Annotated in this window: 54 protein-coding genes (2 of these 54 only partly in view); 25 read left to right on the plus strand and 29 right to left on the minus strand. The window is 59.3% G+C overall.

The genetic code is table 11. From position 1 onward, the window contains the following. Window positions 1-39, minus strand: the start of a protein-coding gene (locus HMPREF9720_RS09935; RefSeq protein WP_009598265.1) for a hypothetical protein. It extends 1,428 nt beyond the left edge of the window; the window shows 39 of its 1,467 coding nt (coding positions 1-39); its start codon is at window positions 37-39; its stop codon lies off the left edge, out of view. Between the two features lie 164 nt (window positions 40-203). Here HMPREF9720_RS09935 and HMPREF9720_RS09940 point away from each other — a divergent pair, with 164 nt between their 5' ends. Then, on the plus strand, window positions 204-971 hold the full coding sequence (locus HMPREF9720_RS09940; protein WP_009598144.1) for a CDGSH iron-sulfur domain-containing protein: 768 nt from the start codon (window positions 204-206) through the stop codon (window positions 969-971). Between the two features lie 240 nt (window positions 972-1,211). Here the strand turns inward: HMPREF9720_RS09940 and HMPREF9720_RS09945 are convergent, their stop codons facing one another. From HMPREF9720_RS09945 to mtaB, 7 genes are all read right to left on the minus strand, one after another. Further along, window positions 1,212-2,489, minus strand: a complete 1,278-nt coding sequence (locus HMPREF9720_RS09945; RefSeq protein WP_009598233.1) for a M64 family metallopeptidase — start codon at window positions 2,487-2,489, stop codon at window positions 1,212-1,214. A 70-nt stretch (window positions 2,490-2,559) separates the two neighbouring features. Continuing rightward, complete coding sequence (gene floA / locus HMPREF9720_RS09950) at window positions 2,560-3,531, minus strand: flotillin-like protein FloA (protein ID WP_009598185.1); 972 nt, start codon at window positions 3,529-3,531, stop codon at window positions 2,560-2,562. Between the two features lie 12 nt (window positions 3,532-3,543). Beyond that, the gene (locus HMPREF9720_RS09955) at window positions 3,544-4,014 is read right to left on the minus strand and encodes an NfeD family protein (RefSeq protein ID WP_039940405.1); all 471 of its coding nucleotides are present in this window, start codon (window positions 4,012-4,014) and stop codon (window positions 3,544-3,546) included. 45 nt (window positions 4,015-4,059) lie between these two features. After that, a complete protein-coding gene (locus tag HMPREF9720_RS09960; RefSeq protein ID WP_139022484.1) occupies window positions 4,060-5,628 on the minus strand; it encodes an SPOR domain-containing protein in 1,569 nt (522 codons plus the stop codon). Then, the gene (locus HMPREF9720_RS09965) at window positions 5,616-7,061 is read right to left on the minus strand and encodes a TrkH family potassium uptake protein (protein ID WP_009598166.1); all 1,446 of its coding nucleotides are present in this window, start codon (window positions 7,059-7,061) and stop codon (window positions 5,616-5,618) included. Before HMPREF9720_RS09965 ends, HMPREF9720_RS09960 begins: the two co-directional genes overlap by 13 nt. 5 nt (window positions 7,062-7,066) lie before the next feature. Then, window positions 7,067-7,846 carry a hypothetical protein gene (locus tag HMPREF9720_RS09970; RefSeq protein ID WP_009598253.1) on the minus strand — a complete coding sequence of 260 codons (780 nt, stop codon included), beginning with the start codon at window positions 7,844-7,846 and terminating at the stop codon, window positions 7,067-7,069. 35 nt (window positions 7,847-7,881) lie between these two features. Beyond that, the gene (mtaB, locus tag HMPREF9720_RS09975) at window positions 7,882-9,180 is read right to left on the minus strand and encodes a tRNA (N(6)-L-threonylcarbamoyladenosine(37)-C(2))-methylthiotransferase MtaB (protein ID WP_009598199.1); all 1,299 of its coding nucleotides are present in this window, start codon (window positions 9,178-9,180) and stop codon (window positions 7,882-7,884) included. Window positions 9,181-9,282: 102 nt separating this feature from the next. Here mtaB and HMPREF9720_RS09980 point away from each other — a divergent pair, with 102 nt between their 5' ends. From HMPREF9720_RS09980 to fmt, 4 genes are read left to right on the plus strand one after another with little or no spacing between them, the layout of a single operon-like run. Next, entirely contained in the window at window positions 9,283-10,116 is an 834-nt protein-coding gene (locus tag HMPREF9720_RS09980) for a metal ABC transporter permease (protein ID WP_009598273.1), read from the plus strand. Continuing rightward, the gene (locus tag HMPREF9720_RS09985; protein WP_009598257.1) at window positions 10,113-11,615 is read left to right on the plus strand and encodes an LptF/LptG family permease; all 1,503 of its coding nucleotides are present in this window, start codon (window positions 10,113-10,115) and stop codon (window positions 11,613-11,615) included. The genes HMPREF9720_RS09980 and HMPREF9720_RS09985 overlap by 4 nt, the downstream gene beginning before the upstream one ends. Continuing rightward, window positions 11,590-12,813 (plus strand): bifunctional 3,4-dihydroxy-2-butanone-4-phosphate synthase/GTP cyclohydrolase II, encoded by a 1,224-nt coding sequence (locus HMPREF9720_RS09990; protein ID WP_009598143.1) that lies wholly within the window; start codon window positions 11,590-11,592, stop codon window positions 12,811-12,813. Before HMPREF9720_RS09985 ends, HMPREF9720_RS09990 begins: the two co-directional genes overlap by 26 nt. 57 nt (window positions 12,814-12,870) lie before the next feature. After that, on the plus strand, window positions 12,871-13,842 hold the full coding sequence (fmt, locus tag HMPREF9720_RS09995; RefSeq protein WP_009598272.1) for a methionyl-tRNA formyltransferase: 972 nt from the start codon (window positions 12,871-12,873) through the stop codon (window positions 13,840-13,842). A 62-nt stretch (window positions 13,843-13,904) separates the two neighbouring features. Here the strand turns inward: fmt and HMPREF9720_RS10000 are convergent, their stop codons facing one another. The 8 genes from HMPREF9720_RS10000 to serC form a co-directional block, all read right to left on the minus strand. Next, a complete protein-coding gene (locus tag HMPREF9720_RS10000; RefSeq protein WP_009598154.1) occupies window positions 13,905-14,609 on the minus strand; it encodes a peroxiredoxin in 705 nt (234 codons plus the stop codon). Window positions 14,610-14,858: 249 nt separating this feature from the next. Then, window positions 14,859-15,404 (minus strand): 2-oxoacid:acceptor oxidoreductase family protein, encoded by a 546-nt coding sequence (locus HMPREF9720_RS10005; RefSeq protein WP_009598297.1) that lies wholly within the window; start codon window positions 15,402-15,404, stop codon window positions 14,859-14,861. 10 nt (window positions 15,405-15,414) lie between these two features. Further along, window positions 15,415-16,176 carry a thiamine pyrophosphate-dependent enzyme gene (locus HMPREF9720_RS10010; RefSeq protein ID WP_009598236.1) on the minus strand — a complete coding sequence of 254 codons (762 nt, stop codon included), beginning with the start codon at window positions 16,174-16,176 and terminating at the stop codon, window positions 15,415-15,417. A gap of 5 nt (window positions 16,177-16,181) precedes the next feature. Continuing rightward, a complete protein-coding gene (locus HMPREF9720_RS10015) occupies window positions 16,182-17,276 on the minus strand; it encodes a 3-methyl-2-oxobutanoate dehydrogenase subunit VorB (protein ID WP_009598287.1) in 1,095 nt (364 codons plus the stop codon). Window positions 17,277-17,279: 3 nt separating this feature from the next. Then, a complete protein-coding gene (locus HMPREF9720_RS10020; RefSeq protein WP_009598251.1) occupies window positions 17,280-17,507 on the minus strand; it encodes a 4Fe-4S binding protein in 228 nt (75 codons plus the stop codon). A 341-nt stretch (window positions 17,508-17,848) separates the two neighbouring features. Beyond that, complete coding sequence (locus HMPREF9720_RS10025) at window positions 17,849-19,093, minus strand: DUF1015 domain-containing protein (protein WP_009598238.1); 1,245 nt, start codon at window positions 19,091-19,093, stop codon at window positions 17,849-17,851. 24 nt (window positions 19,094-19,117) lie between these two features. Next, on the minus strand, window positions 19,118-20,041 hold the full coding sequence (locus HMPREF9720_RS10030; RefSeq protein ID WP_014776577.1) for a 3-phosphoglycerate dehydrogenase: 924 nt from the start codon (window positions 20,039-20,041) through the stop codon (window positions 19,118-19,120). A gap of 90 nt (window positions 20,042-20,131) precedes the next feature. Further along, window positions 20,132-21,205: a 3-phosphoserine/phosphohydroxythreonine transaminase gene (gene serC / locus HMPREF9720_RS10035; RefSeq protein ID WP_014776578.1), complete on the minus strand. Its 1,074-nt coding sequence runs from the start codon at window positions 21,203-21,205 to the stop codon at window positions 20,132-20,134. Window positions 21,206-21,407: 202 nt separating this feature from the next. Here serC and HMPREF9720_RS10040 point away from each other — a divergent pair, with 202 nt between their 5' ends. Genes HMPREF9720_RS10040 through HMPREF9720_RS10065 form a run of 6 tightly spaced genes read left to right on the plus strand, consistent with a single transcriptional unit; the run spans window position 21,408 to window position 26,279 of the window. Continuing rightward, complete coding sequence (locus HMPREF9720_RS10040) at window positions 21,408-22,268, plus strand: YicC/YloC family endoribonuclease (RefSeq protein WP_039940469.1); 861 nt, start codon at window positions 21,408-21,410, stop codon at window positions 22,266-22,268. Next, on the plus strand, window positions 22,268-22,837 hold the full coding sequence (gene gmk, locus HMPREF9720_RS10045) for a guanylate kinase (protein ID WP_009598274.1): 570 nt from the start codon (window positions 22,268-22,270) through the stop codon (window positions 22,835-22,837). Before HMPREF9720_RS10040 ends, gmk begins: the two co-directional genes overlap by 1 nt. Continuing rightward, on the plus strand, window positions 22,834-23,643 hold the full coding sequence (gene nadD, locus HMPREF9720_RS10050) for a nicotinate (nicotinamide) nucleotide adenylyltransferase (RefSeq protein WP_009598231.1): 810 nt from the start codon (window positions 22,834-22,836) through the stop codon (window positions 23,641-23,643). Before gmk ends, nadD begins: the two co-directional genes overlap by 4 nt. A 2-nt stretch (window positions 23,644-23,645) precedes the next feature. Beyond that, window positions 23,646-24,632, plus strand: a complete 987-nt coding sequence (locus tag HMPREF9720_RS10055) for a D-alanine--D-alanine ligase (RefSeq protein WP_009598162.1) — start codon at window positions 23,646-23,648, stop codon at window positions 24,630-24,632. Further along, window positions 24,629-25,201, plus strand: coding sequence for a DUF3109 family protein (locus tag HMPREF9720_RS10060; RefSeq protein WP_009598281.1), 573 nt, complete (start codon window positions 24,629-24,631; stop codon window positions 25,199-25,201). Before HMPREF9720_RS10055 ends, HMPREF9720_RS10060 begins: the two co-directional genes overlap by 4 nt. 31 nt (window positions 25,202-25,232) lie before the next feature. After that, window positions 25,233-26,279, plus strand: a complete 1,047-nt coding sequence (locus tag HMPREF9720_RS10065) for a peptidoglycan DD-metalloendopeptidase family protein (RefSeq protein ID WP_039940414.1) — start codon at window positions 25,233-25,235, stop codon at window positions 26,277-26,279. A gap of 121 nt (window positions 26,280-26,400) precedes the next feature. On the opposite strand, the gene HMPREF9720_RS10070 is transcribed toward HMPREF9720_RS10065, so the two are convergent. The 4 genes from HMPREF9720_RS10070 to HMPREF9720_RS15455 form a co-directional block, all read right to left on the minus strand. Next, window positions 26,401-27,396, minus strand: coding sequence for a nucleoside hydrolase (locus tag HMPREF9720_RS10070; protein ID WP_009598317.1), 996 nt, complete (start codon window positions 27,394-27,396; stop codon window positions 26,401-26,403). 13 nt (window positions 27,397-27,409) lie between these two features. Then, entirely contained in the window at window positions 27,410-28,420 is a 1,011-nt protein-coding gene (locus tag HMPREF9720_RS10075; protein WP_009598217.1) for a GRP family sugar transporter, read from the minus strand. 10 nt (window positions 28,421-28,430) lie between these two features. Beyond that, on the minus strand, window positions 28,431-29,381 hold the full coding sequence (gene rbsK, locus HMPREF9720_RS10080) for a ribokinase (protein ID WP_009598145.1): 951 nt from the start codon (window positions 29,379-29,381) through the stop codon (window positions 28,431-28,433). 125 nt (window positions 29,382-29,506) lie between these two features. Continuing rightward, window positions 29,507-29,791 (minus strand): hypothetical protein, encoded by a 285-nt coding sequence (locus HMPREF9720_RS15455; protein ID WP_130062628.1) that lies wholly within the window; start codon window positions 29,789-29,791, stop codon window positions 29,507-29,509. Window positions 29,792-29,814: 23 nt separating this feature from the next. On the opposite strand from HMPREF9720_RS15455, the gene HMPREF9720_RS10090 reads away from it, so the two are divergent. Then, a complete protein-coding gene (locus HMPREF9720_RS10090) occupies window positions 29,815-30,831 on the plus strand; it encodes a LacI family DNA-binding transcriptional regulator (RefSeq protein WP_009598183.1) in 1,017 nt (338 codons plus the stop codon). A gap of 160 nt (window positions 30,832-30,991) precedes the next feature. Here the strand turns inward: HMPREF9720_RS10090 and proC are convergent, their stop codons facing one another. The 3 genes from proC to HMPREF9720_RS10105 all read right to left on the minus strand — a co-directional run bounded on the left by proC (window position 30,992) and on the right by HMPREF9720_RS10105 (window position 33,911). After that, window positions 30,992-31,774 (minus strand): pyrroline-5-carboxylate reductase, encoded by a 783-nt coding sequence (gene proC, locus HMPREF9720_RS10095; protein WP_009598304.1) that lies wholly within the window; start codon window positions 31,772-31,774, stop codon window positions 30,992-30,994. 111 nt (window positions 31,775-31,885) lie between these two features. Continuing rightward, window positions 31,886-32,551, minus strand: a complete 666-nt coding sequence (locus tag HMPREF9720_RS10100) for a YggS family pyridoxal phosphate-dependent enzyme (protein ID WP_009598301.1) — start codon at window positions 32,549-32,551, stop codon at window positions 31,886-31,888. 100 nt (window positions 32,552-32,651) lie between these two features. Continuing rightward, window positions 32,652-33,911: a WD40-like domain containing protein gene (locus HMPREF9720_RS10105; protein ID WP_009598254.1), complete on the minus strand. Its 1,260-nt coding sequence runs from the start codon at window positions 33,909-33,911 to the stop codon at window positions 32,652-32,654. A 181-nt stretch (window positions 33,912-34,092) separates the two neighbouring features. Between HMPREF9720_RS10105 and HMPREF9720_RS10110 the strand changes: the two genes are divergently transcribed. Next, the gene (locus HMPREF9720_RS10110; protein ID WP_009598137.1) at window positions 34,093-35,787 is read left to right on the plus strand and encodes a C69 family dipeptidase; all 1,695 of its coding nucleotides are present in this window, start codon (window positions 34,093-34,095) and stop codon (window positions 35,785-35,787) included. Between the two features lie 87 nt (window positions 35,788-35,874). Continuing rightward, the gene (gene lpdA / locus HMPREF9720_RS10115) at window positions 35,875-37,251 is read left to right on the plus strand and encodes a dihydrolipoyl dehydrogenase (RefSeq protein WP_009598256.1); all 1,377 of its coding nucleotides are present in this window, start codon (window positions 35,875-35,877) and stop codon (window positions 37,249-37,251) included. Window positions 37,252-37,334: 83 nt separating this feature from the next. Here lpdA and HMPREF9720_RS10120 read toward each other — a convergent pair whose 3' ends face one another. The 4 genes from HMPREF9720_RS10120 to HMPREF9720_RS10135 form a co-directional block, all read right to left on the minus strand. Next, window positions 37,335-39,374, minus strand: a complete 2,040-nt coding sequence (locus HMPREF9720_RS10120) for a sensor histidine kinase (protein WP_009598142.1) — start codon at window positions 39,372-39,374, stop codon at window positions 37,335-37,337. Window positions 39,375-39,479: 105 nt separating this feature from the next. After that, window positions 39,480-39,668, minus strand: a complete 189-nt coding sequence (locus tag HMPREF9720_RS10125) for a PLDc N-terminal domain-containing protein (RefSeq protein ID WP_014776592.1) — start codon at window positions 39,666-39,668, stop codon at window positions 39,480-39,482. A gap of 19 nt (window positions 39,669-39,687) precedes the next feature. After that, window positions 39,688-40,452, minus strand: coding sequence for a tRNA pseudouridine(38-40) synthase TruA (truA, locus tag HMPREF9720_RS10130; protein WP_014776593.1), 765 nt, complete (start codon window positions 40,450-40,452; stop codon window positions 39,688-39,690). A 39-nt stretch (window positions 40,453-40,491) separates the two neighbouring features. Continuing rightward, entirely contained in the window at window positions 40,492-41,922 is a 1,431-nt protein-coding gene (locus HMPREF9720_RS10135) for an aspartate ammonia-lyase (protein ID WP_009598157.1), read from the minus strand. A gap of 229 nt (window positions 41,923-42,151) precedes the next feature. Between HMPREF9720_RS10135 and dapB the strand changes: the two genes are divergently transcribed. The 8 genes from dapB to HMPREF9720_RS10175 all read left to right on the plus strand — a co-directional run bounded on the left by dapB (window position 42,152) and on the right by HMPREF9720_RS10175 (window position 50,628). Continuing rightward, window positions 42,152-42,907: a 4-hydroxy-tetrahydrodipicolinate reductase gene (gene dapB, locus HMPREF9720_RS10140; protein WP_022044752.1), complete on the plus strand. Its 756-nt coding sequence runs from the start codon at window positions 42,152-42,154 to the stop codon at window positions 42,905-42,907. A 10-nt stretch (window positions 42,908-42,917) separates the two neighbouring features. After that, the gene (lepB, locus tag HMPREF9720_RS10145) at window positions 42,918-44,270 is read left to right on the plus strand and encodes a signal peptidase I (protein ID WP_009598288.1); all 1,353 of its coding nucleotides are present in this window, start codon (window positions 42,918-42,920) and stop codon (window positions 44,268-44,270) included. A 1-nt stretch (window position 44,271) separates the two neighbouring features. Further along, window positions 44,272-44,880, plus strand: a complete 609-nt coding sequence (locus HMPREF9720_RS10150) for an IMPACT family protein (RefSeq protein WP_009598216.1) — start codon at window positions 44,272-44,274, stop codon at window positions 44,878-44,880. 68 nt (window positions 44,881-44,948) lie between these two features. Further along, window positions 44,949-47,738, plus strand: coding sequence for an excinuclease ABC subunit UvrA (gene uvrA, locus HMPREF9720_RS10155; RefSeq protein WP_009598278.1), 2,790 nt, complete (start codon window positions 44,949-44,951; stop codon window positions 47,736-47,738). A gap of 2 nt (window positions 47,739-47,740) precedes the next feature. Continuing rightward, entirely contained in the window at window positions 47,741-48,955 is a 1,215-nt protein-coding gene (locus tag HMPREF9720_RS10160) for a M16 family metallopeptidase (RefSeq protein ID WP_009598158.1), read from the plus strand. Between the two features lie 4 nt (window positions 48,956-48,959). Continuing rightward, entirely contained in the window at window positions 48,960-49,556 is a 597-nt protein-coding gene (locus tag HMPREF9720_RS10165; protein ID WP_009598245.1) for a type 1 glutamine amidotransferase family protein, read from the plus strand. Next, window positions 49,556-50,203, plus strand: a complete 648-nt coding sequence (locus HMPREF9720_RS10170; protein WP_009598302.1) for an O-methyltransferase — start codon at window positions 49,556-49,558, stop codon at window positions 50,201-50,203. The genes HMPREF9720_RS10165 and HMPREF9720_RS10170 overlap by 1 nt, the downstream gene beginning before the upstream one ends. Before the next feature lie 104 nt (window positions 50,204-50,307). Beyond that, window positions 50,308-50,628 carry a nucleotide pyrophosphohydrolase gene (locus HMPREF9720_RS10175; protein WP_009598235.1) on the plus strand — a complete coding sequence of 107 codons (321 nt, stop codon included), beginning with the start codon at window positions 50,308-50,310 and terminating at the stop codon, window positions 50,626-50,628. 165 nt (window positions 50,629-50,793) lie between these two features. On the opposite strand, the gene HMPREF9720_RS10180 is transcribed toward HMPREF9720_RS10175, so the two are convergent. Further along, entirely contained in the window at window positions 50,794-51,705 is a 912-nt protein-coding gene (locus HMPREF9720_RS10180; RefSeq protein WP_227042145.1) for a hypothetical protein, read from the minus strand. 131 nt (window positions 51,706-51,836) lie between these two features. Next, window positions 51,837-53,579, minus strand: coding sequence for a phospho-sugar mutase (locus HMPREF9720_RS10185; RefSeq protein ID WP_009598259.1), 1,743 nt, complete (start codon window positions 53,577-53,579; stop codon window positions 51,837-51,839). 226 nt (window positions 53,580-53,805) lie between these two features. On the opposite strand from HMPREF9720_RS10185, the gene dnaA reads away from it, so the two are divergent. From dnaA to HMPREF9720_RS10200, 3 genes are all read left to right on the plus strand, one after another. Continuing rightward, on the plus strand, window positions 53,806-55,218 hold the full coding sequence (dnaA, locus tag HMPREF9720_RS10190) for a chromosomal replication initiator protein DnaA (protein WP_014774285.1): 1,413 nt from the start codon (window positions 53,806-53,808) through the stop codon (window positions 55,216-55,218). A gap of 73 nt (window positions 55,219-55,291) precedes the next feature. Beyond that, window positions 55,292-55,807, plus strand: a complete 516-nt coding sequence (locus HMPREF9720_RS10195) for an STM3941 family protein (RefSeq protein WP_130062616.1) — start codon at window positions 55,292-55,294, stop codon at window positions 55,805-55,807. A 6-nt stretch (window positions 55,808-55,813) separates the two neighbouring features. Next, window positions 55,814-56,536 carry the 5' portion of a helix-turn-helix transcriptional regulator gene (locus tag HMPREF9720_RS10200; RefSeq protein WP_009598218.1) on the plus strand. 174 nt of this gene lie beyond the right edge of the window, so the window shows 723 of its 897 coding nt (coding positions 1-723); it begins with the start codon at window positions 55,814-55,816; its stop codon lies beyond the right edge, outside the window.

The following is a 56,536-nucleotide window of genomic DNA, read 5'->3' on the forward strand; positions in this document are numbered from 1 at the left end:
AGTCACGACCACGGCTATCAGTTTTACGAATCCTTTCATATTGCCCAAATTTACTTTATGTCAGTTTAAAAAATCTCTGCAAAGATACCAAAAAGCGGGATAAATCCTATAAAGGCATCCCAAATATTTCATCCGTCGGGATTTGGGAATAATTATTGCCGCCTACACCCAAACGAAATATAAACTCAAATAGTATGTCCAACATGTCCAATTTGAAAATTGAAACGGGAAGCTCCCCCGCAGAGGAGCGGTTCAGCATCACCGTAACCGAAACTGGCCCCTATCTGGTATACGGGCGGCCGCCGCTGGCCGAACAGTTCATCATGCCCGACGAGTCCAACGACAGCTGGTATTTTCAGGAGGGCAGGCACTTCTCGACCGAATCGGAACCCACGGCGCTATGCCGCTGCGGAGCCTCCCGCCGCAAGCCCTACTGTGACGGCAGCCATGAAAAAGCCAGCTGGGATCCGCGACTCACGGCGCAGCGGGATGCGCTGCTCGACAATGCCGAAGTGATCGACGGCGGCACGCTTCAGATGACGGACAACGAAAAATACTGCGTCTTCGCACGCTTCTGCCACCCGCATGGCGACGCATGGTCGCTCACCGAGCAGTCGGACGATCCCGAAGCGCGCAGGCTGGCCGTCCGCGAAGCTTCGATGTGTCCCAGCGGCCGTCTCATGGCATGGGACAAAGAGACGATGAAACCCTACGAATTCCGGTTCGAACCGAGTCTCGGCCTGATCGAAGACATTACGATCGGCGCCAGCGGCGGTTTGTGGATACGCGGCGGCATTCCCATGCGGCGCGAAAACGGGCAGACGTACGAAATCCGCAACCGCGTCGTCGCATGCCGCTGCGGACAGTCGGCCAACAAGCCTTACTGCGACGGCACGCATGCCGCAATCAAGTGGCGGGACGAACTCAACGGCGAACCGGTCGGCGAAACGCTCCCCGAAGAGGTGTACTGAACCGGCGGCGACGGGACGGAGGCTTCCGCGCCGTAGCGCCCCCGGCATCCGAAACGGGAAATCCGGCGCCCGGCTCCGGCGTTATCCGGCAGGGCCGCCTGCAATCCCGCCACAACATCTTCCACGATACGGAAAGAGAGGACCGTCCCGTACGGTCCTCTCTTCGTATTTCAATCCGGCACAATCCCGGAAACGCAGATTCCCGCAGGCTTTCCGGCCTTGCGGGAATCCGGAGTTCTGTCATTTGCAGAGAAAGTCGATATAATCGACAATAGCCTTGCTGCAGACCGGACAGAACTCGTCCGTTTTGTGCAGGTTGTTCATCAGGCAGTTCCGCCACGGGCGGTAGACGCCCTCGGCGGCATACCCGCCGCCTTCGAAAACGCCCACGACACCGTCGTACTCCTCCGTGTCGGGCGTCGGCACGGGAGTTCCCTCCGCCACCATCCGGCTCCAGAATTTATCCCCGAACCCGACGAGCGTCGTCAGGTTGGGTTCCCACGGTTCGATACTTTTCGCGTACATGTCGTCATAGGAGGTCGTGCCGACATATTCGTCGCCCAGCCCCAGCAGCAGATGGCCGAACTCGTGGACATGGATTTTTCCGGTGCGCGTGGGGTGGTGCGCGGCGCTGATGCCGTAAAAGTTGAAAATCCCGCCGCCACCGTATTTCTGTGTGTTCGAAAGCACATAGATATAATCGTAAGGCACATGCGCCGCCATGTCGCGCAGACGCTGGAAATCGGTCACCATCTGGTAGCGTTCCGAATCGAAGGTATAGAAACTCGCGCCGCAGGCCGTATTGCGCCAGACGTTTTCACCGGGGATGGTCACGCCCGAATCGTCGGAGGGAGCCCACACGGCGCGGACGTTGAAGCGCGCGGCGTTCTCCTTATAGGGCGAATAGCTGAAAAATTCGTCGGCGAACGTGCGGCAGGCCGACTCGAATTTGGCCCGCTCGCCGGCCCCGTAGCCCTCAGGCAGCAGGACGATGTCCACACGCTGCGCCGAATTGCCGGAATACATCACCTCGAACGTCTCGCAGCGGGGCGTGAACCGCTCGATAAAATAGGAATCGGGGTCGATATTCTGGCTGAAACGCTTCTCGAAACGCCCTTTGCCGTTGCGGGTGAAAATCTCGATCCGGCACGGACGTTTGGGATAGGGGAATACCACCGATTCGGGATAGGAGCGGCGCACGCTGTCGGCTTCGGGCGTACTCTGCCACTCGTTGAAAAGCGTGCAGAAGCCGCGGGAATAGATCTCCCGGCCCGACGCCCGGTCCACGATACGGAAAAACTGGTTGCCGTATCCGGTCGTATCGACCAGCGAGACCTTAGACCCTGCCCAGTAAGGCTCCTCCTTCAGCGCGTCGAAGAAATACTCCTCCGAGCGGCTGTCTCCGGCGTGATAGTAGTCGAAGCGCATCGTTTTGTCGAAAAAACAGTCGGCGAACGGCGTCTGCGCAGCGGCGGAGACGCCGGCTCCGAGAAACAGCAAAATAAAAATCTTCTTCATGGTTCGCAGCATTTCAGGGCGACAAAAAAGGGGTACGCACAGACGTACCCCCGAATCGGCCCGTTACGGGTTATTTCTTCTCCGGCCGTGCGATCGTCTCGCGCATCGTCGTGTCGGCCATGATGTTTTTCATTTTGTAGTAATCCATGATCCCCAGATTGCCGTTGCGGAACGCTTCGGCCATGGCCAGCGGCACCTCGGCTTCGGCGAGAATCACCTTGGCGCGGGCGTCCTGCGCCTTGGCCTTGTTTTCCTGTTCCAAGGCGACAGCCATGGCGCGGCGCTCCTCGGCCTTGGCCTGCGCGATGTTCTTGTCGGCCTGCGCCTGATCCATCTGCAGCTGGGCGCCGATGTTCTTGCCCACGTCGATATCGGCGATGTCGATCGAAAGGATTTCGAACGCCGTGCCGGCGTCGAGTCCCTTTTCGAGCACCACGCGGGAAATCGAATCGGGATTCTCCAGCACGATCTTATGCGAAGCCGCCGAACCGATCGACGAGACGATACCCTCGCCGACACGCGCCAGCACGGTCTCCTCGCCGGCGCCGCCGACCAGCTGTTTGATATTGGCGCGCACCGTAACGCGGGCCTTGGCGATCAGCTGGATGCCGTCCTTGGCGACGGCCGCTACGGGCGGCGTGTTGATGACCTTGGGGTTCACCGACATCTGCACGGCTTCGAACACGTCGCGGCCCGCGAGGTCGATGGCCGTGGCCATCTTGAAGTCGAGCATGATGTTGGCTTTCTGGGCCGATACCAGTGCATGCACGACGCTGGTGACGTTGCCGCCCGCGAGGTAATGGGCCTCCAGTTCGTTGGGATCGAGACTCAGGCCGGCTTTCGTGCTCTCGATCATCGAAGAGACGATCGTCGAGGGCGGCACCTTGCGCCAGCGCATCAGGATAAGCTGCAGCAGGCTGATCCTCACGCCCGACACCAACGCCGAGAACCAGAGTCCTACGGGTATAAAATAGAAGATGAGCCAGATCGCAAAGAGGCTCACGAAAATTATAAGAACGATCAATCCACCCTGAAAATCCATAGTTTTTTGTTTTTATTTGGTTGTTTTTACGATGACGCTGAAATTTTCGAACCCGACGACTTCGATCTCCTTCCGGGGGTCCACATAGGCGCCCAAGGATTTGGCCTCATAAGTCCGTCCGTTCACCTCGATCTTGCCCATCGGCGAAAGGCGCGAGAGGGTCGTGCCGCGGTCGCCGACGCTCAGCTCCTGTTCGGGCAGGGTAGGCATGCTCGACGAATTGATTTTCTGTTTGAGCGAGAAGCGCTGCCACGTTTTGGCGCGCAGCGAAACGACAGTGGCGATCAGCGACAACACCAGAATAACCAGCACGACCACCGAACCGGCCACGGGGCCGAGATCGCGGAATGCGAGGTAGATCGAACTGCCGTAGCAGACCAGCGCCAGAATCGCGCCGATCGACACGCCCGGCAGCAGGACCAGCTCCGCCACCAGAAAGAGCAGGCCGAAAAAGATGAGGAGTACAATATAGAACATCGTCATAGGGAAGTTGTTGAATATTGGACTAAAGATAGGAATTAAAATCAATTATTCCGCAATTTCAGCGACTTTTATTTCCAAAGCCGGGTCGGTCTGCGTCACCGCGGCCGCCACGCGGTCGGCCACGGCCTTGTCGTCGAACGTCCCGACGACGAAGAGCTGCTGTCCCACGCGCGAAAGCTCGCACCCCTCGGCCGTATCCGTAATCGCTGCCTTCACCGCGTCGGAAAGCGCTTCGGAGCTGACGATCTCGACCCGGTAGGCGATATGCTGCGCTTCGGGGTCCTTCGAAAGATTGCGGTACTCGCCGTCGGTCCACACGACGATTTCGGGGCGGACGAAACCGCGGGCCTTCAGCAGCTTTTGGGCCGCTTCGGCCTCCTCCCTCGTGGCGAAACCTCCGGCGTAGTAACACCATTTCCTGTCATCGTTGACCAGATAGGAGAGCGGGTAAGCGCCCCGGAAGGTCGATACGGCGCGCTTGGTATTGAACGTGCCGAGCAGGATGCGGTATATCGTCCCGTGCTCGTAGACCTTGCATTCGGGAATGGGGTGCTGATAGCTGTACTTCGGCGTCGAGGAGAAGGAAACGCTGTCGTAATCGAGGAAATAACGCTCTGCGACGTCGATCCGGGGCAGCCGGAAGTCGATGCCCTCCAGCTGCGCCATCACGCCCCGCAGCGAATCGCGCGCGGAGGTCAGCCCCAGCATATCGGCCACGGAGGTTTCATACCCGACGAGCACCTTCTTGCGCAGGAAATAGTCGGTCACGGCGTCCGAAGCGGTCTCGCCGCGCAGTTCAGAGAGCTGACGGGCGGCCTCCGAGAGCCGCTCCTCCTCGCGGGAAAGAATCGCGTCCCGCCCCAGCTTGTCCATCAGGTAGCCGTAAGCATAGCTCTTGTTGTCGAAGATGTAGTTCCATGCGTCGGAGAGCGAATCGGCCAGCACGCGGTTGAAGCCCTGCAGAGTCTTGTATTTGTCGTAAATCTCCGCCGCATCGGCTTCGGCCTGAGCCGCGGCGTAGGCTTCGGCCAGCTCGGAAATCGTGCCGTAATTGGCAAAATAGCGGTTCACGTAATCCACGGCATCGAATTCCAGCCGCTGCGCTTCGACGAGCGCGGCATAGTCGGCCTCCGGGAGCTGTTCCCGGAAATAGGGATTGCTGACCAGATTGCGCACCTTGAGCGAATCGGGAATCTCCGCCGCCGGATTTTCCGCGGCAGGCCCCGCCGGCTGCGACGCCGCGCCGTTCAGGTTGGCGAGCACCCACTCCTGCTCGATGGTGTTGATACGGTCGATCAGGCGGCCCTTGGCATTGCGGATTTCGAATATCCGGCTTTCGAGCTGCAGAATATCCTGCGAATACTGCTGGCGGCCCGCCGGGTTCTCGCGCAGCTGCCGCCGGGCGCGTTCCACGGCATTGACGATCGAATCTTCGCGCATCTGCAGCTGCGCATCCTCGCGCAGAAGCGACATATACTCCTCGTTGCTTTCGAGCCCCGCGATGCGGGCTTCGACTGAAAGCTGCTGCGCACGCAGGCTTCCGGCGCCCAGAAGCGCCGCGAACAGAAACAATATGCAAGTTTTACGAACCAACATTCCGGTTACCTCCACCATTTAATGAAAAAGAGTTGTATAAGCCCGAAAATCTCCAGACGCCCCAGAAGCATCAGCAGCGAACTGGATATCTTGAAAACGCCCGGCACGGACGAAAAATTATCCATCGACCCGACTTGGCCGAATCCGGGACCGACGTTGCCGATCGAAGCCACCGAGCCGGAGAAGCTGGTCATCAGATCGACGCCGAACATCGTCCCCAGCACCGTGCCGGCGAGAATCAGCATCAGGTATGCGACGATAAATATCATGACCGAATGGAGCGCTTCGTTCTCCTGAATGACCCCGTCCAGCTTGATGCGGATGATCGCGTTGGGGTGCTGCTGCTGGCGCAGGCGCGTGCGCATCATCTTCATCGCCAGCACCAGCCGGTTGGTCTTGATGCCGCCCGCGGTGGAACCCGCGCAGGCGCACACGATCGAACCGAAAATCAGCAGGATAACCGCAAACGACGTCCACTGGTTGGAGTCGGCCGTGGCGAATCCCGTCGTCGTAACAAGCGACACGAACTGGAAAAGCGCATGATGGAACGCGGCCGAAAACGTAGGGTATATGTTGGCGGTGAAGAGACTGACGGCGATCAGCAGGCCGCCGCCCAGCAGCATGACGAGGTACCAGCGCGTCACCTCCGAACGGAATATGTTGTTGCGTTTGCCGGTCACCGTCGCATAGATCAGTCCGAAGTGGATACCCGCCGTAGCCATGGCGAAGATCAGGATCGTGTCGATCATCGGACTGTTGAAATAGGCGACGCTGGCGTTCTTGGTCGAAAAACCGCTCGTGGCGCACGCCGACATGGCGTGGCAGAGCGAATCGAACCAGTTCATGCCCGCCATTTTGAGCAGCACCGTCGTCAGCACCGTAAGGCCCACATAGACCACCAGCAGAATCTGCACGATGATCTGGGTCCGGTAGCGGTAATTATCCTTGGCCAAGGTCGAAAGCTCGACGCTCGACAGCGTCATCTTGTTGCGCCCCAGCGAGGGGAGGATCAGCAGTGCGAACATGACCACGCCCATACCCCCGATCCACGTCGAGGACATGCGCCAGAACTGCAGCCCCCGCGGCAGCACCTCGATATCGTTCAGGATCGTCGATCCGGTCGTCGTAAAGCCCGAAACGCTTTCGAACCAAGCGTTCACCAGACTGAACTCCCCGCCCCAGATCAGGTAGGGGAACATGCCGACCAGACAGGCGACCAGCCACGAGCCGACCACGATGCAGAATCCCTCCTTGTTGGTGATCTGCTGCGTACGTTCGACGAAGATCAGCGGAAACGCCCCCAAGAGGGCCGTGAGCAGCGACGCGAGCAGCAGGGGATAGAACGCCGAATCCATGCCGCTGACAAAGGAAATCCCCGCCGACAACAGCATGAACAGCGCGATGAAAAGCATCACGACCCCGACATATCGCAAAACCACGTCTACTCGCATCGCAATCAGGATTTTGGCTGCTTGGAAACGGTTATCAGGGTCTCGATCTTCTCCTTCAGCTCCAAGACCTCGTCCTTGCAGTCGGCCTTGACGGCGAACGGCACGCGGAACGAGAGGTAGTCGCCCAGCCCCTTGTTCATCCGGATAATGGGGTTGACGCAGTAGACCGACATGAAGTAGTAGAGCATCAGCACGATGGCGATCATAACCACGAGCGAGATCAGCACCGGCGTAACGGCCCGGTAGGCGTTTTTCTTCATCTGCTCGGCACGCGGAGCCAGCGAGCTCTGCGTCGAAGTCATATAGTTCTTGATGGCAGCGGTCAGACGGCCGTAGAGGACTTCGTATTCGCTGTCATACCAGCTGCGGCCCACCGAATCGGGCGCGGCCGGATTCGCCGCGGCATGCGCTCCGAAGGCGAGGTAGTTGTCGGTCAGCAGGCGCAGCTCGGTCGTCGCGAAAGCCAGCGAGTCGAGAAACGACTTGTCGAGGGCTTCGCTCTGGGCCACGAGCAGCGTGTTCTCCAACCGCTCCATACTCGACCGGCAAAGGCTGTCGTAGGAGTTGTCTCCGAACACCGAAAGGCGGATAAGCGCCACGTTCTGCTCATAGGCGGCGTCGAGCATCTCCTTGGCCAGCTCGATGTTACGCTTGTTGGCCTTGAGGATTTCGCCCGTATCGCGGCTCAGGTGGCTCAGTTCCACGAACGAGACCATCCCCGAAAAAAACAGCAGGCAGACGATACTCAAAAAACCGATCGTCACTCTTCTGCGCATACCCGTCATACTTCTTTTGATTTTATCAATGCAAATATAGTGAATTAATCGAGAATATCACCCATCAGATCGTGAGATTCGTCCATCGCCCCGAAGCGCACCCGGCAAATGGCGTTGATGCGCGTCCGGTCGTAGGGGGCCTTCACCCGGCGGTAGCTGCCCGTATAGCCGAACATCATGCCGCCGCGCAGGGTGCTTTCGAACAGCACGGTATCCTCGGAACCGACGGCTTTGGCGCAGAATGCGCCGTGCAGCCGCCCGCAAAGTTCTTCCAGTTCGGCGACGCGGCGCGTCGCCACCGACGGCTGCACCTTGCCGGGCATATCGACGGCAGGCGTTCCGGGACGCTCCGAAAAAGGAAATATGTGGAGGAAAGCGGGCTTGAGTCCCTCCAGAAAATCGTACGTCGTGCGGAAATCCTCCTCGGTTTCGCCGGGAAAGCCGACGATGACGTCGATGCCGATGAAGGCGTCGGGCATCAGCGCCCGCACGGCGGCGATGCGGTCGGCGAAACGCGCCGTGGTATAGCGGCGGCGCATCAGTCCGAGAATTTTGTCCGAACCGCTTTGGAGCGGAATATGGAAGTGATGCTGGAATTTAGGTGACGCGGCGCAAAATGCTATGATTTCATCCGTTAGAAGATTAGGTTCGATGGACGAAATCCGGTAGCGTTCGATGCCTTCGACTTCGTTGAGCGCACGCAGCAGGTCGATGAAACGCTCGCCCGTCGTACGGCCGAAATCCCCCGTGTTGATTCCCGTGATGACGATCTCCTTCTGTCCGGCCGCAGCGATCTGGCGGGCTTCGGCGACGAGGTCCGCGATCGGCATGTTGCGGCTGCCGCCGCGGGCATAGTGGATCGTGCAGTAGGCGCACTTGTAGTCGCAGCCGTCCTGCACCTTGAGGAAAGCGCGCGTGCGGTCGCCGCTCGAAAAGGCCGCGAAGAACGAAGTGAGCGATTCGGTATCGCAGCTGTAAATCTGCGCACGGCCCTTGCCGGAGAGTTCGACCACCCGTTTATATAACATTCCTTTATCATTATTGCTCAGCACGATATCAACGCCTTCGATCGCCGCTATTTCCTGCGGTTTGAGCTGCGCGTAACAGCCCGTCACGGCGATGATGGCACCGGGATTGCGGCGGTGGAGTTTGCGGATCAGGTTGCGGCATTTCTTGTCGGCGTGTTCCGTGACCGAACAGCTGTTGATGACGCATATGTCGGCCTCGGCGTCGGGTGCGACGCGCACGAAACCGCCGCGCTCGAACTCCCGCGCGAGGGTCGAGCTTTCCGAAAAGTTGAGTTTGCAGCCGAGGGTGTGGAAATTTACTCTGCGTTGTTGCATAAATTGTCGTTATTTACCGGGCGAAATTACGAAAACTGTGCGAAAAGGGAGGGCTTTTCCGAGAAAAAAGCGTAAATTTGCGCGCAATATAAGGAACGAGGCATGGAATTTTTCAGCGACCTGATTCAATACGGCTACTTGTCGAACGCGCTGGCGGCGTGTGTCCTTTCGGGCATAACGTGCGGCGTGATAGGCACCTATGTCGTATGCCGCCGGATGGTTTTCCTCGCCGGAGGCATCACGCATTCCTCGTTCGGCGGACTGGGCATCGCGTTTTACCTCGGCACCGACCCGATCGCCGGGGCGATGATCTTCGCCGTACTCTCGGCGCTGGGCATCGAATGGGCCGGCAGCAGGGGCCGCATCCGCGAAGATTCGGCCATCGGCATCATCTGGTCGGTGGGCATGGCCGTCGGCGCGCTCTTCATGAGCCTGCGGCCGGGCTACACGTCGGGCGATCTCTCCGCATACCTGTTCGGCAGCATCGTCACCGTGACGCACGGCGACGTCGCGGCGCTGACCGCTCTGACGCTGTTCATCATCGCCGGAGCGCTGCTATGGCTGCGGCCGGTGATGTACGTGGCCTTCGACCGCGATTTCGCCCGCAGCCGGGGCATTCCGACCCGCGTGATCTCCTACGTGATGGCGGCCCTGATCGCCGTGACGATCGTCCTCTCGATCCGCATCATGGGAATCGTCCTGCTGATTTCGCTGCTCACGATGCCCGTTGCCATAGTCAATTCGCTCTCGCGCTCGTACCGGACCATCGCGCTCTGCGCGCCGCTGGTCGCCGTGGCGGGCAACGTCGCCGGACTCGTCGCAAGCTACAATTTCGAAGTTCCGCCCGGAGCAGCCATAATATTTACACTCACTCTTACGCTTATTGTAGTAAAACTATTACCTTTGCGTAACAAAAAAGCCGGTGCCGCCGCATGAAAACCATCCATAAACTCGTACTGAAAGCCTACTTGGGGCCGATGGTCCTCACGTTTTTCATCGTGATGTTCGTCCTGATGATGAACATCGTGTGGCGTTACATCGACGAGCTGGTGGGCAAAGGACTCAGCGCAGGCATCATCATCGAGCTGATGACCTACTTCATGGCCAACATGATCCCGCTGGGACTGCCGCTGGCCATGCTGCTGGCGGCCATCATGACCATGGGCAATCTGGGCGAGAACTACGAGCTGCTGGCCATGAAGTCGGCCGGCATGTCGCTCATACGCATCACCAAGCCGCTGATTATTCTGGTAAGCCTGATCTCCGTGGGCAGCTTCTTCATCGGCAACAACCTCGTGCCGTACGCCAACAAAAAGGTGTTCAGCATCCTGTACGACATCCGCCAGCAGAAACAGAGTCTCGAATTTCAGGACGGACTGTTCTTCAACGGCATCGACAACATGTCGATCCGCGTCAGCAGGCAGGAGCCCGAAACGCATCTGCTGCACGACGTGCTGATATACGACAACCGCGCGGCCAACGGCGACATGAACACCATCGTGGCCGATTCGGGATACATCCGTCTTTCGGACGACAAGAAATACCTGCTGGTGACGCTTTTCAACGGCGAGACCTACGAGCAGACCCGCAGCAGCCAGTGGTTCACCCAGAGCAAACTGCGCCACCACATCTTCGAGAAGCAGGATCAGGTGATCCCGATGGAGGGCTTCGCGATGGGCCGCACCGACGCCAACCAGTTTTCGAACAGCCAGACGAAGAATATCAACGAGCTGCAGCACGACATCGACTCGCTCGAAAAAATGGTGAACAGCGCGACGACGCGCTCGTACGAACCGCTGCTCAAGGAGCAGATTTTCTCCCGCGACAACTCGGTGCTCCCGCAGCCCGACAGTCTCCGCATCGACAAGAGCCGGTTCCGCGACATGGCGGCGATGGACTCCATCGCTACGCTGCAGATGCGGGAAAAGGAGCGCGTATGGAATCAGGCGCGCACGCTGGCCAAGAACTCCCGCAACATGTTCTCGTTCGACGAGTCGGCGGCAAAAGAGGCGCTCAACCAGCTCTACCGCAGCAAAGTCGAATGGCACAAGAAGATGTCGCTGCCGGTGTCGATCATGATCTTCGTCCTGATCGGCGCACCGCTCGGCGCCATCATCCGCAAGGGCGGACTGGGACTTCCGGTCGTCGTGTCGATCATCTTCTTCGTGATCTACTACATCATCAGCCTGTCAGGCGAGAAACTGGCCAAGGAGGGGAGCTGGGACGCCGTATACGGCATGTGGCTCTCGACGTTCATCCTCACGCCCATAGCGATCTACCTGACCTACAAGGCCACGAACGACTCGGCGCTGCTCGACACGGACTGGTACGCCGGAAAATTCAAGGCGCTCTACGAACGCATGCGACCCGCGATCAACAAATTGAAAAACGCTATAAAACTCAAACGAAATGGCAAAAAGCACGATTCTGAATAGTGTGGAAGAGGTTATCGAAGATTTCCGCAACGGCAAAATAGTGATCGTCGTCGATGACGAAGACCGCGAAAACGAAGGCGACTTCATCGTAGCGGCGGAGAAAATAACCCCCGAAATCGTGAATTTCATGCTCAAGGAGGGCCGCGGCGTACTCTGCGCACCGCTTTCGGAGGACCGCTGCGCCGAACTCGGCCTTAACATGATGGAGGAGAACAACACCTCGCTGCTGGGAACTCCCTTTACCGTGACCGTCGATCTGCTGGGCCACGACTGCACCACGGGCGTCTCGATCCACGACCGTGCGGCGACGATCCGCGCACTGGCCGACCCGGCCACGCGGGCCACGGACTTGGGCCGTCCGGGACATATCAACCCCCTGCGCGCACGCCAGAAAGGCGTACTCCGCCGTCCGGGACATACCGAAGCGGCGATCGACCTTGCGCGGCTGGCAGGCTTGCAGCCCGCGGGCGCGCTGATCGAAATCATGAACGAAGACGGCACGATGGCCCGTCTGCCGCAGTTGGTCGAGATCGCCAAGAAATTCGACCTCAAAATCATCTCGATCGCGTCGCTGATCTCATACCGGCTGAAGGAGGAATCCATCGTCGAGAAGGGCGAAACCGTGGACCTGCCGACCGCATGGGGCGATTTCCGCATCACGCCGTTCCGCCAGAAGAGCAACGGGCTGGAGCATGTGGCGCTGACCAAAGGCGAATGGACCGAGGACGAACCGGTGCTGACCCGCGTACACTCGTCATGCGCCACGGGCGACATCTTCGGCTCGTGCCGCTGCGACTGCGGCGATCAGTTGCACGAAGCGATGCGCATGATCGAAAAGGAGGGTAAGGGCGCGATCATCTACCTCCAGCAGGAGGGACGCGGCATCGGACTCTGCAACAAAATCAAGGCATACAAGCTTCAGGACGAGGGACTGGACACCGTGGACGCCAACGTGCAACTGGGCTTCGGCGTGGACGAGCGCGACTACGGCATCGGCGCGAGCATCATCCGCGAAATGGGCATCAAGCACATGCGGCTGATGACCAACAACCCGCTCAAAAGGGCCGGGCTGGAGGGCTACGGACTGCGGATCGACGAGATCGTGCCGGTGGTCATCGCCCCCAACGAGCACAACCTGCGCTACCTGAAGACCAAGGAGGAGCGCATGCACCACACGCTCGGACTGGACAAGAAATAACCCGGCTCAGAAGGCCCGCATTACGCACAAGAGACGAAGCATAACATACGAAGAACAATGAATCCGAAAGAGCTGCGCATCGTATTTATGGGTACGCCCGAATTCGCCGTACCGTCCCTCCGGGCGCTGGTCGCCGGGGGCTACAACGTCGTGGCCGTGGTCACGACGCCCGACAAACCCGCCGGACGGGGCCAGAAACTGCATCAGAGCGAGGTTAAGCTGGCCGCGCTCGAACTGGGACTTCCGGTATTGCAGCCCGAAAAGCTGAAAGCGCCGGAGTTCGTCGAAGCCATGCAGGCGCTGAAACCCGATCTGGGGATCGTCATCGCGTTCCGCATGCTTCCCGAAGTGATCTGGGCCATGCCGCGGCTGGGAACATTCAACCTGCACGCCTCGCTGCTTCCGCAGTACCGCGGGGCCGCGCCGATCAACTGGGCCGTCATCAACGGAGAAACAGAGACCGGCGTCACGACGTTCCTGCTCAACCACGAAATAGACAAAGGCGCGATCATCGCGCAGGTGCGCGTGCCGATTCTTCCGAAAGACAACGTGGGCACGATGTACGACAGACTGATGCACACCGGAACGGCGCTCGTGACCGAGACCGTGGACCGCATCGCCGCAGGGGATATTCAGCCCATGGAGCAGACGGGAATCGACGAGAGCCGCCTGCATCCTGCGCCCAAGATCTTCAAGGAGGACTGCCGGATCGACTGGTCGTGGGAGGGACGGCGGATCGTGAACTTCGTACGCGGGCTTTCGCCCTATCCGGCCGCATGGACCGAAATGCGCAAAGAGGGCGAAACGGCATCCCTCACGGCGAAAATTTATGCGGCGGCGTTCGAAGGGGCGGCGCACAACAAAGCGGCAGGAACCGTCGAAAGCGACGGACGCACCTTTATCCGCGTGGCATGCGCCGACGGGTGGATCACCCTCGGCGAGTTGCAGATAGCCGGTAAAAAACGGCTTCCGGTGCGCGAGCTGCTGCTCGGACTGCGGGACATCGGACAGTACCGGTTTCAGAAATAACCTCATCCGGCGATCGGCAGGAATATATCAATAAAAAAGGGGCTTGCGCAAGCCCCTTTCGATTATCCTTTGATTTCGTATCCTTTGCCGAGTTTCTTTTCGATCTCTTCCTTCGGCAGCGGGCGCGTACAGAAGAACCAGTCGTAGCACTTCACGCCTTCAGGCTGGTCGTTCATGTCCTCGCCCTTCATCGGAACGATCACCTCGTCGCCCGGACGCCAGTCGGCCGGCATCGCCACGCCGAACGCGTCGATGGCCTGCAAGCCCACCAGCACGCGCTTGATTTCGTCGAAATTGCGGCCCAGCGCCAGCGGATAATAGATCATCGCCCGCAGCACGCCCTTGGGATCGACGAAGAACACGGCGCGCACGGCAGCGGTCTGGCTTTCGCCGGGCTGGATCATGCCGTAGAGATTGGCAACCTTCATCGACACGTCGTCGATAATCGGAAATTCCACCTTTATATCCTTCATGCCCTTGTATTCGATCTTTTCGCGGATCGTGCGCAGCCACGCGATATGGCTGTTGCGGCTGTCCACCGAAAGACCGATCAGCTCGCAGTTCAGCGCCTTGAACTCCGCAGTGCGGGCGCCGAAAGTAAGCACCTCCGAGGTGCAGATAGGCGTGAAATCGGCAGGGTGGCTGAAAAGAATCACCCATTTGCCTTTGTAATCGGCCGGGAAGCTGACCTTCCCCTGCGTCGTCATCGCTTCGAATGCCGGAACGGGTTCGCCCAGACGCGGCAGTTGCTGTTCGTTCTTGTCCATAACTGAATGATTTAATGTATATGTCCGGGCACGCAAAGTTGATGCCCTGCAGACTAAACATCGGGATTACGTCTACCAATTTACTGTTTTTCGGGAGATTATCCTAATTTGCATTGTCCGTTTCGCGCTCCGGCGCGAATGTGTCTATACAAACAACGTTTTTGAATATCCGGGCGAAGGGACTGTGATCCGGACCGAAAAAAGCCGCCCGGATTTCTCCGGGCGGCTTTTCCATAAGCGTCGCTGCGGTCAGCGGATCTTCTTGATGATCTCGCCGCCGTGATGGATGGCTTTCTCGTTTTCGGGAAGCATCTTCCAAGCGCGTTCGGGAAGCGATTTCTTGAGGCCGACCATCACGTTCTCCATTTCGACCACGGGGCGCACCTTGAGGTAGCCGCCGAGGATCATCGTGTTGAAGAGTTTGGCTTGTCCCATTTTGGCGCATTCGGCCGTGGCGTCGATCGAGTAAACCTCGATGTCGGTACGCACAGGGTGGCGCGTGATGCCGTTGGTATCGTAGATCAGCACGCCGCCCGGTTTTACCATTGGTTCGAATTTCTCCATCGACTGCTGATTCAGGATGATCGCCGTATCGAATTCATGGGCGATAGGCGACGAAATCTTCCGGTCCGAAAGGATCACCGTCACGTTGGCCGTGCCGCCGCGCATTTCGGGACCGTAAGAGGGCATCCACGTAACTTCGAAATCCTGCATGACGCCCGAATAGGCCAGTATCTTGCCCATCGAGAGGACGCCCTGTCCTCCGAATCCTGCGATAATTAAAGTCTCTTTCATATCGGTCCTCTTATTTTACGTCCTTGATATCGCCCAGCGGATAGAAGGGCAGCATGTTCTGCTCAAGCCACTCGTTCGACGCGACGGGCGAAAGTTTCCAGCCGCTGTTGCAGGTCGAAACGACCTCGACCAGCGAGAAGCCTTTGCCGGCCATCGAATTCTCGAACGCCTTGCGGATCGCCTTCTTGCACTTGCGCACGTTGGCCGGCGTATGCACGCTCTGGCGCGTGATGAAAGTAGCGCCGTCGAGGTGGGCCATCATCTCGGCGATCTTGTAGGGATAGCCGTTCAGACGCGGATCGCGGCCGTAGGGGGTCGTCGCGGTCTTCATGCCCAGCAGGGTAGTCGGAGCCATCTGGCCGCCCGTCATGCCGTAGATGGCGTTGTTGATATAGACCGCCACGACATTCTCGCCGCGGGCGGCCGCATGGATCGACTCCGCGGTGCCGATGGCCGACAGGTCGCCGTCGCCCTGATAGGTGAAGACCAGATTGCCGGGATGCAGCCGTTTGACGGCCGTAGCGACGGCCAGCGCGCGTCCGTGCGCCGCTTCGATCCAGTCGATGTCGATGTAGTTGTATGCGAATACGGAGCAGCCCACGGGCGAAACGCCCACGGTCTTCTCTTCGAGACCCATCTCTTCGATGACCTCCGCAATCAGTTTGTGTACCGTACCGTGACTACAGCCGGGGCAGTAGTGCATGACGTTGTCGGTAATGAGCTTCGGTTTGGCATAAACCAGATTCTCCTTTTTGATTTCAACCTCTGCCATAGTCTTTACTTTTTAATCAGTTTTTCCTTGAGTGCGGCAAGCACCTCGTCGGGGGCGAACATCATACCGCCCTGACGGCCGAAATGCTCGACGGGAGCCGCGCCGTTCACGGCCAGCCGAACGTCCTCGACCATCTGACCCGCATTCAGCTCGGCGGAGAGGAAGCCCTTCACGCCGCGCGCGGCCAGTTCGGCAAGCGGCTTCTTGGGGAAAGGATAGAGGGTGATCGGACGCAGCAGGCCGACCTTGAGTCCTTCGGCGCGCGCCATCTCGACCGTGGCCGAGCAGATACGGGCCGACGAGCCGAACGCCACGATGACATAATCGGCATCGTCACAGTCGATCGCTTCGTAGCGCACCTCGTTCTCTTCGAGGGCCTTGTATTTCTCCTGAAGGCGTTTGTTGATGATCTCCATCTTCTCGGACTGCAGCTCCAGCGACGTCACGATATTGCGCTGACGGTCGGCGGGTTTGCCGTAGGTCGCCCACGACTTGCACTCGGCGGCAATCTCCTCGTCGGTCTTGCGGGGACGCTGCGGCGCGAGCACCACTTTCTCCATCATCTGTCCGATGGCGCCGTCGGCCAAAATCAGCGCCGGATTGCGGTACTTGAACGCCAGATCGAACGCGACGGCCACGTGGTCGTGCATCTCCTGCACGGAATTGGGCGCCAGCACGATCAGGTGGAAGTCGCCGTGACCGCCGCCCTTGCAAGCTTGGAAATAGTCGCCCTGCGAAGGCTGGATGGTGCCCAGCCCCGGACCGCCGCGCTGGCAGTTGATAATCAGGCAGGGCAGCTCGGCGCCCGCCAGATAGCTAAGCCCCTCGGACATCAGGCTGATGCCGGGGCTAGACGAGGAGGTCATCACCCGTTTGCCGGTCGATGCGCCGCCGTAGACCATGTTGATCGACGAGATCTCCGATTCGGCCTGCAGCACGACCATGCCCGTGGTTTCCCACGGTTTGAGTTCCATCAGCGTCTCCATCACCTCCGACTGGGGCGTGATCGGGTAGCCGAAATATCCGTCGCAACCGTAACGGATCGCCGCATGGGCGATCACTTCGTTGCCTTTCATCAGTTTTACCTCTTTCTCTGCCATAGCTTACTCGATTTTTTGACGATAAACCGTGATGACGCTGTCCGGGCAAATCACCGCGCACGAAGCGCAGCCTATGCAGGCGTCGGGATTTGCCATCCGGGCCACGGGGTAGCCCTTGCTGTTCACCTCAGCCGACATGCCCAGCACATTGCACGGACACGAAGCGACGCACACTCCGCATCCTTTGCAGCGTTCCTTATCGACAACGACTGTTCCTTTTATTTTAGCCATAAGCCGTAGTTTTGTTAAGTTCCTTACAAATATATAAAAAAATCCCGAAGATTCTAAACGAATGCAACAAATCTTATCACGAAAAACGGATAAGTGAAAGCAGTGCGGCCGGAATCCAGCATCCCGAACGCACTGCACACAAAACATTTCGGAGGTTTTATTCCGCCTTGGGATCGGGTCCGTATTTATTTTCGCCCCTATGGCCGCCGATGCAGAACCAGACGAGGAAAAAGAGGCTCCACACGAAAAAGACCAGCATTACTGCAAGATAGCGATTCCGGCGCATCCGCAAAAAAAAGACAGCCTTTTCGGGCTGTCTTTCAATCGAACGCGGACGGCGGCTACTCCTCGAAGGAGTGGATCACCACGCCGGAGCGGAGTTTCGGCTCGAACCACGTCGTCTTCGGAGGCATGATGTTGCCCGTGTCGGCGATGTTGATGAGCTGCTGCATCGAGACGGGATAGAGGGCGAAAGCCGCCTTCATCTCGCCGCTGTCCACGCGGCGTTTCAGCTCGCCCAGACCGCGGATGCCGCCCACGAAGTCGATCCGCTTCGAAGTGCGCAGGTCTTTGATGTCCAGAATCCGGTCCAGCACCAGATTCGACAGCACCGTGACGTCCAGCACCCCGATCGGGTCGTTGTCGTCGTAAGTGCCGGGCTTGGCCGTCAGGCTGTACCAACGGCCGTCGAGGTACATCGAGAAGTTATGCAGTCCCGAAGGGCGGTACTCTTCGGCGCCCTTGTCCTCGACGGTGAAGTTTTCGGCCAGCTTTTCGAGCAGCTGGGCGGAGGTCAGACCGTTCAGGTCCTTCACCACGCGGTTGTAGTCGATGATGCGGAGCTGGCCCGCGGGGAAGGTCACGGCAAGGAAGTAGCAGTACTCCTCACGACCCGTATGGTCGGGATTCCTGCGCTGGCACTCCTGTCCCACACGCGCCGCGGCGGCCGTGCGGTGATGGCCGTCGGCGACGTACAGCGCCGGAATATCCTTGAAAATCTCCGTAATACGGTTGTTGGTCTTCCTGTCGCGAATCACCCACAACTTATGTCCGAAGCCGTCGGCGGCCGTAAAATCGTACTCAGGAGCGTTGTTTTCCACCACGCCGGCCACGATGGCGTCGATCTCGGCGTTGTCGGGATAGGCGAAAAACACCGGTTCGATATTGGCTTTCTGGTTGCGGACGTGGATCATGCGGTCCTCCTCCTTGTCGGGGCGCGTCAGTTCGTGCTTCTTGATCGCGCCCGAAAGGTAATCCTCGTAGTTGCAGCACATCGTCAGACCATACTGCGTACGGCCGTCCATCGTCTGCGCATAGATATAATAGTACTCTTCGGGATCCTGTTCGAGCCAGCCCTTTTCGCGCCATGCGCGGAAGTTTTCGACGGCCTTGTCGTAAACCTCCTGCGAATGTTCGTCCGCAATGGGGTCGAAGTCGATTTCGGGCTTGATGATGTGCAGCAGCGAACGCTCGGTGGCTTCGGCCTTCGCCTCGGCGGAGTTCAGCACGTCGTAGGGACGCGACGCCACCTCAGAAGCGTACTGTTTCGGGGGGCGTATTCCCCGGAAAGGTTTGATTCTTACCATATGTTATGATTCATATGTTATACACTATTTGTTCACCTGAAACCGGGTATTGCCGTTCTTGAAGAAGTCCACGATCTGATTCGCGGCGGCAAGGCCGGCGTTGATGTTGGCTTCGGCGGTCTCGGCGCCCATCTTCTTCGCCGTGGCGAACACCCGCCTGCCGAATTTTTCGTTCAGCTCGGACTGGATGCCGGCGGCGATGTCGGTAATGTATTTCAAGTCTTCGCGTTCGGTCAGGGCCTTCATCACTCCCTGCTCGTCAATCACCTCCTTGCGGGCGGTATTGACCAGCGTCGCGCCCTTGGGCATCGACATCAGCAGGTCGTAGCCGATCGAGCCTTTGGTCTGCTCCGTCGCGGGGATATGCAGCGAGAGGTAGTCCGAGTTCTTATACAATTCTTCGACCGAATTCACTTTTTTCACGCCGTCGGCCTCGAAAACGGCCGAATCGGTGATAAAAGGATCGTAGGCGATCACGTTCATGCCCATCGCCTTGCCCTTGCGGCCCACCAGCCGGCCCACGTTGCCGTAAGCATGGATACCGAGGGTCTTGCCCTGAATCTCGGAACCCGTGCCGGGCGTGAAGCCGTTGCGGGCCATGAAAATCATCATGGCGAGCGCCAGTTCGGCCACGGCGTTGGAGTTCTGGCCCGGAGTGTTCATCACCACGATGCCGCGTGCGGTAGCCGCCGCGAGGTCCACGTTGTCGTAACCGGCACCGGCACGCACCACGATCTTGAGGTTCCGCGCCGCTTCGATGACTTCGGCCGTCACCTTGTCGCTGCGGATAATCAGCGCATCCACGTCGGCCACGGCCGAGAGCAGTTCCGATTTGTCGGTATATTTTTCGAGCAGGGCCAGTTCGTATCCGGCGCCTTCGACGATCTGACGGATGCCGTCTACGGCCTTCTTGGCAAAGGGCTTTTCCGTCGCAACCAATATTTTCATACCTGTATTTTCGATTAAATGAATAAAATCTATGTCCGACGCCGCACGTTTCCTCGGTGTAAAGGTAAAAAAATGCGCCATGGACGGATGTTATTTCGCGTGTTTGGCGGCGAACTCCTGCATGCACTCCACAAGCACCCTGACGCTCTCGACGGGCAGTGCGTTGTAGCACGAAGCGCGGAAACCGCCCACCAGCCGGTGGCCCTTGATACCCACGATGCCGCGGCTCTTGGCGGCCTCCATGAATTCGGGAGCCAGCTCCTCGTAACCGTCGGCCATCACGAAACAGATGTTCATCAGCGAACGGTCCTCCTTGTCCACCGTGCCGCGGAAGAGCGGGTTGCGGTCGATCTCGTCGTAGAGCAGCGCGGCCTTGGCCTGATTGCGGCGGTAGATTTCGGGAACGCCGCCGATCGACTTGAGCCACTTGAGGGTCTCCTTGAGCACGTAGATCGGGAACACGGGCGGCGTATTGAACATCGAGCCGTTCTCGACATGGGTGCGGAACGAAACCATCGTCGGCAGGTCGCGCACGATCTTGTCGAGCATATCCTCGCGGATGATGGCGAACGCAACGCCCGCCGGGGCGAGGTTCTTCTGCGCGCCGCCGTAGATCATGGCGTACTTGGTCACATCGACCGGACGCGAAAGGATGTCCGACGACATGTCGGCGATCAGGGGAACGGGCGAAACGAGGTCCTCGTGGTACTCGGTGCCGTAGATCGTATTGTTGGAGGTGATATGCACGTAATCCAGATCGGAGGGGATGGCGAAACCCTTGGGAATATAGGTGAAATTGCGGTCTTCGGACGACGCCAGCAATTCCACTTCGCCGTAACGCTTGGCCTCCTTCATGGCTTTCTTCGCCCAGACGCCGGTATTCACGTAACCTGCTTTCTTACCGAGGAAGTTGGCGGGCACCTCGTAAAAGAAGGTGCTGGCGCCGCCGCCGATATAGAAAATCTTGTAGTTCTCAGGAATGTCGAGCATCTCGCGGAAAAGCGCGTCGGCTTCGGCCATCACGTCGTCGAAATCCTTGGTGCGGTGCGAAATCGAAAGCAGCGAAAGGCCCGACCCGTTGAAATCGATAATCGCTTTGGCCGCATTTTCAAGTACTTCGTCTGCAAGGATCGACGGTCCCGCGTTGAAATTGTGCTTTTTCATAATATTCTGATGTGAATTTAGGGTTTCGGAACTCCATTCTGTTAGTTTGCTAACACAAATATAAATAAAATATTCCTGAGAATACAACACTTGTGCAAAACTTGTTCAAAGAAATTTCACCCGGCGTCCCGAACACCCGGCATTTTTGAATTGTTTTTATTACTTTTGCCGAAACTTAACATCCGCCGCAATGGTAAAATCGATGACGGGCTTCGGCAAAGGCGAAGCCGCTCTGCAAAATAAAAAGATCACGGTAGAAATCCGCTCGCTCAACTCCAAACAGCTCGACCTCGGACTGCGGCTGCCGGCCGTATACCGCCAGTCGGAATACGAAATACGCAATATCATCGCCCGCACGATCCAGCGCGGCAAGGTCGATGTCTTCGTGACCGTCGAGTCGCAGGCCGTGGAGACGCCGGCGCGTATAAATAAAGAGGTGTTCCGCGAATACCTGCACCAGATGACCGACACGCTGGCCTTCGCGGGCATCGACGCCGACTACGACGCCATCGTGCCCGTCATCATGCGTCTGCCCGAAGTGATATCGACCGAGACGGAGAGCATATCCGACGAGGAGCATGCGGCGCTGATCGCCGCGACGGAAGCCGCCGCCGCCCGGCTCGACGCATTCCGCATGCAGGAAGGCGCCATCCTGATCGCCGACCTGCTCGGCCGCGTGGACAGGATCGAAAGCTACAAGGAAGAGGTCGTGCCTTTCGAAAAGGCCCGCACGGAGACGATCAAGGCCCGGATTCTGGACAACCTCGAAAAGCTGCAGGCCGACGTGGACCGCAACAGGCTGGAGCAGGAGATGATCTTCTACCTCGAAAAGCTCGACATCACCGAAGAGAAGGTCCGCCTTGCGAACCACTGCAGATACTTCCGCGAAGTGGCCGCGGGCGAAGAGGGCGCAGGCCGCAAACTGGGCTTCATCGCGCAGGAAATGGGCCGTGAGATCAACACCATGGGGTCGAAGGCCAACGAATCGAACATCCAGATTCTGGTAGTCAAGATGAAGGATGAGCTGGAAAAGATCAAGGAACAGGTACTGAACATATTATAATGGGCAAGGTCGTAATATTCTCCGCTCCGAGCGGTTCGGGAAAAACCACCATCGTACGCGAATTGCTGAAGCGTTTTCCGCAGTTCGAATTTTCGGTTTCGGCGACCAGCCGCGCACCCCGCGGATGCGAACGGCACGGCTGCGACTACCACTTCATGACGCACGAAGAGTTCATGCAGGCCGTGGCCGAAAACCGGTTCGTGGAGTGGGAAGAGGTTTACAAAGGCACCTGCTACGGCACGCTGCGCTCGGAAGTTGAGCGCATCTGGGCCAAAGGCAACATCATCGTTTTCGACGTGGACGTGATCGGCGGCATCAATCTCAAGCGTATCTTCGGCGGCGACGCATGCTCGATATTCGTCATGCCGCCTTCGGTCGAGGAGCTGCGCCGCAGGCTCGAAGGCCGCGGCACGGACGCTCCGGAGGTGATCGACCGCCGCGTGGCGAAGGCCGAATTCGAGCTGACGAAAGCCCCCGAATTCGATCACATCGTCGTGAACGACTCGCTCGACGAAGCCATCGCCGAGACCACCCGCATCATCGACGAATTCATAACCGGCCGGTCATGAAGCGCGTAATGCTCTATTTCGGGTCGTTCAACCCCGTACACAAAGGCCATATCGCCTTGGCCGAATATGTCGTGGAGCAGGGATTGTGCGACGAAGCGGTGCTCGTCGTCTCACCCCAAAGCCCCTACAAGCGGGCCGCCGAACTGGCGCCCGAAATGGACCGCTTCGAGATGGCGGAAAGGGCCTGCGCCGCATCGCGCCTGCCGGAGCGGATCAAACCTTCGGTGGTGGAGTTTCTGCTGCCCAAACCCTCGTACACAATCGACACGCTGCGCTATCTGACCGAGAACCACGGCGCGGAGATGGAGTTTTCGATCCTGATGGGCGCCGACCAGCTCGAACGGCTCGACGGCTGGAAGGAGTACGAAAAAATACTCGAATACCCGATATACGTCTATCCCCGCCGCGGCGAGCAGGTCGGGCGTTTCGCCGGACGCATCACCGTGCTGGAGGATGCTCCGCTGCAGGATTTCTCCTCGACGGAGGTGCGCGGACGGATCGAGCGGGGCGAGGACGTCTCGCAGATGCTCGACGCGGGAGTCGCGGAGTACATCCGCCGCAAAGGGCTTTGGAGCCCGGCGGCACGCAAGGCCGCACTGACGGCGCAGATCGCCGCGGAACCCGAAAATACGGAACTGTACACCGAGCGCGGCAAACTCCATTACCGGCTCAACGAGTGGGGCGCGGCGCTCAACGACTTCAACCGCGTGCTGCAGCTGGACGACAGCCACGCCGAAGCGCGGCAGTATGCGCAGATGGTGCAGGAAATACTGGAATTCAGATACAAAGACATATACAACCCCTGACAATGACACGTTTGAAGATTGCCCTCATGGCGGGCGGCGATTCGCCCGAACGGGAAATCGCGCTTCAGAGCGCCGCGCAGATCGAATCGGCGCTGGACCACGAAAAATACGACATTACGGTCATAGACCTCCACCACCGCGACTGGCACTACACGGCCCCCGACGGCCGCCAATGGCAGGTGGACAAGAACGACTTCTCGCTGACGGTGGAGGGCGAACGCAAGGTTTTCGACTATGCGCTGATCATCATCCACGGCACGCCCGGCGAGGACGGCAGGCTGCAGGGTTATCTGGACATGATGGGCGTTCCCTATTCGTCGTGTTCGATGACCTCTTCGGTCATCACGTTCGACAAAGTCACCACCAAGCGGACCGTGGCGGGCCGCGGCATCAACCTCGCCCGTGAAATTTTCCTCTGCAAGGGCGAGACCGCGGACCCGGACGAAGTAATCGCCGAATTCGGGCTTCCGCTTTTCATCAAGCCAAACGCCAGCGGCAGTTCGTTCGGTGTGACGAAGGTCCACACGCGCGACGAGGTGCTGCCCGCCGTCGAAGCGGCTTTCGCCCAGAGCGACGAAGTGCTGATCGAAGAGTGCATCGAAGGCCGCGAAATGGGCTGCGGCATGATGGTGGCGGGAGGCAGGGAGTATCTGTTCCCGATCACGGAGATCGTCTCCAAGAAGGACTTCTTCGACTATCAGGCCAAATACACCGAAGGGTATTCGGACGAGATAACCCCGGCGCAGATCGCACCCGAAATCGCGGAGGAGCTGCACCGCATGACACGCATCGCCTACAAGGCGTGCCGCTGTTCGGGCGTGGTGCGCGTCGATTTCATCGTCACGCCCGAAGGCAAACCCTATATGATAGAGATCAACTCCATTCCCGGCATGAGTGCGGGAAGCATCGTGCCCAAGCAGGCGAAGGCCATGGGCATGACGCTGGGGGAGATGTTCGACCTCGTTATCGCCGACACCTGCCGCAAATGATCGAGATAGACGACAAAATCGTAAGCGCCGACCTGCTGCGCGAATGCTTCGCATGCGACATCGCGGCCTGCAAGGGCATCTGCTGCGTCGAAGGCAACGCCGGAGCGCCGCTCGAAGCGGAAGAGGTCGATATTCTCGAACGCGAATACGAAGCCTACAGGCCCTACATGACGCCCGAAGGCATCGAAGCCGTCGAGCGGCAGGGCTTCATGGTCGTGGACGAGGACGGGGACCTGACCACGCCGCTGGTCGACGACGCCGAGTGCGCCTATACCTACCGGGAGAACGGCATCACGCTCTGCGCCGTGGAAAAGGCGTGGCTGGAGGGGAAGACGGCGTTCCGCAAGCCGATCTCATGCCATTTATATCCGATCCGGCTCATGCGGTTTTCGAACGGCACGGTAGGGTTGAACTACCACCGATGGTCGGTGTGCGCCCCGGCGCGCGAGTGCGGACGGAAACTGGGAATCCCGGTCTACAAGGCGCTCAGGGAGCCGATCGTACGACGGTTCGGCGAGGAATTTTACAAGGCGCTGGAAGCCGCCGAGGAACTTATCAGACAACAATAGACTGCGTATGAAAAAATACTGCCTTACATGTATGGCCGCCGTAGCGGCGCTCACGGCCGCGGCCGCCGAACCGCAGGCTGCGGAGAAAACCGATTCGCTGCACATCGCAGCCCTGTCGCCCGAAGAGGCCGCAGCGGTGGATTCCATCGCCGCGCTGCGCCTGCGGCTGGCGCCCAAGCAGATCGAGTCGATTTTCGATACCAACGACGTCGTAGTCCTCGACACGCTCGACTCAGGCAACGACGCGGTGCAGGTGGTGCTCTACAGCAACAACACATGGAAATACGTCCGCAACCGCGAAGTGGCCAAGGACAGCACCATCTTCGAGAAATACTGGGATACGAAGACGCTCTTCCCCTACAAGGAGGTAGACATGTCGTCGATGCCCCAGTCGGTGGTCATCGACCTGATCGACTCGCTGACCGGCTACCACTGCCCGTATCAGGGCTCGGTGCATCCGCGCGGCAAGTACGGTCCGCGCCGTCGCCGCCAGCATCAGGGCGTCGATCTGCCGCTCAAGACGGGCGATCCGGTTTACGCCACATTCTGCGGCCGGGTGCGAATCTCGGAATACAACAAGGGCGGGTACGGCAATCTGGTCATCATCCGCCACGACAACGGGCTGGAGACCTATTACGGCCATCTTTCGGAGCGCATGGTCGAGCCGAACCAGTGGGTCGAAGCGGGACAGATCATCGGTCTGGGCGGCTCGACGGGACGCTCGACGGGTCCGCATCTGCATTTCGAGACACGCTATTACGGCCAGTCGTTCGACCCCGAACGGCTGATCGACTTCAAGAACGGCATCCTGAGCCGCGAAACGTTCCTGCTGAAGAAATCGTTCTTCAGCATCTATTCGAACGCGGGGCAGGACTTCGACGACGAGATCGCCAACGAGGAGCAGGACAAGAAGGAGGCCGCCGAAAAGGCCGCCATGAAGTATCACCGCATCAAGTCGGGCGATACGCTGGGCGCAATAGCCCGCAGATACGGCACGACGGTAAACAACATCTGCCGCATGAACAATATCAAATCGACCACGGTGCTGCGCATCGGCCGCTCGCTGCGGGTGAGGTAGGGCGGCGTACCGCATACGGGGACCCAAGCCCCGGACACGAAATAAGCCGGAGTCTCGGACTCCGGCTTATTTCGTCAAAAGACCGCGCCCCAAGGAGCCGTCTCCCGAACCGCAGGGGTGTCTACCTGTACTTTGCAGGCTTCGAAGAGAGCTCCCGCACGAAGAATCGCAGCACGGCATCCTGCTGTCCGGGCGTCAGGGTGAGCACCGTATGCTTTCCGCGCGGCGTCGGCGTGAAATAGGTGTATCCCTGATCGTCCACGCAGATGATTCCCGGTTCGGACACCCCGAACATTTCGGGACGCAGGACATACAGCACCGACATCATGTCCCATGTAGGACGGTCGTAAGGCATCTTGCGGTAGGCTTTGTAGCCCTCGACCATCGGGTGCTTTCCGGCCCACGCAAAATCGGTTTCGATGCTGGCTCCGGGATAATTCACCGTCTTGCCCAGTTCGAGCGACACGACCGCGACGGGTACGGGACAGAGCGCGAAAAGCCGCTTGGCGTTGGGGATGTCGTTCACGATATTGTATTCGGCGCGGGGCTTGTCGCCGAAGCTTCCGCCCATCACCGAACAGGACTTCACCTTGCGCTTCACCAGTTCGATGCCGTCCAGCGGCGAATACCGATCGCCCCGGCTCTCCAGCAGGCGGCCGAGATTGGTCGAGAAACCGACGGAGACGACCACGACCGAGCTGTCGGGACTCTCGGCCAGCAGGCGGCGGTAAAGGGTTACGGGATCGCCGTAGTCCCGGTCCCTGCGACTGCGGGGGAAAAGTCCCGACTCGCAGACAGCGCGCGCGTAGTCGTCGCGTTTGAGCACCACGCCGTCACGGACCCTCCCGACCGGAATTTCGGGATAGCCGTACCACGTATTCATCATATCTATATAGCGGGGCGAAAACTCGGTATCCTTGCTGCTGAGAATGCCGAGCAGGGTGATTTCACCCCGGTCCACCGCCTTGTAAAGCATATCGAGCGCCAGCGGATCGTCCACGTCGTTGCCCATGTCGGTATCGAAAATCACCCGCAGGGGTGCGGCGGGCGTCTGCTGCGCCCGGACCGCCGGCGTACAGAGGGCGGCAAGCGCCGCCAGAATCAAAAGTTTCTTCATCGTTTCAGGTTATTCAGTTGCCTCCGGAGAGAATGATACATGCCAGACCGAGAATAAAGAAGAGGAACATGACCGCCAGCAGCCAGCCCACCGAGCGGCCCGCGCCCCGGAACTCCTTCCAGACGAAAACGCCCCAGACGGCGGCGACCATCGGCGCGCCCTGTCCCAGCGCATAGGAAATGGCGGCCCCGGCCTTACCCGCCGCAATGTAGCTGAACGCCGTACCCAGACACCAGACCGCGCCGCCCAGCATCCCGACCAAATGGGTGCGGGCCGAGCCTTTGAAATAGGCGTCGTAACCGACCGGCGTACCGACGAAGGGCCGTTTCATGACGAGCGTGTTGAAGACGAAGTTGCTCAGCAGGACGCCCACCGAGAAGATGAAGATCGCCGAATAGGGCGTCAGCATGCCGGGGGTGGGGGATTCGAAGTTGTCGAGGTCCATTGCCGCGGCCACGAAGCGGTAGAAGAACGACATCAGGACGCCGGCCAGCACCGCCAGCAGAATGCCTTTGCGGTTTTGCGCCGAGGAACCCGGCTCCTTCCGGACCCGTCCCGAAGCGATTCCGTTGCAGACGATGGCGATGACGATCAGCGCCACGCCGAGGAACAGAATGACGGGGTCGCCCTTCGGCGCTCCCATGTAATTGATGACCACGCCCAGCACCAACGCCAGACCCACGCCCAGCGGAAAGGCGACGGCCAGTCCGGCCAGCGACACGGAGGCGGAAAGCAGGATGTTCGAGGCGTTGAAGATGACGCCGCCGAGCAGTACGCTGCCGAGGGCCTTGGGCGCAGCCTGCGCGAGATCTTCGAGGAAGGGACGGCCTTCGCTGCCGATGCTGCCCAGCGTAAAGCAGAGGATCAGCGAAAAAAGGAGCATGCCGACGACATAGTCCCAGTAGAAGAGTTCATAACGCCATGTCCTGCCTGCCAGTTTCTGAGTGTTGCCCCACGAGCCCCAGCACAACATCGTGACAATGCAGAGTATCACGGCGGTCGCATAATCGTTTACTACAAACATATTCGAAGTTTTAAAGGGTTGTCATTCGGTCGGCGGATCGGCCGTTATTCGCAAAACGGGCGTCGTCCACTTCGCGGCGCGTCGGAATCGAGCTTTGCGCCCCGATGCGGGTCACCGAGAGGGCGGCGGCGTGCGTTGCAAAGCGCGCAGCGTCCAAGAGCGGCAAGCCTTCCGCCAGCGCCACGGTCAGCGCCCCGTTGAAAACGTCGCCCGCCGCGGTCGTATCGACTGCCGAAACACGGCATGCGGGCACCACCGTGCAAATATCGGCATTTTTCACGAGCGCGCCGCGCGAACCGCAGGTGACGATCACGTTCTTCACCCCCTTGTTCAACAGCGTCTCCGCTGCGGCTGCCGCATCCGTCCCGTTCAGTACGGGACGTCCCGTAAGCAGGGCGCACTCCGACTCGTTGGGCGTAAGGAGGTAGACGTATTTCAGGTACTTTTCGTCGATCTGCGCCGCAGGCGCCGGATTGAGAATCACCCTCACGCCCAATTCGGCGGCGGTCTGTATCGCGTATTCCACGGTTTCGAGCGGTATTTCGAGCTGGATCAGCAGATAGCCTGCCTTCGCCAGTTCGGGCCGGACGTCGTCGATATCCTTTCTGGAAAGCCGCGCGTTCGCTCCGGGAGCCACGACGATGCAGTTTTCGGCCGAATTATCGACCGTGATGAGCGCCACGCCCGTAGGGGCCTGAGAATCGCGGACGACATGCGAAGTATCCATCTTTTCCGCGGTGTAGCGGGCCATCAGTTCATCTCCGAAAAGGTCGGTCCCGATACGCGCCACGAAAAGGGCGTCGCCGCCCAGCCGCGCGACGGCGACGGCCTGATTGGCACCTTTGCCGCCGGAAACGATCCGGAATTCGCCGCCGAGAACGGTCTCGCCGGGCGACGGAATCCGGTCGGCCCGGACGATCAGGTCGGTATTGGCGCTGCCGACAATCACAATTTTTTCCATAGGTTATAATTTCAGATTATCAATATCAGGTATTGCGCAATCGTTTGTGCAATCACATATGCAAGTATAAAGACAATAAAAGAAAATTACAAGCTTTTTTATGGTATTTTTTCATATGCCTATCATTATTTTCTTGCCGCATCCGAAAAAATGGCTACTTTTGTTCGGAACAAAAACCGGGCAACAATCCGCGCCGGTGTACTCGGACAGGCAGACAGAGCCGGAGAACAGGTTGGAAAGCAGGTCGGGAAACAGGCGGGAAGCAGGTCGGAGAGCAGGCCAGAAAACAAGCCGGTAAACAGGCCGGAGAACAGGTTGGTAAACAGGTTGGTAAACAGGTTGGAGAGCTGACCGGAAGAACCGGAAGAACCGGAAACGGGGCCGGCATCCATACGGGTTCCGGCATCCATAAAATAATATAACAGAACGCCGCATGAAAGAGACGCTGGTCACCATATCCAAACGGACCGGATTCGCCATATCGACCGTTTCGCGGGTGCTGAACGGACAGGCGGAGAAATACCGCATCAGCCGGAAAACCGTCGAGCTGATCCTCGCCGAAGCCAGACGGTGCGACTACACGCCGAGCCTTCTGGCAAAAGGACTGCGCATGAAACGCACCAATACGCTGGGCTTACTGATTCCGCAGGTGTCGAACCCCTATTTCGCCGACATCGCCAGCGCCATCATCCGGGAAGCCCGCAGCCACGGATATACGGTAATGGTGGTCGATACCATGGAGAACGAAGAAAACGAGCAGGAGGGCATCCGGACGATGCTTTCGCGCCGGGTGGACGGCATCGTGGCCGTTCCGTGCGGCCGGACGCCCGACCACCTCGAAAAGGTGAACCGCTCGGTTCCCGTCATGCTGGTGGACCGCAGTTTCGAGCGAACCTCGCTGCCGTACGTCTGCACCGACAACTACCGCGGAGGCGTGGAGGCGACCCGGATTCTGCTGCAGAGAGGACACCGCAGAATCGCCTGCATACAGGGCGTTCCCCATTCGATGCCGAACCGCCGGCGCGTGCAGGGTTATCTCGACGCGCTCCGACAAGCGGGACTGCAGGAGGAAGCCATCATAACCGGCGACGCATTCTCGCTGGAGAACGGCTACCGGCAGACCAAGCTCGCCGTGGCAGGTCCCGACCGTCCCACGGCGATATTCGCCCTGAGCAATACGATCCTGCTCGGCGCGGTCAAAGCCATCCGCGAATCGGGTTTGCGGATCCCCGAAGATATTTCCGTGGTGTCGTTCGACGACAATCCCTATCTGGATTTTCTGGTTCCGGCCATAACCCGCATCGGCCAGCCCGTCGAAGAGATCGGGAAAACAGCCGTCAGGCTGCTGCTGGAGAGCATCCGGGAGGAGGTACGCTGCCGGACGCAGCTGCAACTGCCGCCTGAAAGGATCGTCCGCGACTCGGTCGCAAACCCGCGTACCGCAAAGTAACGTCCGCTCCGGACATATCCCCGCCGCAGTCACAAGACAAGCGCCGGCATCCAAGTCCGGTCGAACGCGCACGACACGTCCTCCGCGGCGATCCTGCACACTGACATGACAGACAAAAAAGCCCGGACGTCCGGTCCGGGCTTTTTTACGAAAAATCCGATTACTTTTTATCCTGAATCGCGTCCACGGCGTCGATCACCGCACCGCGGAAACCTTTGCGTTCGAGTTCGGCGACGCCGACGATCGTCGTGCCGCCGGGCGAACAAACCGCATCCTTCATCGCGCCGGGATGCTGTCCCGTCGCCAGCTGCAATTTGCCCGTGCCGACGACCATCTGGCTGACCATGCGGTAGGCATCGGCGCGTGCGATGCCGTGTTTGACGGCGGCGTCGGCGAGCGCTTCGATGAACATCGCCACGAACGCGGGACCGCAGCCGCAGATCGTCCCGGCAAGTCCCAGCAGGGGAGTATCGACCTGCATCACCAGCCCGACGTGCGAAAACAGCCGCTCCGTCTCTTTCCACTCGGCATCGGAGAGCGAGTGGAGGCGTTCGCAGACAACGATTCCCTCGCCGACGGCGACCGGCGTGTTGGGAACCGTACTGAGATGGTGCGTTCCGGGCGCAAGTATGGTTTCGTACTTTCCGAACGTCATGCCGGCAACCACCGAAACGACGATTTTCCCGGCCAGCAGCTCCTTCACGGGAGACAAAACCGCTTCGACCTGATGGGGTTTCACGGCTACGATCACCATGTCGGCGAACTCCGCGACACGGGCGGCATCGTCGAAAGCCAGAAAGCCTTTCGGCTCCGTATTGCGCCGCAGTTTGGCCCGGTCGCGGGCGCAGGCGCCGATCTGGCAGGGCTTCAACGCCCCCGTCGCGGCAAACCCTTCGGCAAGAGCCTGCGCCATATTTCCGAATCCGATAAATCCTACCTTCATAATACGATTCATTTTTCAAATTTAGGCTTCATTCCGGCTGTCCGCCGTTTATAATCCCGCTCCTGCGCACCTCCGGGGATTTACCGCGGCCGGAACGGACGGCTTCTCCGTTTACTTCGCGTAGTCCCTCTCCCCGAAAATCAGCGACCCGACGCGCACCATGTTCGAACCGCACTCGACGGCGAAGGGGTAGTCGTGCGACATGCCCATCGACAACACGTTGAACCGCGCCCCGAAATAGGGCTGCAAAAGGTCGAAACAGCGTTTCAGCTCCGTGAAATCCCGGCGGATAACCTCCCCGTCGTCGGTATTGGTCGCAATGCCCATCACGCCGCGGACGCAGACATCGGGCATCCGGGCGAAGGGCGCCGTGCCGACATACCGCATAAGCTCCCCGATCTCCCAGCCCGACTTGGTCTCTTCGTCGGCGACATGTATCTCCAGCAAAATCTCGATCGTGCGGCCGCATTTGGCGGCCTCGCGCTGGATGGCTTCGGCCAGACGCGCGCTGTCCACCGAATGGATCAGCGAGACGAACGGCGCAATATATTTGATCTTGTTGGTCTGCAGGTGGCCGATCATGTGCCACTCGATATCTTGGGGTAGCGCCTCGTATTTTTCGCGCAGCTCCTGCGGACGGCTCTCGCCGAAGACGCGGTGTCCCGCGTCGTAGGCTTCGCGTATCGCCTCCACGGGGTGGGTCTTCGACACGGCGACCAGCGTGACGTCTTCGGGCAGCGTGCTGCGCACGAACGATAATTGACATGCTATAGACATAGTAAGCTTGATTTCGATGCGTAAAAATACGCAAAATTCGTACAAGACGGAACAAGCCCGGAAAAATTCCGGGCCTGCATGCCGTTATTTTCCCGCAGGATCAGCGCACCAGCACGATTTCCGTACAGTAAACGGTCCCGGAAAAGATGTCGAGCGACTTCGCCGCACGGTCGTAGACCTGCACCCGGCTTCCGCCGTCGCCCAAGTCGCAGAGCATGTAAATACGATCCTGAATATCGCTGTCGGGGAAGGTCACGGCCGTTACCGAGCGTACGGCGGCCGGCACTGCCGCCAGCACCTCTCCGAAGGTCATCGCCACGGGATCGTACAGCCGGAGTTCCGTCGCGCCGTCCTTCACCACGGCATAGCCGCAGCAGACGGAGTGTTTCGGTCCGGCGGCATCGGACGCGGATTCCACGATCCAGAAGGGGATCATCCCGTCGGCATAGACCGGATCGCCGAGCCGCGCTTCGGCGCCTGCCGAACGCATGCCGAACACCATCGGCGTATAGCATCCCTCGGCGTTGTTCACGGAGAGCATCACATAGCCGTCGCTGTTCATCACGAAGGGACTGCCGGTCAGCATTCCGGCGCCGATACCCTCCGGCATCCGCCACGAAGGCGGCACGACGACGCTGGTGCGGGTTTCGGTCATGCCCAGAATGATGCAGTAATTGTCTTCGCACAACAGGTAGGCGGCTTCCGAATTGGGCAGCACGCCGGTCGTCACGACACGGTCGCTGCCGGAATTTCTGAAATAGCGCATCGTCAGGTCGTAGAAGGCGGCCGACCGTTTTCCGCCGTCGAGCGAGAGTCCGAAGATGCAGTTCGAACCGGGGCGGTTCACCGGATGGATGAAGTGGCTGCCGGGGAAGCGTTCGGTGCGAACGATTTCGCCCGTTTGCATGTCGAATTCGCTGATTGCGACCTCGCCCGTATCGTCATTGCGAACCCCGTAGAGCGTATACGACGCAGGCGGCGTGCCGTCGGAAACGGAGATCCTGCCGAGCGGCATGGCTCTGCCGCGGCGGAAAAGCTTCACCTCGGCCGTACCCGCAGGATAGCCGCCGGGAGCGAGGAACGTGATGCTCGACTCGGTGCGGGAGGTCACTACGCCCCAGACGCCGTCGGCGTAGCCTTCGCTGATCGCCGCGTTGGTCAGGGGCCACGCGATGCGCAGCATGATGTCGTCGCCGGCTTCGAATCCTTTGGCCGAAACGGTCACCTCGTCGCCGGGGGCGAACGTCCGCGCCTCGGAGGGCATCACCACGTCGGTTACGAAAGGGATTCCTTCGCCGTCGTCCGAACTGCATGCGCAGAGGAAAGTTCCGAGCAGCAGCAAAAGCAGGTATTTCTTCATCGTCGTCAGTCTGTTGTCATCCTCCGGCACCGGGGGAGGGCCGGAATACGACCGGTTCGCATTCGACGCAAAGATAAGGTTTAACGCCCTTATATCCAAATAAAATCGCGCTTTTCACCCGCGCGGCGTTTTGCCGTTTAGGATTTGTTTCGTACATTTGGAATCAAAACCTTAGAAATCTATGAAAAAACTCCGCTATTGCCTTGCTGCAACGGCCGTATTCGCCTACGGCGCGACAGCGGCCTGCACCAATTTCATCGTCACCAAGGGAGCCTCGACCGACGGTTCGGCCATGGTCTCCTATGCCGCCGACTCGCACGCGCTGTACGGCGCGCTGTACCACACACCCGGCGGAAGCCACAAGGCCGGCACCATGATGCCCGTCTACGAATGGGACACGGGACGCTATCTGACCGACATTCCCCAGCTGCGCGAGACCTACTCGACGGTGGGCAACATGAACGAACATTCGCTCATCATCGGCGAGACGACATACGGCGGCCGGCCGGAACTGGCCGACTCGACCGGACTGATCGACTACGGTTCGCTGATTTACATCACGCTCCAGCGTGCGAAGACGGCCCGCGAGGCCATCGCCACGATCGCCGAGCTGGCCAACACCTACGGCTATGCGTCGAGCGGCGAATCGTTCTCGATCGTCGACCGCGACGAAGCGTGGATCATGGAGCTGATCGGCAAGGGATACAAGGCCGACGGCAAGGGCGGCAACGCCAACAAGGGCATCGTATGGGTCGCACGCCGCATTCCCGACGGATATGTTTCGGCGCACGCCAATCAGGCGCGCATCACGACCTTCCCGAAGAACGACCCCGAAAACTGCCTTTACGCGCCCGACGTCGTTTCATTCGCCCGCGAAATGGGGTATTACGACGGCCCCGATGCGGATTTCAGCTTCTGCGACGCATATGCGCCGCTCGACTTCGGCGCCCTGCGCGCCTGCGAAGCCCGCGTCTGGGCCTTCTTCCGCACGGTGGCCGACGATATGGACCGATACGCGGATTATGCGATGGGCCACAACGCCGCGAACCGCATGCCCCTGTGGGTCATGCCCCGCGAAAAAGTGTCGCCCAAAACGGTCTTCGACTGCATGCGCGACCATTACGAGGGAACCCCGATGGACATGACCGCCGACATCGGCGCGGGCGGCAGTGCATGCCCTTACCGCTGGCGTCCGATGGAGTTCGAGGTGGACGGCGTGAGCTATGTCAACGAACGCGCGACGGCTACGCAGCAGACCGGATTCTGGTTCGTGGCGCAGGCCCGGCCGTGGAATCCCGCCGACATGGGCATCCTCTGGTTCGGCGTGGACGACGCGGCGACTTCGTGCCTGACGCCGATCTACTGCTCGGCGCAGGAGGTTCCCGCATGCCTGAGCGAGCAGAACGGCTCGATGCTCGAATATTCGCCCACGGCGGCGTTCTGGCTCTTCAACCGGGTGACTAACTTCGCCTACATGCGTTACGACATGATTTCGGCCGACATCCGCAAAGTCGTGGACAAGTGGGAGAACGGCATGCTGGAAACCGTACGCGAGGTGGACGCCGAAGCGTTGTCGCTCTCGCCCAAAGCGCGCGGCAAGTTCCTCACGGCGTTCAGCACGGCGACGGCGCAGCAGTTGTTCGACCGTTGGTCTAAGCTGGACAAATACCTGCTGGTGAAATATATGGACGGCAACGTCAAGAGCGAGAAAGCCGACGTGCTGACCTTCCTCGACGGCGACGGCGGACCGGCGCACTTCGTGGACAACGGCAACGGCAGGAACATTCCCGACAAGATCCAGTTCCCCGGTTACAACGAGAAATGGAAGCGCGCCGTGGCGAAGGACAACGGAGAAATCCTCCGGGTCGTAAAATAATGCGGCAAAGCCCCTTTCGGCAAATCCCGTCCCGACGGACCGGACCGAGAGGGGAACGGTAACGGACAACAAACATTCAACCGAATTATGAAATACGATATTATCGTCGTGGGAAGCGGACCGGGCGGCTACGTCGCCGCCATACGCGCTTCGCAGCTGGGCCGCAAAGTGGCGCTCGTGGAGCGGGCCGAAGCCGGGGGCGTGTGCCTCAACTGGGGCTGCATCCCGACCAAGGCGCTGCTGAAAAGCGCGCAGGTTTACACCTACTGCAAATCGGCCGCACATTACGGGCTCGACCTCACGGGCGAAGTGAAGCCCGATCTGGAAAAAATCGTGGCCCGCTCGCGCGGCGTGGCCGAGACCATGAGCAAAGGCGTGGCCTTCCTGCTGGGCAAGAACAACATCGACCTCATACCGGGATTCGGACGGCTCACGGCCCCCGGAAAGCTCGACGTGGACGGCACGGAGTACGAAGCCGACCACATCGTTCTGGCCACGGGGGCGCGCCCGCGCGAAATGGCGTTCATGCCCATCGACGGCGAGCGCGTCATCTCGTCGCGTCAGGCCCTGACGCTTGCGAAACTGCCCGAAACGATGATCGTCGTGGGTTCGGGCGCCATCGGCAGCGAGTTCGCTTGGTTCTATGCGGCGCTGGGGGTCAAAGTCACCGTCGTGGAGTACATGCCCCGCATGATGCCGCTGGAGGACGAGGAGGTGTCGAAGACCATGGAGCGCGCATTCCGCAAACTGCGCGCTGCGGTGCTGACATCGACGACCGTAAAGTCGGTCCGCGTCAATGCGGAAGGCCGCTGCGAGGTGGAGATCGAGGGCAAGAAAGGCGCTGAAACCCTGACGGCCGACATCGTGCTTTCGGCCGTGGGCATCAAATCCAACATCGAAAATATCGGTCTCGAAGAGCTGGGCGTCGCCGTCGAGCGGGACAAGGTAGTCGTAGACCAGTTCTACCGCACCAACGTTCCGGGCGTTTACGCCATCGGCGACATCGTGGGCGGCCCCGCGCTGGCGCACGTCGCCTCGGCGGAGGGAATCTGCTGCGTGGAGGCCATATGCGGCCTCAATCCGGCTCCGGTGGACTATTCGACCATTCCGTCGTGCGTCTTCACCTCGCCCGAAGTGGCGTCGGTCGGCATGACCGAGCAGCAGGCGCAGGAACGGGGCATCGCCTACAAGACGGGGCGTTTCCCCTTCACGGCGTCGGGCAAAGCCACGGCGGCAGGCGACCGCGACGGCTTCGTGAAACTCCTCTTCGGCGAGGACGATACGCTGCTGGGCGCCCACATGGTCGGCATGAACGTAACGGAGATGATCGCCGAGCCGACGCTGGCACGGATGCTGGGCGCGACGGGCCACCGGATAGCCCGCACGATCCATGCCCACCCGACGATGAACGAGGGCGTCATGGAAGCGGCCGAAGCAGCTCTGGGCGCCGCGATCCATTTGTAAGGCCGAAACAGATCAGGCCGATAAACAAAAGAACCGCCCCTTTCCTGCCGAAAGGGGCGGTTTTCGTATCCGCGGCGGCCGGCCTATACCTTGAGCGTAACGACGAACCGCGCGCCCTGCGTATAGGCCGCATCCAAACGGATCGTACCGCCCAGCTTCTCGACGATCAGCCGGCACAGGCTCAATCCCAGTCCGAGCCCCTGCCCGAAGGGATCCTTTTTGTAAAACCGTTCGAAAATACGGTCGGCCCACTCGGCGCCGACGCCGCAGCCGGTATCGGACACCGAGAAGGTCAGCTCCCCGTTTTCGGGCTTTCCGCAATCGACCGTGATCGTGCCGTGGCCGGTGAATTTGACTGCGTTTTTCAGCAGTTCGCGGATCAGTTCCGTCATATAGCCGCGGTGCAGCGGCACGATGACTTCGGGAACCTCGAAATTCATCCGGTACTCCACGCCCTCTTTCGGCGGCAGGAGTTCCGTCTCTGCACGTATGATCCGGCAAATGTCCATCGGCATTTTGGGCAGTTCCGCAATCGTATTGTCCAACTGCGCCACTTCGAGCATATCGTTGATCAGCGTCGTGAACAAACGGGTATTGTCGCGGATGATCTGCGCGAACTCGGCGCACTCCGCCTGCGAAAGACCGCCTTCGGCGATCAGTTCCGCGAAACCGTTGATGGCGTTGAGCGGGGTGCGTATCTCGTGACTCATCGACCCCATGAAATCGCTCTTGAGACGATCGCTCTCCTGCGCCCGCTGCGATTCGATCCGCAGGTTGTGCTGCAGCCGCTTGATATGCAGCAGATTGCGCCAGAGAAAGATCAGAACGACAATGGCGATCAGCAGAATGACGCCGATAAACCACAAGGTGTTCTGACGCTTCTGAGCCAGAATCAACGCCCGGTCGCGTTCGACTTTATCCAGTCCGTAACGTACCTCCATCTCACTGATTTTCTGCGCATAGTCGCGGGCAGGAAGCGAGTCCCGCAGAGCGGTCATCGTATTATAGGCCCTACAAGCTTCCCGGTACTGTCCCATCCGTTCGCAAAGTCTCGCCCGGCGTTTATACATCCCCACCAGTAGCGGGGAGGGACCGGACGGCCGGGTGAGCATAATCAGCGAATCGTTATACGCCAAGGCGGTTTCATAGTCTTCCTGACGGGTAAAATATTCGGTGCTGATCGAATAGAATCCCTGCCGGTTGGTGAGTATGTTGTTGGGATCGGCGGCGGCCGATTGCATGAAACGGCTGTAACGCCCGTAATATTCGCGGGCCGTGCTCTTATCGAGCACCGCAGTGGTGCACATCGTATAATAGCAAACCAGATAGGACATCTCTTGGGAAATATACGGCCTGCGGCGCACGATTTCCGGGTCGCGGTAATAGGCGTCGAGCATCGCCAGATAACCGTCCGCCGTGCGCACCAGCGCCTCCTGATCCCGGAACTTGCTGTATACGGAGATCAGGCAGGTTATGAGGTTGGCATGGAAATTCCGGCGGGCCGTCGGCCGCATTTCCGGGAGCAGCGCGAGTTCGTCGTTCCAATAGGGCAGTCCCCGCTCCATCTGCATCTGGCCTTTGGCCGAAGCCAGCCGGTAAGCCGCCACGCCGCTCAGGAACAGCCGCGCGGCCTCTTGGTAGACGTCTCCCGCAGGAGCGGTACGGATGGAATCGAGGTATTCGCGGCAATACTGCTGGGATTTCTCGTGGGGAGCCGTCTGAATCCGGCGGGCCAGCCACACCATCCGGTAGTAGGTCGCAAGGCCCTCCATACTGCTGTTTTGCAGCAGGGGTTCCGCCTCGGCGAGCAGCAGATCGAGCGAATCGCGGCTTTCGCCGCCGTTGCCGATACAATACGAAGCAAGCGAACCGAGGGAGGCGCCGACAGCGAAGCCGTCGCCGGCATCGCAGGCTTCGCGGAAAAGCCGTCGGGAATAGTGCATTTCGTCTTTCGACGCATCCGTCAGATCCTTCAGATTCAACAGGAGGGCGACACGTTCGGGAGCATCCTGCTCCGTTTCGCATTCGGCCCTGAGCGAATCGATCAGCCGGTCTTTCGGAGAAAACGCAGAGCAGGAGAGGACATATCCTACGAACAGCAATGTCCACAGAAATTTTTTCATGGGGGAAAGGGATTGTAGACCAAAGGTAGAGTTTTAAATCCGAATTGCAAAATCCCCCGCCCCGGAACAAAAAAAAAGAGTCTCGTTTCCGAGACTCTCCGCAGCTTATCTGAACCACTCTTCCAGATGGTTGCGGCCGTAAAAATAATAGACCGCAAGTCCCAGCCAGCTGGTCAGCAGTACCACGATCGCGGCAATGACTTTGCCGGCGGTCGAAATGTTTTTCTTGAAGATGTCCATGACGCACCAGATTGCGCAGGCGACACCGATCAGCCAAATGATAGTTCCGATCATAATTTTAAAGTATTAGAGTTTAGTAAAACGTTTTTCGTTCGAATACGCCGGGCGGGTAGACCACGTCGCTCAGAAACAATCCCTGCGCCGGAGCGCCGCCGCTCGACCGCGAAAGGTCGCGGCTCCCGACGATCTCGCGGAAGCCGTCGGGCGTATAGCGCCCGCGTCCCACATCGACCAGCGTCCCGACCAGCGACCGGACCATGTTGCGCAGAAAACGGTCGGCGCGGATCGTGAAGCAAAGCACGCCACGCTCGTCGGCCGTCCATGCGGCGTGCATGATGCGGCAGATATTGGTCTTGTTGTTCGAATTGAGCTTGGCGAACGAGGTGAAGTCGTCGTATTCCAACAGCGAAGCCGCCGCCTCGTTCATCCGTTCCATGTCCAGCGGCACGTAATACTGCCACGTCGCATCCCGCGTAAAGGGATTCTTGCGCGGTTCGATATAGTAACGGTATTCGCGTTCGCGGGCCGCGAAACGCGCGTGCGCATCCGCTCCGACGGGCGTCATGCTCCCGACGGCGATATCGCCCGGAAGCAGGAAATTCAGTTTGTAGACGACCTGCGCCGGATCGGGCACCGGTTCCTCACAGTCGAAATGCGCCACGTAATAGGAAGCGTTGACGCCCGTATCGGTGCGGCCCGCCCCCGTCACCTCGATTTTTTCGCGCAGCAGGGTAGTGAGCGCCCGCTCCAGCGTCTGCTGCACCGACGGCATGTCGGGCTGGCGCTGCCAGCCGCAGTAGGCGGCTCCGTTGTACCGAAGTTCGAGAAAATAACGCATGGCGATCAATGAGGTTTCCGCAAAATTACAAAAAATTTTCTAACGCCGCGGCCTGATATTCAGTTTTACGGGACGGATCATGTTTTCGGGTTTCAGCACCTCGTCCAGCTCCTCGCGGCTCAGGATGCCGTGTTCGAGTACCAGCTCGTAAACGCCGCGCCCGGTTTCCAGCGCCTCCTTGGCGATTTTCGTCGAATTCTTGTACCCGATGATCGGATTGAGCGCCGTCACCACGCCGATACTGTTATGCACGTACTGCAGGCACCTCTCCTCGTTGGCCGTGATGCCCTCGACACAGCGGATGCGCAGCGTGTCGAAGCCGTTGACAAGCAGTTCGGCGGACTCGAAACAGCACTGGGCCATCACCGGCTCCATGGCGTTGAGCTCCATCTGCGCCGCTTCGTCGGCCATCGTCACGCAGAGTTCGTTGCCGATGACCTTGAAGGCGATCTGGTTCATCACTTCGGGAATCACCGGATTGACCTTGCCGGGCATGATCGACGAGCCGGGCTGGCGGGCCGGCAGGTTGAATTCGCCCAGCCCGCAGCGGGGTCCCGAAGAGAGCAGACGCAGGTCGTTGCAGATTTTGTTCATCTTCGAGGCGATGCGCTTCATGGCCGAAGAGTAGCCGACCATGCAGACCGTGTCCGAAGTGGCACCCACGAGATCCTCGGCCTGTTTCACGTCCCAACCCGTAATTTCCCGGATGGCGGCCGTACAGCGCTCGGCATAGCCCGGTTCGGCGCAGATGCCCGTACCAATGGCCGTGGCGCCCATGTTGATAGACAGAAACTCCGAAGCCGCATGGTCGAGGTTCTCGACTTCGCCCTGCAGGACGCTCGCAAAGCCGTGGAAAGTCTGGCCGAGGGTCATCGGCACGGCGTCCTGCAGCTGCGTGCGGCCCATTTTGAGTACATTGGCGAACTCTTCGCCCTTGCGGGCAAAGGAGGCGATCAGCTCCATGAGGTGTTTGCGCAGTTCGAGGTGCGTGGCATAAAGTCCGAGGTGGATCGCCGAAGGGTAGGCGTCGTTGGTAGACTGCGAGCAGTTGACATGGTCGTTGGGCGAGCAGTACTGGTATTCGCCGCGCGCGTGCCCCATGATCTCCAGCGCACGGTTGGCGATCACCTCGTTGGCGTTCATGTTGGTGGTGGTTCCCGCACCGCCCTGAATCATGTCCACGGGGAAGAATTCGTGGAATTTGCCCTCCATGATTTCACGGCAGGCCTGCGAAATGGCGTTGAAAAGCTCGTCCGAAAGCAGCCCCATGTCGTGATTGGCGACGGCGGCGCCCAGTTTCACGATCGCCAGCCCCCGGATAAAGAGGGGATACTCGCACAACCGGAACTTGCTGATCGGGAAATTCTCCAGCCCGCGCATGGTCTGCACGCCGTACAATACGTTTTCCGGCACCTCAACACACCCAAGCAGGTCGCACTCGGTGCGTGTCTTTTTCTGTTCTTTTTCCATACTCATTACAAACTATAAAGATTAAAGCCTTCTTTCATTTCGAATTAAAATCGAACAACCATTTAAAGTTAATAAATATTTCCCGAACAGAAAAATATTTTCCCGTTCTTCGTCCGTTCAGCGTCCATTGGAAAGATAAACGCGCCCGCGGCGGCGGTTGAAAAATTTGGCAGTGCGGCCGGGTTGTATTATCTTTGTACGAATTTGCACGACAATAAAGACGGAAAGCATGAAAGCAGCTATCATAGGTTACGGCAAAATGGGCCGCGAGATCGAAAAAATACTCATCGAACGCGGTCACGACGTGACGCTCGTGATCGACACCGACAACGCCGCGGACCTCAACGCCGCGAATCTCGCCGGAGTGGACGTGGCGCTGGAATTCACCATGCCCTCGACGGCCTACGCCAATATCCGCACCTGCATCGAAAACGCGACTCCCGTGGTGAGCGGCACCACGGGCTGGACCGACCGCTTGGGCGAGTTGCAGCAATTGTGCCGCGAGAAGGGCGGGGCGCTGTTTTATGCATCGAATTACTGTCTGGGCGTAAACCTGATGTTCCGTCTCAACCGTCAGCTGGCGGCGATGATCGACCGCGTCGGCGGCTATGACGCGAAGATCGAAGAGGTACACCACACCCAGAAGAAGGACGCTCCGAGCGGCACGGCCATCACGCTGGCCGAAGGCGTCATCTCGGAGCTGCACGACAAAACCGCGTGGGTGAACTACGCGCCGGGGATCGAACACGCGACGAACCGGATCGAAACTCCGGCGGACGCCGCCGCGGACCAGCTCGAAATCCGCTCCGTGCGCGAAGGCATGGTTCCGGGCATACACACCGTGACCTACGAATCGGCAGACGATATTCTGGAACTGAAACATACGATTAAGAACCGCCGTACGTTAGCAATGGGGGCTGTCATAGCCGCCGAGTTCTTATGCGGCAGGCAGGGCGTCTACTCGATGGACGACCTGCTGAAATAAATTTACGAATATGGGAAAAATCAAGGCATTCTTCCGCAACAAATGGGTCGGCTTCGCGCTCGCCTCGCTGCTTTACACGCTCTGGTTCGTCGTATGGACCGGCAATCTCTGGATGCTGCTGGGGCTGGCGGTGATCTTCGACCTCTACATCACGAAGTTCTTCTACCGCTACGTCTGGTGCCACAACGCGCGTATGTGCCAGCAGAGCAAGGTCTACAAGACCGTATACGAATGGGTAAACGCCATCATCTTCGCCACGGTCGTGGCTTCGCTGGTGCATATCTTCGTCTTCCAGATGTACGTCATCCCGACCTCGTCGATGGAAAAGTCGCTGCTGATCGGCGACTATCTCTATGTGAGCAAGGTGACCTACGGACCGCAGATGCCCAACACGCCGCTGTCGTTCCCGTTCGTGCATCACACGATGCCCTTCTCGCAGACCAAAAAATCGTTCTCCGAAGCCGTCAAGTGGCCGTACCACCGGCTCAAGGGGTTGCGCAAAATCAAACGCAACGACGTGGTGGTCTTCAACTTCCCGGCGGGCGACACCGTCCTTCTGGAGAATCAGAACGCCACCTATTACGACGTGCTGCGCAGCTACGAGGATTCGTTCGGCAAAGAGGAGGGACGCAAGCGTCTGGCCGAAAAATACACCATCATCAGCCGCCCCGTGGACAAACGGGAGAATTACATCAAACGCTGCGTGGCCGTTCCGGGCGACTCGCTCGAAATACGCAACGGGCAGGTGTGGGTGAACGGTGCGCCGCAGGAGGGGATTCCGGGCATCCAGTACCAGTACGCCGTACAGGTGTCGTCGCCCCTTTCGCAGTACGCCATCGAGAATCTCGGCATTACGGAGTACCGGGGCAACGGCTCGGTATACGACATGTTCCTGACCGAAGAGGCCGCCGGGAAAATCGAAGCCCTGAACAACGTGATCTCCGTCCGCCGCTACATCTTCTCCCCCAATACGGAGGTGTTCCCGCAGTGGAAGGAGCCGCACTGGAGTCAGGACAACTACGGACCGATCTGGGTGCCCAAGAAAGGCGCGACGGTGGAGCTGACCGCCGAGAACCTGCCGCTGTTCCGCCGCATCATCGAGACATACGAGGGTCACTCGCTCGAAGAGCGCGACGGCAAAATATTCATCGACGGAGCGGAGGCTGACAGCTACACGTTCGGCATGGATTATTACTGGATGATGGGCGACAACCGCCACAATTCGGCCGACTCGCGGTTCTGGGGCTTCGTTCCCGAAGACCATATCGTCGGCAAGGCTTCGTTCGTCTGGCTGTCGCTCGACGCGAACAAATCGTTCCCGGCGAACATCCGCTGGAACCGTCTGTTTACAAAGGTGCGGTAGGGTGGAACCGGAGGACAGCTATCTGACCATTGCGGCGCCCGCCGAGGCGTCGTCGAGGGAGCGAAGCAGCAAGTTCCTCGCCTATGCCTACCCCGTGCAGCAGGAGGAGCAGATACGCGAAATCCTCGACGGACTGCGCAAGAAATACTACGACGCGACGCACCATTGCTACGCATGGCGGCTGGGGCCGGGAGGCGCCGCATTCCGGGCCAACGACGACGGAGAACCGTCGGGAACGGCCGGGAAGCCGATTCTGGGACAGCTGCTTTCGAACAACCTGACGGACTGCCTGATCGTCGTGGTCCGCTACTTCGGCGGCACGAAACTGGGGGTTCCGGGGCTGATCGCCGCATACAGGGAATCGGCGGCGGAGGCGATCGCGGCGGCCCGAATCGTCGAACGCACCGTAGACCGCACGATCCGCGTCGATTTCCCCTACATCGCCATGAACGACATCATGCGCGTCATCAAGGAGCAGCAGCCTAAAATCGCATCGCAGGAGTTCGACAACCTCTGCACGATGGTGCTCACAATCCGCGAAAGCCGCGCCGGGGAGCTGACCGAAAAACTGAAAAAAGCCGGAGGAAGCATCGCCGGCGAGGACATTTGAGAATCGAAAGTTAAAAATCGAAAACCGGAAATGCGGTCCGCCGCATTCCGCGGTTTCAGCGATACGAAATGACACACGAAAAATCCATCTATATCAAAGGCGCGCGGGTCCACAACCTCAAGAACATCGAGGTCGAGATTCCGCACGACAAACTGGTCGTCGTAACGGGCCTTTCGGGTTCGGGAAAATCGACGCTGGCCTTCGACACCATCTTCGCCGAGGGACAGCGCCGCTACGTCGAGAGCCTTTCGGCCTATGCCCGGCAGTTTCTGGGCAAAATCAACAAACCCGACGTGGACATCATCACGGGCATCGCGCCGGCCATCGCCATCGAACAGAAGGTCAATACGCGCAACCCCCGTTCGACGGTGGGCACGACGACCGAGATATACGACTACCTGAAACTGCTGTTCGCCCGCATCGGACACACCTTTTCGCCCGTATCGGGACAGGAGGTGCGCTGCTACAGCGTGGACGACGTGGCGACATACGTTCAGGAACTGGGCGAGGGGAGCCGCGCCGTCATCGCCGCGCCGCTCGTGCTGGCCGAAGGGCAGGGAATCATCGAAAAACTGACGCTGCTGCTCTCGGACGGCCTGATGAGAGTCTACACCGACGGTCAGACGCGCCTGATCGAGGAGATACTCCCCTCGATCGACGAAACGACCGGAGCCGCGGATATTCAGGTCGTGATCGACCGCATGCGCATCGCGCCGGACGACGACACGCAAACCCGCATCCGCGACTCCGTGGCGCGCGCCTTCTCCTACGGCGACGGCATCTGCACCGTCATCTCGGACAAGGGCGCGGCCGAATTCTCGTCGCGCTTCGAGGCGGACGGCATCGAATTCGAACATCCGTCGGAACACCTTTTCAGCTTCAACAACCCGCTGGGGGCATGTCCCCGCTGCGAGGGATACGGCAAGGTGATCGGCATCGACGAGGATCTGGTGATTCCCGACAAGGGCAAGACCATCTACGAGGACGCCATCGCCTGCTGGCGGGGCGAGACCATGCGCAAATGGAAGGAAAAGCTGGTGGAGAACGCCTATAAGTTCGATTTCCCGATCCATACGCCGTTTCACGAGCTGACGCAGGAGCAGAAACGGCTGTTGTGGCGCGGCAACCAATATTTCCACGGTCTGGACGAGTTTTTCGCCTACATCGACTCGGAGCGGCGGAAAATCCAGTTCCGCGTGATGAAGGCGCGCTATACGGGCAAGACGACCTGTCCCGAATGCGGGGGCAGCCGCCTGCGCAAAGAGGCGCTTTATGTCCGCATCGGCGGCCGGAACATCGCCGACCTCGTGGTGATGCCGGTGGACGAGCTGATCGTATTCTTCAACGGACTGCAGCTCGACGAACACGACACGAAAACCGCGGCCCGCATCCTGATCGAAATCCGCAGCCGCCTGCAATACCTCACCGACGTGGGACTGGGCTATCTGACGCTCGACCGGCTTTCATCGACCCTGTCGGGCGGCGAGAGCCAGCGCATCAACCTCTCGACCTCGCTGGGCAGCAACCTCACCGGCTCGCTCTACATCCTCGACGAACCCTCTATCGGCCTGCATCCGCGCGACACCAACCGGCTTATCAAGGTGCTCAGACAACTGCGCGATCTGGGCAACACGGTGATCGTCGTCGAGCACGAGGAAGAGGTGATCCGCGCCGCCGACTACATCGTGGACATCGGTCCCAAGGCGGGTTACAACGGCGGCGAAGTGGTTTTCAGCGGTACGCTGGCGCAGCTTCTGAAAAACAAAAAAAGCCTGACGGCGGATTACCTGACGGGCCGCCGCGCGATCGCCCCGCCCGCCGCGGAACGCGGATGGAGCAGTTCGATCGTCATAAAAGGCGCCCGCGAGAACAACCTGCGCAATATCGACGTGCGGATTCCGCTGGGCGTGATGACCTGCATCACGGGAGTCAGCGGCAGCGGCAAATCGTCGCTGGCCAAGGGAATACTCTATCCGGCACTGCGGCGCATGCTCTTCGACACGGGCGTCAAGCCCGGCGACTTCGACGGCATCGTCGGCGACGTGCAGCTGCTCAAATCGGTCGAGATGATCGACCAGAACCCCATCGGCAAGTCGTCGCGTTCGAATCCCGTGACCTACATCAAGGCCTACGACGAAATCCGGCGGCTGTTCGCCGACCAGCCCTATGCCCAGCATACGGGGCTGGGGGCTTCGGCATTCTCGTTCAACATCGCGGGCGGACGCTGCGAAGAGTGTCAGGGCGAAGGGGTCATCAAGGTCTCGATGCAGTTCATGGCCGACGTCGAACTGGTCTGCGAAGCCTGCGGAGGCAAACGCTTCCGCGACGAGATACTCGAAGTCAAATACCGCGGCAAGTCGATCTACGACGTGCTGGAGATGACCGTGGACGACGCGATCGCGTTCTTCGGCGAAGAGAAGAAGGATTCGACCTGCAAACGGATCGTCGAGCGGCTCAAACCGTTGCAGGACGTGGGGTTGGGCTACATCAAGCTGGGCCAGTCCTCTTCGACCCTGTCGGGCGGCGAGAGCCAGCGCGTAAAGCTGGCGTCGTTCCTGACCAAGGACAGCGCGCAGGGCGGCGTGATGTTCATCTTCGACGAACCGACGACGGGACTTCATTTCCACGACATCAACAAGCTGCTGGCGGCATTCAACGCGCTGATCGAACGGGGACACACGATCGTCATCGTGGAACACAACATGGACGTCATCAAATGCGCCGACTGGGTCGTGGATCTCGGTCCCGAAGCGGGTACGGGCGGCGGAAGAGTCGTATTCGAAGGCACTCCGCGCGCATTGGAACAGTGCCCGGAGAGCTATACGGGCAAATTTCTCAGCCTGCGCACGAAATTATAATCATGGAATTCTTCACATACAGATTACCCAACGGCATCCGGGGCATCCACCGTCAGGTGAAAAGCAACGTGGCGCACTGCGCGCTGGTCGTCAATGCCGGAAGCCGCGACGAACACGCCGACCAGTACGGGCTGGCGCATTTTACGGAACACGCCTTCTTCAAGGGCACCCGGCGCCGCCGCGCATGGCAGGTGAACTGCCGGCTGGAAAACCTCGGCGGCGAACTGAACGCCTTCACGACCAAGGAGGACACGACCATCCACGCCACGACCCTGCGGGGCGACTTCCCGAAGGCCGTCGAGCTGATCGCCGACATCGCCTTCCGCTCGACGTTCCCCGACCGGGAGCTGGAGCGCGAAAAGGAGGTGATCGCCGACGAGATCAACACCTACAAGGACTCGCCCGCCGACCTGATATACGACACGTTCGAAGAGATGCTGTTCGCCGGCTCGGAGCTGGGCCACAACATTCTGGGCCGCAAGGCCGCGCTCATGCGCTACGACGGCGACGCGATCCGCGCCTTCACCGGCCGCACGCACACGACCGACCAGATGGTCTTCTCTTCGATCGGTAACTTCTCGGCCAAGACGGCCGAGACCGTCGCGGCGCGCTATTTCGCGCAGCAGGCGGCCACGACGCGCGGATTCGTCCGGGCCGCGACCGCACCCCGGCCGCCGTTCGAGAAGACCGTGGTGAAGCATACCCACCAGACACACTGCATCATCGGCGGCCGCGCGTACGGCATCGGCGAAGAGAAACGCCTGCCGCTGGCCCTCGTGACCAACATTTTGGGCGGGCCGTGCGCCAATTCGCTGCTGAACGTCGTGGTGCGCGAGAAAAACGGACTGTCGTACAACATCGAAGCCAGCTACACGCCCTACAGCGACACGGGGATCGTAGCGATCTACTTCAGTTCGGAAAACGGCAACACGGCGCAGTGCATCGACCTGATCGAAGGGGAGCTGCGCAAACTGCGCACCACGCCGCTGACGGGCCGCCAACTGTCGATGGCGAAAAAACAGTTCATCGCCCAGCTCGCCATTTCGAGCGAGAGCAACGAGGGCTACATGCTCGGCGCCGGAAAAAGTTTCCTGACGCACGACGACGTGGACACGATGGAACAAGTCTACGCCAAGGTGCGTTCGCTGACCGCCGTGCAGCTGACCGAAGTCGCCGAAGAGGTATTCTCCGGCATGTCGAGACTGATTTATAAATAAGGTTATGGAAAAAGAGATCGTATTCGTCCTGCTCGACGAATTTGCAGACTGGGAGGCGGCGTTCCTCGCCCCGGCCCTTTGTTCGGGCGTCATGCCGGGCCATCCGGGTTCGTACGCCGCAAAATACATGTCTCCCGACGGAGAGTCCGTCCGGTCGATCGGCGGATTGCGCGCAACGCCCGATTACGACGCTTCGACGCTACCGGAAAGTTGCGCCGGGCTGATTCTGGTCGGCGGCATGCAGTGGGAGTCGGCCGCCGCCCGGCGGATCGCGCCGCTCGCAGGCGAAGCGCTGAAGCGCGGGATTCTCGTCGGCGCCATCTGCAACGCGGTTTCGTTCATGGCCGCCAACGGCCTGCTGAACAGCGTACGGCATACGGGCAACACGGTCGAGATGCTGAAACAGTGGGGCGGGGCGAACTACACGGGCGAAGTGCTCTACGAGGAGCGGCAGGCCGTGCGCGACGGCAACGTCGTGACGGCAAACGGCACGGGGTATCTCGAATTCACCCGCGAATGCCTGCTCGCGCTCAAGGCCGACACGCCCGACCGGATCGAGGCATCGTACAAGTTCAACAAATACGGATTCTGCAGGCAGTAATGGACGCGCTCGAACAATATATCCGCGACCACACCTCGCCCGAAGAGGAGTTGCTGCACGAACTGGACCGCGAGACCAACCTGCGGGTCATACAGCCCCGCATGCTGTCGGGCCATATTCAGGGCCGCCTGCTGGAAATGCTCGTGCGGATGCTACGCCCGCGGCGGGTGCTCGAAATCGGGACTTTCACGGGTTACTCGGCCCTCTGCATGGCCGCAGGGCTGGAAGGGGAGGCCGAACTGCATACCGTCGAGGTTGAAGACGAACTGGAAGAGCTGGCGCAATCGTTCTTCGACCGCAGCGCGCACGGCTCCCGCATCCGGCTCCACATCGGTTCGGCGCTGGATATAGCTCCCGGACTGGGCGGTGTGTTCGACCTCGTATTCATCGACGGCGACAAGCGCGAATACCCGGACTACTACCGGATGCTGATGGGCGACGACGGCGGCTGTCCGCTGGTGCGCAGCGACTCGGTGCTGATCGCCGACAACATCCTCTGGTCGGGAAAAGTCGTGCAGCCGATCGCCCACAACGACCGCCACACGCAGGCGGTGATGGAGTTCAACCGCATGGTCCGGGAAGATCCGCGCGTCGAAAACGTAATCGTACCGCTGCGGGACGGCCTGAACCTGATTCGGATAAAATAAGCCGGAAACAACCGATTAGGATATTGTAAAATGACTTTTTCCTGCTTTCCCCGACACGGAGAAAGCGGGATTTTTTCGTACCTTTCGGAAAAATCAACGGACAAATGGAACTAAGCGAATTACAGCGACGGGTCGATGCGTGGATCAAAGAGTACGGAGTGCGCTATTTCAGCGAACTGACCAACATGGCCGTGCTCACCGAAGAAGTAGGGGAGCTGGCCCGCATCATGGCCCGCAAATACGGCGACCAGTCGTTCAAGGAGGGGGAGAAATGCAATCTCGCGGACGAGATGGCCGACGTATTATGGGTGCTGACGTGTCTGGCCAACCAGACGGGCGTGGACCTCACGGCGGCCATGGAAGCCAACTTCGCCAAAAAAACCTCGCGCGACAAAGAGCGGCACCGCAGCAATCCGAAACTCTGACGGAGCGCATTCTCACACAAGCGGAGCGGCGACTCGGATTAAACTTCCCGACAGGCCCGCTCCGCTATTGCCGTGGAACGTGCCCGGCACGGTACAGCGCGTTTGGTGCGAGCTTTCGCGCGGGGGCCAGCAACTCTTCGTCGTCGGCAATCCTTCGGGCCGAAATCACTCCACGATGTCGATGCAGATCGCACCGTATTTCCCCCGCACGCCATAGGTCTGCACGGCTTCGACGGGAAGCATGTAGAAATAGTGCATCGGCACGTCCGCCGACACCGAGAAGGCATCGGCCCGGCACATCTTCAGCCACGATTCGATCGAGGAAAAAGCACCGTTGAAAACCACGAGCGGCACCCGGTCGGGATAGATGTCCCCGATAACGACGCCCCGGCCGGCGCCGTAGCGCGCCATCGTCGCAGAGTCGGTGTATATTTCGAGCGTGCGCAGGATCAGCCCGTCGATAAACTGGAAGCTACTGCCCGGAACCCGCTCCCCGTCGAGCAGATAAACGGCGTCGGGCGGCAACGTACGCCAAAGTTCCTTGGGAACCTTGAATAGGGAGAGCTCGCCTCCGGCCCTGCGCACCGAATCGTATTCGTCGCGCAGCGTGTAGGCGGCGATATGCTTTGGGGCGCTGCGCCACTTGTGTCCGGGTTCGTCGTATACGTCGTCGGCCCACGTATATCCCGCAACGTTGCCCAGCAGGTGCGGACGCACGCCTTTTTTCCGGTTGCGCTCGGTAAAGAATTTCAGCAAACGCACTTTCTCGCGCCGGGTAGTGTCCGACAAGCGCATCCGGCGGTTTTTAGCCTTCACCTTACGCACGTTCCACAATGTCACCGCATCGTATGCCGCAGCTTCGGTCGTACGCCGCCGGTTGAGTTTATAGGCGAACGGACGCGCGGCGGCCAAGGAATCGGCCGCAAAAGCGGGGGAGGGCAGATCGGCGATCGCTTCCTGCCGCGCCTCGTCGAAGCGCAGCTGCGCTTCAGGCCTGCGGGGTTCCTGCGCCGCCGCACTCCCCATATATATACATGCCGCAACCAAAGCCGCCGTACGGATAAACATATTTTTCATTTCAAAAGCTACTAAAATTTTAGTAAAAGTAATACTAAATTTTTAGAAGTGCAAATTCCAACCGGGGTAATATGACAAAAAGCGCCCCGGCCTGAGGACCGGGGCGCTTTTGTCGGACTGGGCAGCTGCGGCTACTCCAGTTTGAGGTCTTTCTTAATGGCTTCGATCTTGGCGTCGAGTTCGGCCTGCACCCGCTCGAAATCGGCGACCGATTCGAGCGGAGCCTTTACTCCGAAGTAGAACTTGATCTTAGGCTCCGTTCCCGAAGGACGCACCGAGACGATCGAACCGTCCTCGGTGAACCACTGAAGCACATTGCTCTTATCCTGTTCGATAGGGGTCTTCGAACCGCTCTTCACGTCGGTCGTTTCGAGCGACAGGAAGTCGTTGATCTTCACCACGGGCGATCCCACGATGGTCTTGGGCGGGTTTTCCCGGAATTCGACCATCATCTTCTGAATCAGCTCGGCGCCCTCCTTGCCCTTGCGTACGACCGACACGAGGCCCTCGCGGAAGAAGCCGTACTTCACATAAAGCTCCTGCAGCCACTCGTAGAGCGTCAGGCCCATCGTATCCATGGCCCAAGCCGCCGCCTCGGCCGCCAGCGAGCAGGCCGACACGGCGTCCTTGTCGCGTACGTAATCGCCGGCCAGATAGCCGAAGCTCTCCTCGCCGCCGCCGATGTATTTGGCCTTGCCCTCGTTCTCGCGGATAATCTTGGCGATATACTTGAAGCCCGTCAGGCAGTCGTAGCACTTCACTTTGAAGTAGTCGGCCACGGCGTTCGCCATCTGCGAGGTCACGATGGTCTTCACGACATACTGGTTGCCGTCCAGCTTGCCGCGCTCGGCCCAGCGAGTCAGCTGGTAGCTCAGCAGCAGCACGAGGGTCTGATTACCGTTCAGCAGCACGTATTCGCCCTTCTTGTTGCGCAGCGCAACGCCGATGCGGTCCGAATCGGGGTCCGTGGCCAGCACCAGATCGGCGCCCTCCTTGGCCGCAAGGTCGATGGCCATCGACATGGTCTTGCGCTCTTCGGGATTCGGCGACTCGACGGTGGGGAAGTTGCCGTCGATAACGGCCTGCTCCGGCACGAGCTTCACGTTCGTGAAGCCGAACTTCTTGAGCGACTCCGGCACCAGACGCACGCCCGAACCGTGCAGCGGGGTGTAGATGATCTTCATATCGTGGTGCTTTTTGACGCTTTCGGGCGACAGCGACAGCTCATGCACCTTATTTAAATAGATTTCGTCGAACTTCTCGTCGAGGATCGTGATGTTCTGCGGGTTCTTGCCCAGCTGGATCATGTTCACGTCGGTAATCTTGGCGACCTCGGCGATGATGTTCTTGTCGTGCGGCTCGGTCACCTGCGCGCCGTCGGTCCAATAAGCCTTGTAGCCGTTGTACTCCTTGGGGTTGTGCGAAGCGGTAACGACCACGCCCGAATGGCATTTCAGCTCGCGGATGGCGAAGCTCAGTTCGGGCGTCGGACGCAGTGCGTCGAACAGAAAAACGGTGAATCCGTTCGAGGCGAAAATGTCGGCGACGCGCTCGGCGAACATACGCGAATTATTGCGGCTGTCATGGCCCACGGCGACCCGGATCTGCTCGCCCGCGAAGTTCTTGCGCAGGTAGTTGGCAAGCCCTTGTGTGGCAGCGCCTACCGTGTAGACGTTCATGCGGTTGGAACCCACGCCCATGATGCCGCGCAGGCCGCCTGTACCGAATTCGAGGTCTTTGTAAAAGCTCTCGACAAGTTCTTTCATATCGTTGTCCATCAGGTATTTAACCTGCTTCTTGGTAGCTTCGTCATAGTGGCCGTCAAGCCATGCCTGCGCCTTTTTCAGCACCGATTGTTCTAATTCGTTAGCCATAAGATTATTAGTTTTACTTATAATTTAAATGTATATTAATTTAAAAAATTTATATGCAAATATACAAATTATATTTCTATTATTCAATATCAGGGAGTTAAAATTGAGTGTCCGGAAACCGTTGTTTTTCTATATATAAAAAAAGTGAAATTGCAACATAAATTCGGAAATCTTTTTGCAAAATTATTCACAACTTTGTCACATCAAAAACAGTGCAACCCTTATCATGTTAAACAACGCGCAAACATATAGCGATATGTGGCAGAACTGCCTTGACCGAATCAAGGCCCAGACCTCCGAAGAGGAGTTCGTGAAATGGTTCCAGCCGATCGTACCGCTCGAATTCGACGGCACGAACCTTCGCCTGCGCGTTCCCAACGAGAGCTACGTCCACCAGATCGAGAAGAACTACATTCCGTTCCTGCGCCCGATCATCTCGCAGCTCTACGGCCAGCAGACCCGGTTGCACTACGCCGTGCCCCGTTCGGCCGCTCAGGCCGTACCCGTCACCGCCGACGCCGACACCACGGCCATCTCGCGTTTCAACACGCAGACCAATACCGCAAATATAAAGAATCCCTTCGTAATTCCGGGACTCAAGAAGATAATTATCGACCCGCAGCTCAATCCGGGCCTGACGTTCGCGACCTTTATCGAAGGCGAATGCAACCGGCTGGCGCGCTCGGCGGGCATGTCCGTGGCCGTGAATCCGGGCAACAACCCCTTCAACCCCTTATATATATACGGGAACTCAGGATTGGGCAAAACCCACATCGTGCAGGCCATCGGCCACGAGGTGCGGCAGCGCCATCCCGAACTGCAGGTGCTGTACGTCTCGATGAACAAGTTTCAGGCGCAGTTCCAGACGGCCTACAAGAACGGCGAAATCCCCGATTTCATCCACTTCTACCAGATGATCGACGTGCTGATCATCGACGACATTCAGGAGCTGACGGGCAAGACGGGTACGCAGAACGCGTTCTTCAACATCTTCAACCATCTCCAGCTGGCGGGCAAGCAGCTGATCCTCACTTCGGACAAGCCGCCCGTGGAGCTGAAGGACATCGAACAGCGGCTGCTGACGCGTTTCAAATGGGGACTCTCGGCCCAGCTCAATACGCCGGACCACGAAACGAAGCTCAAAATCATCCGCGTAAAGGCCCAGAAACTCGGCGCCCAGATTTCGGACGACGTGGTGGCCTATCTGGCCGACAACATCTCGGCCAACGTGCGCGAAATCGAAGGCGCGCTCTCGTCGCTGGTCGCCAACGCCTCGTTCCTCGGCCGCAAGATCACCACGTCGCTGGCAAAGGAGATACTGAAGGTATACGTGCAGCTCTACCAGAAGGAGATCACCATCGACCACATCATCAAGGTCGTATGCGAGTACCTGAACCTCGATTTCGAACGCTTCAACTCGACGGAGCGCACGCGTGAGATCGCGCAGGCGCGGCAGATCGCCATGTACCTCTCCAAGCAGCACACCAAAGCACCGCTCACGACCATCGGTTCGGCCATCGGAGGGCGCAACCACGCTACGGTGCTCCACTCGTGCAAAGCCGTGTCGAACCTCATCGAAACCGACAAGGCATTCCGCCGCCAAGTCGAAGAGATCGAAAAGAAAGTACTCGCACAATAGTGCAGCACATACCGTAACACCCAAACAGAGGGCCGTGACAGGATATGTCACGGCTTTTTTATATCTTTGCGGCATGAGAAAAGTCTATCACTTCAAAATGCTCCGGACGGCGGCCCTGATACTTATAGGCGCCCCTGCATTCGGAGCGGCCGGCTTGCTGCTCATCCGCCTGCATCCCGGCAACCTGCCCGTAAGGATCGTTGGCTATGCCGGCATACTCTTTTTCGGAGGCTGTTTCGCTGCCGGACTGCTCGTCCTCCGACGGTTGGCACGCAACAGCGAAGCGCTGACACTCACACCCGAAAAACTCACGGTCCGCCAACCGAACGGCAGAGAGTACGCGCTGAAATGGAACGAAATCCGATCCTTCCGTGAAGCAGACATCAACGGACAACCCTTTATCGCAGTCATCACCTCCGAACCGCAAAAGCCGGCCGTGCAGAGCCACAACAGGCTTCGCCTATGGCTGAGAAGGCTCGACGAACGGCTCACGGGTTCGGCGATCAACATTTCACCCTCCTCCATCCATTGCAGGCGGGACGAATTATACGCAACGCTTTGCGAATACCTCGAAAAATACGGACGATAACTCATCATGGACCAATCCAAACTCGAACGCCTGCTGCGGCTGATGAAACTGCTGACGGCAAACACCACATACGACATCGACCAACTGGCCGAGCGGCTGCAGATGTCGCGCCGGACGGTTTACCGCTACATCGACACCTTCCGCGAAGCGGGATTCGTCATCAAGAAGAGCGGCAACTGCATCCGTCTCGACAAGGAGTCGCCCCATTTCCGCGACATCTCGCAGCTAGTCCACTTCACCGAGGAGGAGGCGGTGATACTCAAAAGCGCCATCGAGAACATCGACGACACGAACATGCTCAAACAGAACCTCAAGCGCAAACTCTACTCGGTATACGACAATAAAACGCTGGCGGACACGGTCGTACGGGGCAAGAACTCTCCGAATATCCGCACGCTCATCGAGGCGATCGACGAGCATCGGCAGGTGATCCTGCACGGCTACCAGTCGGCGCACGGCGGCGAAGTCCGCGACCGCAGGGTAGAGCCGTTCGCCTTTACGACCAATTACGTGCAGGTGTGGTGCTACGATCCCGAAGCGCATGCCTGCAAGCTCTTCAAAACCTCGCGCATCGGCTCCGCCGAGCTGACCGCAGCCCCGTGGGAACACGAACCGGAGCACTGCGAAGGTTTCATCGACGCCTTCCGCATGCACGGCGGCGCACGCCGCCGCGTACGGTTGGAGCTGGGACTGCTGGCCTACAACCTGCTCTGCGAGGAGTACCCGCTG

The sequence above is a fragment of the Alistipes sp. HGB5 genome, from assembly GCF_000183485.2.
In the GTDB taxonomy this organism is placed as follows: Bacteria; Bacteroidota; Bacteroidia; order Bacteroidales; family Rikenellaceae; genus Alistipes; species Alistipes finegoldii.

Excerpts from the sequence above, each read along its gene's own strand:
- HMPREF9720_RS09940 (WP_009598144.1), top strand. The coding sequence starts at position 204 with ATGTCCAATTTGAAAATTGAAACGGGAAGCTCCCCCGCAGAGGAGCGG.
- HMPREF9720_RS09945 (WP_009598233.1), bottom strand. The coding sequence starts at position 2,489 with ATGAAGAAGATTTTTATTTTGCTGTTTCTCGGAGCCGGCGTCTCCGCC.
- floA (WP_009598185.1), bottom strand. The coding sequence starts at position 3,531 with ATGGATTTTCAGGGTGGATTGATCGTTCTTATAATTTTCGTGAGCCTC.
- HMPREF9720_RS09955 (WP_039940405.1), bottom strand. The coding sequence starts at position 4,014 with ATGACGATGTTCTATATTGTACTCCTCATCTTTTTCGGCCTGCTCTTT.
- HMPREF9720_RS09960 (WP_139022484.1), bottom strand. The coding sequence starts at position 5,628 with ATGGTGGAGGTAACCGGAATGTTGGTTCGTAAAACTTGCATATTGTTT.
- HMPREF9720_RS09965 (WP_009598166.1), bottom strand. The coding sequence starts at position 7,061 with ATGCGAGTAGACGTGGTTTTGCGATATGTCGGGGTCGTGATGCTTTTC.
- HMPREF9720_RS09970 (WP_009598253.1), bottom strand. The coding sequence starts at position 7,846 with ATGACGGGTATGCGCAGAAGAGTGACGATCGGTTTTTTGAGTATCGTC.
- mtaB (WP_009598199.1), bottom strand. The coding sequence starts at position 9,180 with ATGCAACAACGCAGAGTAAATTTCCACACCCTCGGCTGCAAACTCAAC.
- HMPREF9720_RS09980 (WP_009598273.1), top strand. The coding sequence starts at position 9,283 with ATGGAATTTTTCAGCGACCTGATTCAATACGGCTACTTGTCGAACGCG.
- HMPREF9720_RS09985 (WP_009598257.1), top strand. The coding sequence starts at position 10,113 with ATGAAAACCATCCATAAACTCGTACTGAAAGCCTACTTGGGGCCGATG.
- HMPREF9720_RS09990 (WP_009598143.1), top strand. The coding sequence starts at position 11,590 with ATGGCAAAAAGCACGATTCTGAATAGTGTGGAAGAGGTTATCGAAGAT.
- fmt (WP_009598272.1), top strand. The coding sequence starts at position 12,871 with ATGAATCCGAAAGAGCTGCGCATCGTATTTATGGGTACGCCCGAATTC.
- HMPREF9720_RS10000 (WP_009598154.1), bottom strand. The coding sequence starts at position 14,609 with ATGGACAAGAACGAACAGCAACTGCCGCGTCTGGGCGAACCCGTTCCG.
- HMPREF9720_RS10005 (WP_009598297.1), bottom strand. The coding sequence starts at position 15,404 with ATGAAAGAGACTTTAATTATCGCAGGATTCGGAGGACAGGGCGTCCTC.
- HMPREF9720_RS10010 (WP_009598236.1), bottom strand. The coding sequence starts at position 16,176 with ATGGCAGAGGTTGAAATCAAAAAGGAGAATCTGGTTTATGCCAAACCG.
- HMPREF9720_RS10015 (WP_009598287.1), bottom strand. The coding sequence starts at position 17,276 with ATGGCAGAGAAAGAGGTAAAACTGATGAAAGGCAACGAAGTGATCGCC.
- HMPREF9720_RS10020 (WP_009598251.1), bottom strand. The coding sequence starts at position 17,507 with ATGGCTAAAATAAAAGGAACAGTCGTTGTCGATAAGGAACGCTGCAAA.
- HMPREF9720_RS10025 (WP_009598238.1), bottom strand. The coding sequence starts at position 19,093 with ATGGTAAGAATCAAACCTTTCCGGGGAATACGCCCCCCGAAACAGTAC.
- HMPREF9720_RS10030 (WP_014776577.1), bottom strand. The coding sequence starts at position 20,041 with ATGAAAATATTGGTTGCGACGGAAAAGCCCTTTGCCAAGAAGGCCGTA.
- serC (WP_014776578.1), bottom strand. The coding sequence starts at position 21,205 with ATGAAAAAGCACAATTTCAACGCGGGACCGTCGATCCTTGCAGACGAA.
- HMPREF9720_RS10040 (WP_039940469.1), top strand. The coding sequence starts at position 21,408 with ATGACGGGCTTCGGCAAAGGCGAAGCCGCTCTGCAAAATAAAAAGATC.
- gmk (WP_009598274.1), top strand. The coding sequence starts at position 22,268 with ATGGGCAAGGTCGTAATATTCTCCGCTCCGAGCGGTTCGGGAAAAACC.
- nadD (WP_009598231.1), top strand. The coding sequence starts at position 22,834 with ATGAAGCGCGTAATGCTCTATTTCGGGTCGTTCAACCCCGTACACAAA.
- HMPREF9720_RS10055 (WP_009598162.1), top strand. The coding sequence starts at position 23,646 with ATGACACGTTTGAAGATTGCCCTCATGGCGGGCGGCGATTCGCCCGAA.
- HMPREF9720_RS10060 (WP_009598281.1), top strand. The coding sequence starts at position 24,629 with ATGATCGAGATAGACGACAAAATCGTAAGCGCCGACCTGCTGCGCGAA.
- HMPREF9720_RS10065 (WP_039940414.1), top strand. The coding sequence starts at position 25,233 with ATGGCCGCCGTAGCGGCGCTCACGGCCGCGGCCGCCGAACCGCAGGCT.
- HMPREF9720_RS10070 (WP_009598317.1), bottom strand. The coding sequence starts at position 27,396 with ATGAAGAAACTTTTGATTCTGGCGGCGCTTGCCGCCCTCTGTACGCCG.
- HMPREF9720_RS10075 (WP_009598217.1), bottom strand. The coding sequence starts at position 28,420 with ATGTTTGTAGTAAACGATTATGCGACCGCCGTGATACTCTGCATTGTC.
- rbsK (WP_009598145.1), bottom strand. The coding sequence starts at position 29,381 with ATGGAAAAAATTGTGATTGTCGGCAGCGCCAATACCGACCTGATCGTC.
- HMPREF9720_RS15455 (WP_130062628.1), bottom strand. The coding sequence starts at position 29,791 with ATGGATGCCGGAACCCGTATGGATGCCGGCCCCGTTTCCGGTTCTTCC.
- HMPREF9720_RS10090 (WP_009598183.1), top strand. The coding sequence starts at position 29,815 with ATGAAAGAGACGCTGGTCACCATATCCAAACGGACCGGATTCGCCATA.
- proC (WP_009598304.1), bottom strand. The coding sequence starts at position 31,774 with ATGAAGGTAGGATTTATCGGATTCGGAAATATGGCGCAGGCTCTTGCC.
- HMPREF9720_RS10100 (WP_009598301.1), bottom strand. The coding sequence starts at position 32,551 with ATGTCTATAGCATGTCAATTATCGTTCGTGCGCAGCACGCTGCCCGAA.
- HMPREF9720_RS10105 (WP_009598254.1), bottom strand. The coding sequence starts at position 33,911 with ATGAAGAAATACCTGCTTTTGCTGCTGCTCGGAACTTTCCTCTGCGCA.
- HMPREF9720_RS10110 (WP_009598137.1), top strand. The coding sequence starts at position 34,093 with ATGAAAAAACTCCGCTATTGCCTTGCTGCAACGGCCGTATTCGCCTAC.
- lpdA (WP_009598256.1), top strand. The coding sequence starts at position 35,875 with ATGAAATACGATATTATCGTCGTGGGAAGCGGACCGGGCGGCTACGTC.
- HMPREF9720_RS10120 (WP_009598142.1), bottom strand. The coding sequence starts at position 39,374 with ATGAAAAAATTTCTGTGGACATTGCTGTTCGTAGGATATGTCCTCTCC.
- HMPREF9720_RS10125 (WP_014776592.1), bottom strand. The coding sequence starts at position 39,668 with ATGATCGGAACTATCATTTGGCTGATCGGTGTCGCCTGCGCAATCTGG.
- truA (WP_014776593.1), bottom strand. The coding sequence starts at position 40,452 with ATGCGTTATTTTCTCGAACTTCGGTACAACGGAGCCGCCTACTGCGGC.
- HMPREF9720_RS10135 (WP_009598157.1), bottom strand. The coding sequence starts at position 41,922 with ATGGAAAAAGAACAGAAAAAGACACGCACCGAGTGCGACCTGCTTGGG.
- dapB (WP_022044752.1), top strand. The coding sequence starts at position 42,152 with ATGAAAGCAGCTATCATAGGTTACGGCAAAATGGGCCGCGAGATCGAA.
- lepB (WP_009598288.1), top strand. The coding sequence starts at position 42,918 with ATGGGAAAAATCAAGGCATTCTTCCGCAACAAATGGGTCGGCTTCGCG.
- uvrA (WP_009598278.1), top strand. The coding sequence starts at position 44,949 with ATGACACACGAAAAATCCATCTATATCAAAGGCGCGCGGGTCCACAAC.
- HMPREF9720_RS10160 (WP_009598158.1), top strand. The coding sequence starts at position 47,741 with ATGGAATTCTTCACATACAGATTACCCAACGGCATCCGGGGCATCCAC.
- HMPREF9720_RS10165 (WP_009598245.1), top strand. The coding sequence starts at position 48,960 with ATGGAAAAAGAGATCGTATTCGTCCTGCTCGACGAATTTGCAGACTGG.
- HMPREF9720_RS10170 (WP_009598302.1), top strand. The coding sequence starts at position 49,556 with ATGGACGCGCTCGAACAATATATCCGCGACCACACCTCGCCCGAAGAG.
- HMPREF9720_RS10175 (WP_009598235.1), top strand. The coding sequence starts at position 50,308 with ATGGAACTAAGCGAATTACAGCGACGGGTCGATGCGTGGATCAAAGAG.
- HMPREF9720_RS10180 (WP_227042145.1), bottom strand. The coding sequence starts at position 51,705 with ATGAAAAATATGTTTATCCGTACGGCGGCTTTGGTTGCGGCATGTATA.
- HMPREF9720_RS10185 (WP_009598259.1), bottom strand. The coding sequence starts at position 53,579 with ATGGCTAACGAATTAGAACAATCGGTGCTGAAAAAGGCGCAGGCATGG.
- dnaA (WP_014774285.1), top strand. The coding sequence starts at position 53,806 with ATGTTAAACAACGCGCAAACATATAGCGATATGTGGCAGAACTGCCTT.
- HMPREF9720_RS10195 (WP_130062616.1), top strand. The coding sequence starts at position 55,292 with ATGAGAAAAGTCTATCACTTCAAAATGCTCCGGACGGCGGCCCTGATA.